This is a genomic window from Bacteroides sp. OF03-11BH (assembly GCF_003604005.1).
Lineage (GTDB): Bacteria > Bacteroidota > Bacteroidia > Bacteroidales > Bacteroidaceae > Bacteroides > Bacteroides ovatus.
This window is the reverse complement of sequence record NZ_QTMW01000023.1, coordinates 1-57,671: the sequence shown is the minus strand read 5'-3', so window position 1 is coordinate 57,671 and position 57,671 is coordinate 1. Positions and strand designations below refer to the sequence as shown.

General features: G+C 43.7%; 41 protein-coding genes and 2 pseudogenes (1 of these 43 running past the window's edge). 20 read left to right on the top strand and 23 right to left on the bottom strand.

The window, feature by feature from the left end; genetic code table 11:
- The 7 genes from DXA54_RS17015 to DXA54_RS16985 form a co-directional block, all read left to right on the top strand.
- Positions 1-318: the 3' portion of a diphosphate--fructose-6-phosphate 1-phosphotransferase gene (locus DXA54_RS17015; protein WP_004307609.1), read on the top strand. 1,329 nt of this gene lie to the left of the window's left edge; only the last 318 of its 1,647 coding nucleotides appear in the window; its start codon lies beyond the left edge, outside the window; it ends in the stop codon at positions 316-318.
- A gap of 154 nt (positions 319-472) precedes the next feature.
- A complete protein-coding gene (locus DXA54_RS17010; RefSeq protein ID WP_004309007.1) occupies positions 473-1,366 on the top strand; it encodes a glycoside hydrolase family 25 protein in 894 nt (297 codons plus the stop codon).
- 74 nt (positions 1,367-1,440) lie between these two features.
- Positions 1,441-2,784, top strand: coding sequence for a dihydrolipoyl dehydrogenase (gene lpdA / locus DXA54_RS17005; RefSeq protein ID WP_120080135.1), 1,344 nt, complete (start codon positions 1,441-1,443; stop codon positions 2,782-2,784).
- Positions 2,785-2,803: 19 nt separating this feature from the next.
- Positions 2,804-3,526 (top strand): biotin/lipoate A/B protein ligase family protein, encoded by a 723-nt coding sequence (locus DXA54_RS17000; protein ID WP_008999125.1) that lies wholly within the window; start codon positions 2,804-2,806, stop codon positions 3,524-3,526.
- Positions 3,527-3,634: 108 nt separating this feature from the next.
- Entirely contained in the window at positions 3,635-5,005 is a 1,371-nt protein-coding gene (locus tag DXA54_RS16995; protein ID WP_120080133.1) for a dihydrolipoamide acetyltransferase family protein, read from the top strand.
- 37 nt (positions 5,006-5,042) lie between these two features.
- Entirely contained in the window at positions 5,043-7,079 is a 2,037-nt protein-coding gene (locus DXA54_RS16990; RefSeq protein WP_120080131.1) for a thiamine pyrophosphate-dependent enzyme, read from the top strand.
- A gap of 12 nt (positions 7,080-7,091) precedes the next feature.
- Positions 7,092-7,598: a flavodoxin gene (locus DXA54_RS16985; RefSeq protein ID WP_008999128.1), complete on the top strand. Its 507-nt coding sequence runs from the start codon at positions 7,092-7,094 to the stop codon at positions 7,596-7,598.
- A gap of 124 nt (positions 7,599-7,722) precedes the next feature.
- On the opposite strand, the gene prmA is transcribed toward DXA54_RS16985, so the two are convergent.
- Positions 7,723-8,571, bottom strand: coding sequence for a 50S ribosomal protein L11 methyltransferase (gene prmA, locus DXA54_RS16980; RefSeq protein ID WP_120080129.1), 849 nt, complete (start codon positions 8,569-8,571; stop codon positions 7,723-7,725).
- A gap of 152 nt (positions 8,572-8,723) precedes the next feature.
- Here prmA and DXA54_RS16975 point away from each other — a divergent pair, with 152 nt between their 5' ends.
- Together DXA54_RS16975 and DXA54_RS16970 are read left to right on the top strand one after the other, a co-directional pair.
- A complete protein-coding gene (locus DXA54_RS16975) occupies positions 8,724-10,055 on the top strand; it encodes a hypothetical protein (RefSeq protein WP_074637180.1) in 1,332 nt (443 codons plus the stop codon).
- A gap of 25 nt (positions 10,056-10,080) precedes the next feature.
- Entirely contained in the window at positions 10,081-11,754 is a 1,674-nt protein-coding gene (locus DXA54_RS16970; RefSeq protein ID WP_120080127.1) for an OmpP1/FadL family transporter, read from the top strand.
- 121 nt (positions 11,755-11,875) lie between these two features.
- On the opposite strand, the gene DXA54_RS16965 is transcribed toward DXA54_RS16970, so the two are convergent.
- The 21 genes from DXA54_RS16965 to DXA54_RS16860 all read right to left on the bottom strand — a co-directional run bounded on the left by DXA54_RS16965 (position 11,876) and on the right by DXA54_RS16860 (position 40,504).
- Positions 11,876-12,685 carry a fimbrillin family protein gene (locus tag DXA54_RS16965; RefSeq protein ID WP_004307597.1) on the bottom strand — a complete coding sequence of 270 codons (810 nt, stop codon included), beginning with the start codon at positions 12,683-12,685 and terminating at the stop codon, positions 11,876-11,878.
- A gap of 40 nt (positions 12,686-12,725) precedes the next feature.
- On the bottom strand, positions 12,726-13,196 hold the full coding sequence (locus DXA54_RS16960) for a nucleoside deaminase (protein WP_120080125.1): 471 nt from the start codon (positions 13,194-13,196) through the stop codon (positions 12,726-12,728).
- A 155-nt stretch (positions 13,197-13,351) separates the two neighbouring features.
- On the bottom strand, positions 13,352-14,338 hold the full coding sequence (locus tag DXA54_RS16955) for a Gfo/Idh/MocA family protein (protein WP_004297399.1): 987 nt from the start codon (positions 14,336-14,338) through the stop codon (positions 13,352-13,354).
- 449 nt (positions 14,339-14,787) lie between these two features.
- Positions 14,788-16,011 (bottom strand): alginate lyase family protein, encoded by a 1,224-nt coding sequence (locus DXA54_RS16945; RefSeq protein WP_117514893.1) that lies wholly within the window; start codon positions 16,009-16,011, stop codon positions 14,788-14,790.
- A gap of 41 nt (positions 16,012-16,052) precedes the next feature.
- Positions 16,053-17,477, bottom strand: a complete 1,425-nt coding sequence (locus DXA54_RS16940) for a hypothetical protein (RefSeq protein ID WP_120080123.1) — start codon at positions 17,475-17,477, stop codon at positions 16,053-16,055.
- Between the two features lie 15 nt (positions 17,478-17,492).
- The gene (locus DXA54_RS16935; RefSeq protein ID WP_120080121.1) at positions 17,493-19,007 is read right to left on the bottom strand and encodes an IPT/TIG domain-containing protein; all 1,515 of its coding nucleotides are present in this window, start codon (positions 19,005-19,007) and stop codon (positions 17,493-17,495) included.
- A 19-nt stretch (positions 19,008-19,026) separates the two neighbouring features.
- Entirely contained in the window at positions 19,027-20,508 is a 1,482-nt protein-coding gene (locus tag DXA54_RS16930; RefSeq protein WP_004297404.1) for a RagB/SusD family nutrient uptake outer membrane protein, read from the bottom strand.
- Positions 20,509-20,528: 20 nt separating this feature from the next.
- The gene (locus tag DXA54_RS16925; RefSeq protein WP_120080119.1) at positions 20,529-23,645 is read right to left on the bottom strand and encodes a SusC/RagA family TonB-linked outer membrane protein; all 3,117 of its coding nucleotides are present in this window, start codon (positions 23,643-23,645) and stop codon (positions 20,529-20,531) included.
- A 23-nt stretch (positions 23,646-23,668) separates the two neighbouring features.
- Complete coding sequence (locus DXA54_RS16920; RefSeq protein ID WP_120080117.1) at positions 23,669-24,871, bottom strand: alginate lyase family protein; 1,203 nt, start codon at positions 24,869-24,871, stop codon at positions 23,669-23,671.
- 19 nt (positions 24,872-24,890) lie between these two features.
- Positions 24,891-26,060, bottom strand: a complete 1,170-nt coding sequence (locus DXA54_RS16915; protein ID WP_008648291.1) for an alginate lyase family protein — start codon at positions 26,058-26,060, stop codon at positions 24,891-24,893.
- A 34-nt stretch (positions 26,061-26,094) separates the two neighbouring features.
- Positions 26,095-28,584 carry a glycoside hydrolase family 2 TIM barrel-domain containing protein gene (locus DXA54_RS16910; RefSeq protein WP_120080115.1) on the bottom strand — a complete coding sequence of 830 codons (2,490 nt, stop codon included), beginning with the start codon at positions 28,582-28,584 and terminating at the stop codon, positions 26,095-26,097.
- Positions 28,585-28,648: 64 nt separating this feature from the next.
- Positions 28,649-29,908, bottom strand: coding sequence for a glycoside hydrolase family 88 protein (locus DXA54_RS16905; protein ID WP_004297411.1), 1,260 nt, complete (start codon positions 29,906-29,908; stop codon positions 28,649-28,651).
- Between the two features lie 166 nt (positions 29,909-30,074).
- Positions 30,075-34,310, bottom strand: coding sequence for a two-component regulator propeller domain-containing protein (locus DXA54_RS16900; RefSeq protein WP_008648289.1), 4,236 nt, complete (start codon positions 34,308-34,310; stop codon positions 30,075-30,077).
- Complete coding sequence (locus DXA54_RS16895; RefSeq protein ID WP_008648288.1) at positions 34,297-35,136, bottom strand: transporter substrate-binding domain-containing protein; 840 nt, start codon at positions 35,134-35,136, stop codon at positions 34,297-34,299. Before DXA54_RS16895 ends, DXA54_RS16900 begins: the two co-directional genes overlap by 14 nt.
- A gap of 17 nt (positions 35,137-35,153) precedes the next feature.
- A complete protein-coding gene (locus DXA54_RS16890) occupies positions 35,154-37,205 on the bottom strand; it encodes a putative porin (protein WP_008648286.1) in 2,052 nt (683 codons plus the stop codon).
- 120 nt (positions 37,206-37,325) lie between these two features.
- On the bottom strand, positions 37,326-37,868 hold the full coding sequence (locus tag DXA54_RS16885; protein WP_004297415.1) for a 2-oxoacid:acceptor oxidoreductase family protein: 543 nt from the start codon (positions 37,866-37,868) through the stop codon (positions 37,326-37,328).
- 20 nt (positions 37,869-37,888) lie between these two features.
- Positions 37,889-38,653 (bottom strand): thiamine pyrophosphate-dependent enzyme, encoded by a 765-nt coding sequence (locus DXA54_RS16880; protein ID WP_004297416.1) that lies wholly within the window; start codon positions 38,651-38,653, stop codon positions 37,889-37,891.
- Between the two features lie 12 nt (positions 38,654-38,665).
- Complete coding sequence (locus DXA54_RS16875; RefSeq protein ID WP_004297417.1) at positions 38,666-38,839, bottom strand: hypothetical protein; 174 nt, start codon at positions 38,837-38,839, stop codon at positions 38,666-38,668.
- Between the two features lie 7 nt (positions 38,840-38,846).
- Entirely contained in the window at positions 38,847-39,929 is a 1,083-nt protein-coding gene (locus DXA54_RS16870) for a 3-methyl-2-oxobutanoate dehydrogenase subunit VorB (RefSeq protein WP_004297418.1), read from the bottom strand.
- Between the two features lie 11 nt (positions 39,930-39,940).
- Complete coding sequence (locus DXA54_RS16865) at positions 39,941-40,168, bottom strand: ferredoxin family protein (protein WP_004297419.1); 228 nt, start codon at positions 40,166-40,168, stop codon at positions 39,941-39,943.
- A gap of 54 nt (positions 40,169-40,222) precedes the next feature.
- Positions 40,223-40,504 carry a tetratricopeptide repeat protein gene (locus tag DXA54_RS16860; protein WP_004307591.1) on the bottom strand — a complete coding sequence of 94 codons (282 nt, stop codon included), beginning with the start codon at positions 40,502-40,504 and terminating at the stop codon, positions 40,223-40,225.
- A 255-nt stretch (positions 40,505-40,759) separates the two neighbouring features.
- Between DXA54_RS16860 and DXA54_RS16855 the strand changes: the two genes are divergently transcribed.
- The 11 genes and pseudogenes from DXA54_RS16855 (at position 40,760) to DXA54_RS16815 (ending at position 56,778) form a co-directional block, all read left to right on the top strand.
- On the top strand, positions 40,760-41,308 hold the full coding sequence (locus DXA54_RS16855) for an RNA polymerase sigma-70 factor (RefSeq protein ID WP_008644013.1): 549 nt from the start codon (positions 40,760-40,762) through the stop codon (positions 41,306-41,308).
- Between the two features lie 127 nt (positions 41,309-41,435).
- Positions 41,436-42,413 carry a FecR family protein gene (locus tag DXA54_RS16850; RefSeq protein ID WP_004297423.1) on the top strand — a complete coding sequence of 326 codons (978 nt, stop codon included), beginning with the start codon at positions 41,436-41,438 and terminating at the stop codon, positions 42,411-42,413.
- A 158-nt stretch (positions 42,414-42,571) separates the two neighbouring features.
- Positions 42,572-45,898 (top strand): TonB-dependent receptor, encoded by a 3,327-nt coding sequence (locus DXA54_RS16845; protein WP_120080113.1) that lies wholly within the window; start codon positions 42,572-42,574, stop codon positions 45,896-45,898.
- A 12-nt stretch (positions 45,899-45,910) separates the two neighbouring features.
- Positions 45,911-47,728: a RagB/SusD family nutrient uptake outer membrane protein gene (locus DXA54_RS16840; RefSeq protein WP_120080111.1), complete on the top strand. Its 1,818-nt coding sequence runs from the start codon at positions 45,911-45,913 to the stop codon at positions 47,726-47,728.
- Positions 47,729-47,759: 31 nt separating this feature from the next.
- Positions 47,760-49,457: a DUF4979 domain-containing protein gene (locus tag DXA54_RS16835; protein WP_032852523.1), complete on the top strand. Its 1,698-nt coding sequence runs from the start codon at positions 47,760-47,762 to the stop codon at positions 49,455-49,457.
- A gap of 126 nt (positions 49,458-49,583) precedes the next feature.
- Positions 49,584-50,756 (top strand): annotated as a pseudogene (locus DXA54_RS28550) (glycoside hydrolase family 88 protein); the annotation flags it as partial.
- An 18-nt stretch (positions 50,757-50,774) separates the two neighbouring features.
- Positions 50,775-52,700, top strand: a pseudogene (locus DXA54_RS28545) (alginate lyase family protein); the annotation flags it as partial.
- A gap of 37 nt (positions 52,701-52,737) precedes the next feature.
- Entirely contained in the window at positions 52,738-53,952 is a 1,215-nt protein-coding gene (locus DXA54_RS28540) for a GH92 family glycosyl hydrolase (protein WP_232284330.1), read from the top strand.
- 125 nt (positions 53,953-54,077) lie between these two features.
- Positions 54,078-54,923 (top strand): helix-turn-helix domain-containing protein, encoded by an 846-nt coding sequence (locus tag DXA54_RS16825; RefSeq protein WP_032852522.1) that lies wholly within the window; start codon positions 54,078-54,080, stop codon positions 54,921-54,923.
- A gap of 152 nt (positions 54,924-55,075) precedes the next feature.
- Positions 55,076-56,155 carry an alpha/beta hydrolase gene (locus tag DXA54_RS16820; protein WP_120080109.1) on the top strand — a complete coding sequence of 360 codons (1,080 nt, stop codon included), beginning with the start codon at positions 55,076-55,078 and terminating at the stop codon, positions 56,153-56,155.
- A 53-nt stretch (positions 56,156-56,208) separates the two neighbouring features.
- Positions 56,209-56,778 (top strand): DapH/DapD/GlmU-related protein, encoded by a 570-nt coding sequence (locus DXA54_RS16815; protein ID WP_032852630.1) that lies wholly within the window; start codon positions 56,209-56,211, stop codon positions 56,776-56,778.
- A gap of 325 nt (positions 56,779-57,103) precedes the next feature.
- Here the strand turns inward: DXA54_RS16815 and DXA54_RS16810 are convergent, their stop codons facing one another.
- Positions 57,104-57,541, bottom strand: coding sequence for a DUF6078 family protein (locus tag DXA54_RS16810; RefSeq protein WP_032852629.1), 438 nt, complete (start codon positions 57,539-57,541; stop codon positions 57,104-57,106).
- Positions 57,542-57,671: the final 130 nt, after the last annotated feature.

Below are 57,671 nucleotides of genomic sequence, written 5' to 3'. Positions count from 1 at the left end.
TCTATGTTGATTGCTAACGGTAAGACTGGTTATATGTCTTCTGTACGTAACACAACAGCTCCTGCTGCTGAATGGATTGCTGGTGGTGTGCCTATTACTATGATGATGAATATGGAACGTCGTCACGGTGAAATGAAGCCGGTTATCCAGAAAGCATTGGTAAAACTGGATGGTGCTCCTTTCAAAGCATTTGCTTCACAACGCGAACGTTGGGCTATCGAAACGGATTATGTATATCCGGGTCCGATCCAATACTTCGGTCCTACAGAAGTTTGCGACCAGGCAACTAAGACTTTGCAACTGGAACAAGCTAAATAAATACACTTCAAAGTAGTTGTTAATACAACAGCTGCAATGAAGGGTTCTTTCAGGCACGGATTACGCGGATTAATACGGTTTTTAGTTATTTCTTATAACCCTGTATTCCGTGTAATCCGTGCCTATCTCTAAAAACATTGATCGTTTAAAGTAAATGCCGCAACGCAACAACCCGATGTCTGCCGTACAGAAGAAAAGAACTGTTTCCACTACCAAAAGAAAGGGAACGACTTCTTCTTCCAAGACTTCCCGTACCTCAAAAAAGGAACAGGTGAAGCATCGAACTGTGATGCCTACCTGGCTTCGTAATATTCTGGCAGTGATAATTGTCGGTTGTTTCTCCGTCGCTTTCTATTATTTCTTTATCCGCCCTTATGCTTATCGATGGAAACCTTGCCATGGCTTAAAGGAATATGGTGTCTGCATCCCTGACGGATATGATATTCATGGTATTGACATTTCTCACTATCAGGGAAAGATTGACTGGAAGAAGCTGTTGCAGAATAAAGAGACGGCTACTCCTTTGCATTTTGTCTTTATGAAGGCAACAGAAGGAGGAGATCATAACGATACCACATTTGAGGCAAATTTTGCCAATGCCCGTAATCATGGATTTATCCGTGGCGCTTATCATTTTTATATTCCAAGCACGGATGCTTTGAAACAGGCGGACTTCTTTATTCGCACGGTAAAACTTGTTTCCGGTGATTTACCTCCCGTACTTGATGTAGAAGTGACCGGGCGGAAGGAAAAAAAGGAATTACAGCAAGGCATCAAACGCTGGCTCGACCGGGTGGAATCTCATTATGGAGTGAAGCCTATTCTTTATACCTCTTATAAATTTAAAACCCGTTATCTGGACGACTCTATCTTCAATGCATACCCTTACTGGATTGCCCATTATTATGTGGACTCTGTGCGGTATCAGGGAAAATGGCACTTTTGGCAACATACGGATGTAGGAAGTGTCCCCGGCATTAAAGAAGACGTAGATTTGAATGTGTTCAATGGCTCGTTAGAGGAACTTAAAAAGTTGACAATTAAGTAACGGGTATTTCTTTTCCCTACAACTTATCTCTTCTCATATTTGTTATAATCGTATTATTACTAAAAAATACGATTATGAACTTTGATATAGCTATTATTGGTGGTGGTCCGGCCGGGTACACAGCTGCCGAACGGGCAGGGGCCAACGGATTAAAGGCCGTTCTTTTTGAGAAAAAGGCAATGGGGGGAGTATGTCTCAATGAGGGGTGTATTCCTACTAAAACTTTGTTATATTCTGCTAAAATACTGGATAGCATCAAGAGTGCTTCCAAATACGGCGTTTCTGCCGAATCTCCTTCGTTCGATTTATCCAAGATTATGAGCCGTAAAGATAAAACAGTAAAAATGTTGACGGGCGGTGTGAAGATGACTGTGAGTTCTTACGGAGTGACTATTATAGAAAAGGAAGCTCTGATAGAAGGAGAGAAAGAGGGGAAAATACAAATCACTTGTGACGGAGAAACCTATTCCGTGAAATATTTGCTGGTATGTACCGGCTCTGATACAGTGATTCCTCCCATACCGGGGCTGTCAGAAATCAGCTATTGGACTTCCAAGGAGGCCTTGGAGATAAAGGAACTCCCTAAGACACTGGTCATTATTGGTGGCGGAGTGATCGGGATGGAGTTTGCTTCTTTCTTCAACAGTATGGGCGTGAAAGTACATGTGGTAGAAATGATGCCGGAGATTCTGGGAGCGATGGATAAGGAAACCAGTGGTATGCTTCGTGCCGAATATGCCAAACGGGGAGTCACTTTCTATTTGAATACGAAAGTGGTGGAAGTAAATCCTCATGGAGTTGTGATAGAAAAAGAAGGCAAGATGTCTGCTATTGAAGCGGAGAAGATCTTGCTTAGTGTAGGACGTAAGGCAAATCTATCCAAGGTGGGACTGGACAAGCTGAATATAGAACTGCATCGGAATGGAGTGAAAGTAGACGAACATCTGTTGACTTCGCATCCTCGTGTATATGCGTGTGGTGATATTACAGGCTACTCTTTATTGGCGCATACTGCTATCCGTGAAGCGGAAGTCGCCATCAATCATATTTTAGGAGTGGAAGACCGGATGAATTACGATTGTGTTCCGGGAGTCGTTTATACCAACCCTGAAGTGGCGGGAGTGGGAAAGACGGAAGAAGAATTGGTAAAATCAGGAATTCCTTACCGTATTTCGAAATTACCGATGGCTTATTCCGGACGCTTCGTTGCGGAGAATGAACAGGGAAACGGACTCTGTAAGCTGATTCAGGATGAAGATGGGAAGATTATCGGTTGTCACATGTTGGGAAATCCTGCATCAGAACTTATTGTGATAGTAGGTATTGCTATTCAGAGAGGGTACACGGTGGAGGAATTCCAGAAGACTGTGTTTCCACATCCTACGGTTGGAGAGATCTATCACGAAATTATGTTTTAACTCTTATTCCGCTTGATCTATGATTCGATGTATCTATAGTCCGTTTACTGATATTTACTTTCACTTGGCAGCAGAAGAGTATCTGTTGAAGCAGGGAAATGAAGATATTTTCATGCTTTGGCAGGATACTCCTTCTGTGGTAATAGGTAAGCATCAGCGGTTGCGGTCGGAAGTCGATAAGAAATGGGCGGAACAGGAACGAGTACATATTGCCCGTCGTTTTTCGGGTGGGGGAGCGGTGTACCATGATTTGGGCAATATCAATCTGACTTTTATAGAAACGGCTCCCCGATTGCCGGAATTTGTTACGTACTTGCAACGGACATTGGATTTCCTGAACTCTATAGGCCTGATGGCAAAAGGAGGCGAACGACTGGGGATTTATCTGAATGGATTGAAAATATCAGGGAGTGCGCAATGCGTACATAAGAATCGGGTGTTGTATCATTGCACTTTATTGTATGATACGGATCTGACAGCATTGCATAAAGCTTTGAATCCGGAACCGATGGTTGATGATGAAACTTTATCGTCAGTATATGCCGTTCCTTCCGTTCGGAGTGAGGTAACCAATATTCGGAGTTATTTACCGGAGGGAACTGTAACTGATTTTAAAGAGAAGGCTTTTCAGTATTTCAGTAAGTCCCAATCTGTCAGTGCTTTTACCGGGAAGGAAATAGAGGCTGTTAATCAGCTCCGGGAAGGGAAATATATTCAGAAAGAGTGGATATATAGTCGTTGATGTCCGGGCTGGCTTTGTCAGCATCCGGTTAAAATTTACTTAACTTAAAACTTTCTATTTCAGCCCGTTGTTGTAATATATCAAGGTTGAATAATAAATTTACTGTCTATGTCAAAATTCGAAATAAAAATGCCTAAGTTGGGCGAGAGTATAACCGAAGGGACAATCGTCTCTTGGTCTGTAAAGGTAGGTGATATGATTCAGGAAGACGATGTGCTTTTTGAAGTGAATACTGCCAAAGTAAGTGCGGAGATCCCTTCTCCCGTAGCGGGAAAAGTGGTGGAGATTTTATATAAGGAGGGCGATACGGTTACTGTAGGAACAGTAGTCGCTATAATTGATTTGGATGGAGAAGAATCTTCAGGAACGGAGCCGGTAAGCGAAGGAGTTGTAAGAGAGGAAGCCGATGCTGGTCAGGTTGCTGCAAATGTTTCTGAAACATCACCATCATCACCATCATCAGCGGAAACTGCTAAAAACGAATCAGCGAATACTGCATCGAAACCTGTTGTTGCAGAGGAAGAACGTTGGTACTCTCCTGTTGTGATTCAGTTGGCGCGGGAAGCTAAAATTCCGAAAGAAGAGCTGGATGCTATACAAGGAACTGGTTATGAAGGGCGATTGAGTAAGAAAGATATAAAAGATTATATTGAAAAGAAGAAAAGAGGAGGTAGTGTTGAACCGAAGCCGGCATCTGTTGTTGCTGCTCCGGCCGCAAGCAAACCATCAGTTGCTGTTTCTTCTGAACAGGCAAGTCCGAAGGTTGCTCCTGTAGCAATGCCTGGAGTCGAAGTAAAAGAGATGGATCGTGTCCGCCGGATTATTGCCGACCACATGGTTATGTCTAAGAAAGTATCTCCTCACGTGACCAATGTAGTAGAAGTAGACGTTACCAAATTGGTACGTTGGCGTGAAAAGAATAAAGACGCTTTCTTCCGTAGCGAAGGAGTGAAACTGACTTATATGCCTGTGATAACGGAAGCCGTGGCAAAAGCATTGGCTGCCTATCCACAGGTGAATGTATCGGTAGATGGATACAATATTCTTTTCAAAAAGCATATTAATGTCGGTATTGCCGTCTCTTTGAATGATGGAAATCTGATTGTTCCTGTGGTGCATGATGCCGATCATCTGAATCTGAACGGGTTGGCTGTTGCCATCGATTCTCTGGCCTTGAAAGCAAGGGATAACAAATTAATGCCGGAAGATATTGATGGGGGTACATTTACGATAACCAATTTTGGTACATTCAAGAGCCTGTTCGGTACGCCAATCATTAATCAGCCGCAAGTTGCTATCTTGGGAGTAGGGTATATTGAGAAGAAACCTGCTGTTGTAGAAACTCCGGAGGGTGATACGATTGCAATCCGGCATAAAATGTACTTGTCTTTGTCTTACGATCATCGGGTAGTAGACGGAATGTTGGGAGGTAACTTCCTGCATTTTATAGCCGACTATCTCGAAAATTGGAAAGGCTGATAACTGATTGTTTCATTCATTAAGAACTTCATTACTCATGAAAAAGAAATATGATATAAAGACTACAGATGTAGAAACCCTGAAAAAGTGGTATCATCTGATGACATTGGGGCGTGCCTTGGACGAAAAGGCACCGTCTTACCTGTTGCAATCTTTGGGTTGGTCTTATCATGCTCCCTATGCAGGGCATGATGGTATTCAACTTGCTGTCGGTCAGGTATTCACCCTCGGTGAAGATTTCCTGTTTCCATACTACCGGGATATGTTAACCGTGCTTTCCGCCGGAATGACCGCTGAAGAAGTTATCCTGAACGGTATTTCCAAAGCAACGGACCCGGGTAGCGGAGGACGTCACATGTCGAACCATTTCGCCAAACCGGAATGGCACATTGAAAACATCTCCTCTGCTACTGGCACACACGACCTTCACGCAGCAGGTGTGGCCAGAGCAATGGTATATTATGGATATAAAGGCGTAGCCATCACTTCTCACGGAGAGTCGGCTACTTCCGAAGGATTCGTTTACGAAGCTATCAATGGTGCCAGCCTCGAACGTCTTCCGGTGATTTTTGTAATACAAGATAATGGGTATGGTATTTCCGTACCCAAATCGGAACAGACTGCCAACCGTAAAGTAGCCGAGAACTTCTCGGGCTTCAAGAACCTGAAAATTATCTATTGTAACGGAAAGGATGTATTCGATTCGATGAATGCTATGACCGAAGCGCGGGAATATGCTATCAGTACCCGTAATCCGGTTATTGTGCAGGCGAATTGTGTCCGGATCGGTTCGCACTCCAATTCAGATAAGCACACCTTGTATCGGGATGAGAATGAATTGGAATATGTGAAAGATGCTGATCCCTTGATGAAGTTCCGCCGGATGCTGCTGCGTTATAAACGTCTGACCGAGGAAGAACTGCAACAAATAGAAACTGATGCAAAGAAAGAATTGTCTGCTGCCAACCGGAAGGCTTTGGCTGCTCCCGATCCCGATCCTAAAAGCATTTATGATTTTGTAATGCCCGAACCTTATCAGCCACAGAAATATAAAGATGGTACACATGAGGCGGAAGGGGAGAAGACTTTTCTGGTCAATGCCATTAATGAAACATTGAAAGCTGAATTCCGCTATAATCCCGATACCTTTATTTGGGGACAGGATGTGGCAAACAGGGAAAAAGGAGGCGTGTTTAATGTAACCAAAGGTATGCAGCAGGAGTTCGGCGAAGCCCGTGTATTCAGTGCACCGATTGCGGAAGATTATATTGTAGGCACCGCCAATGGAATGAGTCGCTTTGATCCTAAAATTCATGTGGTGATTGAGGGAGCGGAGTTTGCCGATTATTTCTGGCCTGCCGTAGAACAATATGTGGAGTGTACACATGAGTACTGGCGTAGCAATGGGAAATTCGCTCCGAATATAACTCTGCGTCTGGCTTCCGGTGGCTATATCGGTGGAGGCTTGTATCATTCTCAAAACCTGGAGGGAGCTTTGACCACTTTACCGGGGGCACGTATTGTCTGCCCATCTTTTGCGGATGATGCTGCCGGATTACTTCGTACCAGTATGCGATCCAAAGGCTTCACGCTGTTCCTCGAACCGAAAGCATTGTATAATTCGGTAGAAGCAGCGGCAGTAGTGCCGGAAGATTTTGAAGTACCTTTCGGAAAAGCACGTATTCGTCGTGAGGGATCAGATTTAAGCATTATTACCTATGGCAATACCACCCATTTCTGTCTGCACGCAGCAGAACGATTGGAAAAAGAAGGTGGCTGGAAAGTGGAAGTCATTGATATTCGCTCCTTGATTCCGTTGGATAAAGAGGCGATATTCGAATCGGTCAAGAAAACGAGCAAGGCATTGGTGGTTCATGAAGATAAAGTATTCTCCGGTTTTGGTGCGGAGCTTGCTGCTATGATTAGTGGAGAGATGTTCCGCTATCTCGATGGACCGGTGCAGCGTGTCGGTTCTACTTTTACTCCTGTCGGTTTTAATCCGATTTTGGAAAAGGAAATTCTGCCGGATGAGGCCAAGATATACGAGGCTGCCCGGAGATTATTGGAATATTAAATAGTGTGGATTATGAAAAAGATAGGTTTATTTTATGCTACCAAAGCCGAAAGAACGAGTTGGGTGGCAGAGAAAATACAGAAAGAATTCGGTAAGGAAAAGATAGAGACAGTGCCTATTGAACAGGCTTGGCAAAATGACTTTGCTGCTTATGACTGCTTCATTGTGGGTGCTTCCACTTGGTTTGATGGAGAACTTCCTACTTATTGGGACGAACTGTTGCCGGAACTCCGGACAATGAAATTAAAAGGTAAGAAGGTTGCTATTTTCGGTCTGGGAGATCAGATACGCTATCCGGAGAATTTTGCAGATGGAATCGGTCTGTTGGCGGAGGTATTTGAAGAAGATGAAGCTACTTTAGTTGGTTTTACTTCTTCCGAAGGTTATACTTTCGAACGTTCCAAAGCTTTGCGTGGTGAGCAGTGGTGCGGTTTAGTTGTCGATTTGGATAATCAGTCCGAGCAGGCGGAAAAGAAAATAAAAGCATGGTGTCAACAGGTAAAGAAAGAGTTCGCGTAACAACTTTGTTTCTCCTTATAAGATAGTGACGCTATCCGATACAAATAGTGACGGTATATGCTATGGATAGCGGCACTATCCCAAGCATATACCGTCACTATTTTTTCTACATCCATCAGGACTCTTATCCTTTATAAACAAACTTTACCTCTGCCCAACGATTCTTCTCTTTATAATGAACGAAAGTCAGTCCGTTCTTTTCCGCTTCTTCGCGGATGGCGGCAATGTCGTCTACATAAAATCCACTCATGTAGAGTTCGGAATCCGTATGCATGCAGGTAACATATTGCTTCATATCATTCAGTAATATATTCCGGTTGATGTTGGCGATGATAACGTCGAAAGGTCCTTTTCCTGTAAGCGACGAAGCATCTCCTTGTGAAACGGCAATATCGTCTACGTGGTTCAATTCGATATTTTCGATGGAGTTTCGTACACACCATTCATCAATATCGATGGCTGTACAGGGGCGTGCGCCCCGCATACGTGCGAGGATGGCAAGAATTGAAGTTCCGCAGCCCATATCGAGCAGAGATTTATCTTTCAATTCGCTGTCCAACAATTCTTCAATGATGAGGCTGGTAGTCTCGTGGTGTCCTGTTCCGAAGGCCATTTGAGGATTGATGACAATGTCATATTCCGCTTTGGGAACATCTTGGTGGAAAGTGCTGTGAATCACACATCGGTTTCCGATAATGATGGGTTGAAAGAAATTCTTTTCCCATTCTTCATTCCAGTCCTTATCTTCTGCTTCGGTGTATGTATAAGTAATATCCGTATCGGGTAGGGGGAACTCGGTGATGGCAATCTTGATGGCGTTTTCATCACAGATTGTCTGTTGGATATATGCGGTCAGTCCGCCTTCACACTCAACAAAACTTTCAAACCCGACTTCACCCAGTACGGCAGCCAGTACGTCAGTGACGATTTCTGTGCAAGGGTGGGTGCGGAATGTGAACTCAAAATACTTCATAGTTGTTTTTAATTCTGGTGAATAATGGACAAAGATAGTTAGAAATAGGGATTTCCCTATTATCCTTTGGGGAAAATCTCCCTCGGACGAAAAATCTCTTCCTTATCTTTGTAACATGAATAAGTTTAAGTAATTACATAAACCGAGATGATATGAAAAAGATTGTTTATTTCTTGCTATTTGCCTTGTGCCTCCCGATAGGCTTGATGGCACAAAGCGTTGATGACGACCTTTACTTCATTCCTTCAAAAGACAAACAGGAGAAGAAAGAAACTCCGGTTAAGAAGGAAACGAAGAAACAGGTGACCAACATCTATACTTCACCGGGTACTACAGTAGTGGTTCAGGACCGTAAGGGAAGAACACGGGATGTGGATGAATATAACCGCCGTTACGATGCACGTGATAATGAATTCGTAATGGATAATGATACCTTATATATAAAAGAAAAATCTAATCCGGATTTGGACGGAGAATGGGTGACAGGCGAATTCAATGGTACGGAAGACGACTATGAATATGCTGAACGTATCATCCGTTTCCGCAATCCGCGTTTTGCTATCAGCATCAGCAGCCCGTTGTATTGGGATGTAGTTTACGGTCCGAATTCATGGGACTGGAACGTATATACCGACGGTATGTATGCTTATGCGTTCCCGACATTCAGTAATCCACTCTGGTGGGATTGGCGTTATGGCTCTTACGGCTGGGGATGGAACTATGGCTGGGGATGGAATCGTCCTTACTACGCTTGGGGATATTCTCCGGGTTATTGGGGCGGCTGGTATGGCGGCTACTGGGGTGGCTGGTATGGCGGCGGTTATTGGGGACATCACCACCACTGGCACGGTGGTCCTAGCTGGGGCTGGGGCGGAGGTGGAAGCGGTCATTGGACAGGTCCTACCTATACAAACCGTCGTTCTTCTGGACAAAGCAGTTACAGGAATCCTTCCACTGTTCGTCGTTATGGTTCGAGTGCCGTTCGTTCCAGTGGTTCTTCTGTTCGGGGAGGCTCTGCAGTTCGTTCAGAAGGTAGTTCTGTTCGTTCTTCTGGTTCTACTTATAGCAGGGGAACTACTTCCAGGCGTGTAGTGGGTACACGGACTTCAGGTGAACGCAGTGGCTCAAGTAGTCGTAGCAGTGCTACTTATTCTCGTCCAAGTAGTACTAGAAGTAGCGGAAGTTCTTCATCTTCCCGTTCGACTGGTTCTTCTGGTTATTCGCGTTCGTCCGGAACCACTACTAGGAGCAGTAGTGCAAGATCAACTTATAGTCGTGGTAGTTCAGAAGCACCGCGTAGTTATTCTCCAGCGAGTAATAGTAATACCCGTTCTTCTTCCTATGGTACTTCTCGTTCTTCTTCACGTAGTTATTCTCCAGCTTCGTCAGGTGGTAGTAGTTCTCGGGGCAGTTATTCGAGTGGTGGTTCTTCTAGGTCATCATCAGGTGGAGGCTCCTCTCGTAGTGGCAGTGCCAGAAGATAAGTATTAATTAAACGGTTTTACAAGAATGAAAAAGATAAGTGTTTTAATTGCTCTAGGGATGTTGATGATAGCGCCTTGGGGAATGGCACAAACGATATATGATGGTGCCAAATTAACAGGAAAAGATTTAAATGGAACTGCTCGATTTGTGGGTATGGGTGGAGCTATGGGAGCTCTTGGAGGAGACATATCTACAATGGGGACTAATCCGGCAGGTATTGGCCTTTATCGTAGTAGTGATGTAATGACTTCATTTGGGTTTTCTCTTTATGGGAATGAAAGTCAGTATTTGGGGAAAAAGTTTAATTCCGATTTAACTAAAGGAGATTTTAATAACATCGGGTTTGTGTTTTCTTCGAAGATTGGTAATGAAACTCCGCTGCGTTTTGTGAATTTCGGTTTTAACTATCATAAAGCGAAATCATTTAATAACAACATGCGCATGGAAGGTAATTTGGGGCTTTACTCCCAAACCTATCTAATGGCATCTCAAGCAGCTGGCATTGAAAAATGGGGAGATTCGCCTTATACGGATAATGGTATTGGGTGGCTTTCTATTCTTGGAGCTGATGCTGGGCTGATTAGAGATATTACAATACATGACAAAACAGGAGGGGTAAACAATATTCCTTATACCTATAAGGATGAACAAGGGAAGGAGGTACAGTATAAGGATATAAATGGTAATCCTCTTTATATCTCTCCTGGACATTTTGAAGGAATGTTAGATAATGGATATGCAAATTTTCGTTCGGAAGAACGCGGAGGAATTGACCAATATGATTTTAATATATCGTTTAATTTTAATGATCGGGTATATTTAGGGTTGACGCTGGGTGCTTATTCTGTAGATTATAATAAGTATACTTTTTATGATGAGGATTATGGAAACGATGAAGGATATAGTTTGCAGAGTTGGAATAGAATAAAGGGGTCTGGCTTTGACGTGAAGTTGGGGGCTATTATTCGTCCTTTTGAATATTCGCCTTTTCGAGTTGGATTAGCTATACATACGCCAATATTCTATAGTTTGGATTATAAAACGAGTGCACAAGTTATATCGGATGTGATGGATGTTGTAACTGGAGAAATAAAAGGATATGACGTGAGATCATGGGATAATCTTCCGGGAAAAGGGGATATGATTCTTCCTTTCGATTTTCAAACTCCTTGGACTTATAATGTAAGTTTAGGATATACGGTGGGTAAGAGTTTGGCTTTGGGAGCAGAGTATGAGTATCAAGATTATTCTTCCATGAAATTTAAAGATACCGAAGGTAATTCTTCTGCTTATGAATTTGAAAATAGTACGACATCTATGTTGAAAGGGGTTAGTACTGTTCGTCTTGGTTTGGAGTATAAAGTGATTCCACAGTTTGCTTTTAGGGCAGGATATAATTATAGTACTGCGGCTTTCCATCAAGATGCTTTCAAAGATTTGGCTATTAACTCTATTCAGACAGATACAGACTTTGCCAATTCTAAATCAATGAGTAATTATACATTGGGTATTGGTTATCGCGGATCAATGTTTTATGTTGATTTAGCTTATAAATACTCTACATATAAAGAAAACTTCTATCCGTTTGTGAATGGATTTACAGATGAAGATGGTAGTACAATCATTGGTTCACCAGAAGCAACGAAAGTTACGAATACACGCAGTCAAGTGTTGTTTACCGTAGGTATGCGCTTCTAATCTAATAAAGAGACAGTTTTCAATTTCAATAATAACTTTTGTGTGTAAAAAATCCCTGGAATGCTGAGTGTCTACAGCGGTTCCGGGGATTTTTATTAGTATCACTTTTTATTCTTTAGTCTTATCTGAATAGTGGAGTTCGTTCGTCAATGATTCCGCGTCTTGCGTACATTTTTACCGCAACAGGAGTTCCGGCTTCTATGGTAATGTCCTCCTCTGCGATGATAGGTTCTTCTTTACCGTCCTCCAGGATAACCGTTCCTATTTTCTCGCCGGCTTTGATGATCTGTGGAATCAAGTTAGTCAAGATACCTTCAGATACTTTCCGAATATCAATGTATTCCGGTTTTGCATTGGGGTCAGCTTCGATTTTGCCGCTGAACAAGTCCTGTACACCTTTGTTCTTCAAGAACAGTTTAACGATTGCTCTACCTTCGTACGGCTGGTTGTTCTCGTCGAGCAGAACGACGGGTGTTGTCATTCTCTTGAATGCAAGAGCAACATTCTTAGAACCTTTGTTGGCTTGGGCTGTACCGAACAAATATTCTAAGCCACCCTTGATTTCACGATAGCGGCTGCTCAATGATCTGGTAGTAGCTGCTTCGTCGGTCAATTCAGGATAATGAGCATAGAAAGTAACTGTTTCCGAATCGGTGCCTGCCTCGTTCCAGGTCTGGCTATCCATACCTATGGCAAATGGATGATAATCCTGCTCGGCAACGGACATTGAGATGACATCTCCGGCAGCGAAATTGTTCTTTAACGGAAGTGTCAAACTGCTGCTGTTACGAGTAAGAGCATTGTTGATACTTTGGTCAATAGAAGTAGAAAAGTCGATCACTTCTTTACTGGGATCTTGCAGTTCTTCTTGCTGTTGACAACTGAACAGGCATACTGATGCCATAACAAATAAAAGGCTTTTTCTTTTCATTTGAGGGGTAATTAATAGGTTAATAATAGTGAGAGGTTTTTTAATATTCTACTCTGTCTTCTTTGGCCACCCAGGCTTTGAAGGCAGTAAGGGCTTCATCATGTAGTAAGATTTCGGAAGGAAGCTTTCTGTCTTTAGGCTTCAGTTCCAGTTCGTCATAGATAAAAGAGTCGTCGAAGCCAATATTCTTGGCATCGGTCTTATTGTTTCCATAGTACATTTTATCCAATCGCGCCCAGTAAATCGCACCGAGACACATGGGACAAGGTTCGCAGGAAGTATAGATTTCGTATCCGCTAAGATTAAAAGTACCGAGTTTGGCAGCTGCGGCACGTATCGCACTCACTTCGGCATGAGCAGTTGGGTCACAAGATGCCGTAACACGATTTACTCCTGTTGCAACTATTTCCCCCTCTTTCGTGGCAATCACAGCACCGAAAGGACCTCCACCATTTTCAACATTTTCTTTGGAGAGCTCGATTGCTTTCCGCATTAAGTCTTCTCTAGTCATGGCACAAAAAATATATTGTTAGTTTCATTTTCCCTTTGCTTCTTTTTACAAAGATAGAAAAAACTAACAATATACAATGGAATATTCCTATTAATTTTTTAACAGTATCAGTAAACTTCGCAAGAAAATGATACTTTTTTTTGCTTTTTTTCGGGTTATAGTTTACCTAATATCTTGTCCATTACCCAGTTAGTGAGCGTTGCACTTTCTCCGTCGCAGGAGCAAACGGACTTACCTAACAAGTGATCGACCACTGCCTGAATAAGAGGTTGTTGCACATGTTCCGGGTTACCGATACAGATTTCTTCCCGTCCTTTTTCGGTATGTAAGCCGATAGGCTCATAAGTAAAGACAGAGAAACAAATCATTCCCTTGTCACCGATAATTTCAATACGGTCTTCGCGGGCAGAGTCATGGGCTACGAAACACCAGGAACCGCTACCAACCAATCCGCTATCAAATTGGAAACAGGCGCTTAATGTATCTTCAGCAGGATAAAGTCCACCCCGATTGCTCTTATAACCGCTTGCTTCGAGGATACAACCGAACATATCCTGCAACAAATCAATTTGATGCGGAGCAAGGTCGTAGAAGTAGCCACCTCCGGCAATGTCAGCCTGCACACGCCAGGGAAGGTTGTCACGATTGTAATCCAGATCGCGTGGCGGCTGGGCAAAACGAATTTGCACATTGATAATATTACCGATAGTACCGTTCTCTACCAGTTCCTTTACTTTCTGGAAATAGGGGAGATAACGGCGATAGTAAGCAACGAAACAGGGAACTCCCGTTTCATTGGATATGCGGTTGATGCGCGTACATTCTTCGTACGTCACAGCCATTGGTTTCTCAATATAGGCAGGTTTGCCTGCTTTCATGGACATAATGGCATACGTAGCATGTGAGGAAGGAGGAGTGGCAATGTAGATGGCATTTACTTCCGGATCATCGATCAGTTCTTGTGCATCGTCATACCATTTTTTGATTCCTCTCTCTTTGGCATACGCTTTCGCTTTCGCACCGTCACGACTCATCACGGCTACGACTTCCGAATGTTCTACTTTCTGGAAAGCGGGACCGCTTTTGGTCTTGGTTACTTCTCCACAACCAATGAAGCCCCATTTGATAATCTTTTCACTCATAATATATACCTATTGTGTCTGCTTAAACAAACCCCAAAGATAAAGCTATTTTTTGTCAAGAGCAACTTTATTGATTATTAACTTAGCAGAGACAGTGGTAAAACAGACATTACGTTTTATTTCAATAGAGGCTCTGTTTTACCTGAACAGACGGTCTGTTAGGAGAGAACAGAGCCTCTAAAAGATGGCAACGCACACTCTAATTCCGGTAAGAAGCAAGGTGAAGATCGCTATGCACCGGGTTGAAGGAGAATGAACACCGGGCAAAACTGAAAGGAAAGCCGGGGTGGGGGAACTTTCCTCTCTATGAATATGATTTTTTCTTTGATATATAAAAAGAAAGGAGGGAATCACAATTCCCTCCTTTACGTGCAGTTTAATTGAAACTACTTTATCATTAACTCTGTAAAGATACGACATTCGGAAGCGAAAGTCAAGTCTTTGAGAGTTTATTTACTTTCCTCTTTCAGGAAAAGAAGATTAAAAAGATCTTTCGGATTGCTTTTCCGGAACTGCTGATATGCCTTTAAATAATCGGTACGAGTGGAATCTAGCAGATACAGTCGATACAGGTCTTTACATAATTCCTGTTGTTTACCGTTCCATTCGCTGATTTGCTTGTAAGGCCATTCTTTGACTCCTTTGCCGAGATATGGCTTCAGAAAATCGGCAGCTTTGTAAATGCTTCGTCCGTCAGCAGAACTGACAGAAAGAACAGGTACATGGGCTTTTTCTCCCATAGTCGCAATATCTATCAGATGTTGCAGATTAAATTCTGAATATCCGAAAGCCAATGTCCGGCGTAATTCTTCGGGCTGTTTGCCGTCCGGTTCAATCTGTTTGAATACCCGCTTCTTGGGAACTTCCCGAAGTATCCGTTCGGCTACTTTATGATTGCCTGTATAGAGTGCAAATGCAATGGCTTGTGCATCATAAGCAGTACTATGATTGTTGGGGCGGCTGGCTTCTTCTTTTCCTTGTTCGCTAGTCAGAATCCAGTCCAGTAATTGCCCGAACCATTTTTTTAGCTGCTCTGAATCTTTCGAGGTGAACGAACGGGATTTTTCAAGAAGCTGAACGGCATCCAGCATTTCCACTAACGAATAAGTATCTATCACACCATAGCAACGGCCAAGATCATTATTATGTCCGGGCGCAACCTGCGCATATTTCAGATGTGGGTTCATGCAGGTTTTCTTATCTAGAAACCAGACACGAATCTGTTTGGTTGCTTTCAGTGCATACTGTTCTTTGCCACTGAAATACCACGCAAGTGCGAGTGTAGTGACATTATTTGCCATCTCTCCCAAGCGGTTACGGTCCAGTTTATCCAGTTCCGGATTGGATACACCATCACGGCTGATATAAGGTTTACCGTCCGGCTTGGTCGGGTCCGGCCAGAAATAGCGTGCCTGGCTCAAGTAGTCGTGTTTGTCTCCGCTTGGTGGCGTTTTATCTTTCATCATAACAGAAAGATAGTGGGCGTTCAAAGCCTTGTCTGCCTGCTTTAGTAAGTTCTGATAAGTGGCGCTGTATGCGGGTTGATTGAGAGACTTTTTCACTTGTTCCAGATGTTCCGCATTCCAGATGCTCTGGGCGCAAACAGTCATTGCAACAATGCTGAAAGCCAGTGACAAACGGATTCTCTTGGAGTAGTTCGCTCGTAGATTCATGGGATAATATAACTTTTTGGGTACTCGTTTTATTGTATTGTCTATTTCTCGTAATATACATTCATAATGATGGTGTTCAGTTTTCTGTCTGTTTGAATATTCAGCTGTTTCACCCAAATCAATCCGAATTTCTCCTTATGATAGAAGTAATACACTTCTCCTGCTGCAACAGTCGGAGTATTTGTTTTGATATCAGACGCTTTCACATCTCCGATGTCATCCCGGATATTGGTGATTTCACCGTTTGTCACTTTGGTAATCAGTGCGTCATCTGTGACTTTTTTGAACGGAGTTGTCTGTGTGGATTCTTTCCAGATGGCATAATCATTCAGATTCAAAGCTGTACCATTGCAAAACTGACTGTTCAGAAGATTGGTTCCGATATTGGCCGGGTTCAACAGACGCGCTGTGGGTGCACCGCTAGTATTATCCATTGCGAAAGTAACCCATTCTTTATGTTCGACTACATCGCATGGAGTCATCGTCCGTCCATTCGTAACATCAAAGAAAGCATTCTCCGTTCCATGACTTCCCAGTTCGATATTCTCCCAAAGGATGTATGGCAGGGTAGGTGTCGGTTTCACAGTTACGCTTCCCGATACGGCTAGTTCCTGATTATCTCCCAACACGTTGTCATACACTAATACAACGTTGTCGATTACTAAATTTTCGGTAATGTCTTCGGGAGCATTGAAAGAAAGACTGGTAGCGGTAGCTGTAAACTCGTAAGATTGACCGTTTACCATTAGTTTCTTGATAATATTCAGGTTGGTTCCGGCCAGCGTAATAATGGCTCCTGTGCCCACTTCTCCTTCCAGAACAGTGGTGACAGTAGGAATAACCGGTGGCACGATTACTTCAAAATCATTAGATACATTCACGGTATTGGTGGTATACGTAACGCTCAACTGGACTTTTTTAGTTACATCGAAAGTTGAGGGTACGGTTACCATAAGTGAAGTATGCGAACGGTCCGGATTGGGATCGAAAGATACCACTTGATCTCCGAAGTTTACCTTAGTAATCAGGTGCATATTCTTTCCTGTAAGTGTGATCTTATCTCCGATAGTAGCAGAACTTACATCAGTGGTGACACCCGGCACTACCACTTCGAATGCATCACTCAAAGTCAGTTTGTGTACCGAATTGTAAGTGGCAACGACAGAGATATGCTGTGTCACTTCAAAATTATCGGGCACCGCCACTATCAGCGTGGTTTGTGAACGGTTGGATGGCTCGGTGGTGATGTTGACCACCTGATTGTCAAAAGCCACTTTAGAGATCAGATGCATATTCTGCCCGGTAAAGGTAACCTCGTCACCGATTGCTACGGAATAATCCGTAGCCAGTGGATTGACAGACGTTTCCGGAATTATAATTTCATTGTCACGGGTACATCCGTACAACAAACCTATCAGACAGAACAAGACTGCCGATAATGCGGTAAATTTATATTGTCTTTTCATTGTCTTTCGTCTTTTTTAGTAACGTTGATAATACAGGTCGAAAGTAATCGTTGCATTGGCATCATTCGTCGCCTTAACAGTGTCAAAATCTACATTGACAGAACGGATAATCATGATACCGAATTTATTCTTCTTCAGATTCTTGAACACAACGACACTGCCTGCCTTGTATATATTCGATGCTTCTTTATCCTCTGCTTCCGTTTTCTGACGGCTGCGTACCGAGTTGGAACCTTCCGCATCCATATCAATATTGAATAATGCTTTGGTAATCTCGTCGGTAGGAGATATTTCTTCGATGTTTCCTTCTTTAATGTTTCTAATCAGTTCGCCATATCCTTTGCTTTCCTGAAGTACAAGAAGTTTGGTGACAGTAGAAGTAAACTCACCAAAGTTTTCGTTGACTTCGGCTTCGGTAGAAGAACTTTTCAATGGAGGCAATGGAGTACCGTTACACCAGTAGTTTCTCAAATTAGCTTTTATGTTCTGCGGACCGTTCAATGCAAAGTCATTATTACTGTTGTGTACCGCTGCAAAATCAATCAGGGCACGGGAATCCACATCTTTCAGGATACAAGTGGTGGAAACCTGTCCGGTAGTTCCGTTAATCATATTACCGAAATCTTCATTGCGGTGTGCGCCCATCTTCAGATTCGGATAGCTGAATACTCTCGGAATAAATACATAACAGTCATTCCGTAGTGTCAGACTGCCTGTTCCCTCATAATATTTGGCCAGAACATCCACAGTAGCACTCTCCGGCAATTCCGGAACACGGAATACAATGCTGTTGGCAGTCTTCTCAACGAAGTTAGTCACTTTCACTTCATCCCCGAAATGGATGCTTTCAATCAAATTCAGGAAAGTTCCGTTGAGGGTAATCAGACTTCCCTCGGTCACCCGTTCTGCCATTGCGTCAATGGTCGGAATATCTTTGATGATCTCAAAAGCAGGACCCTCCGGTTGAGTGAACTGCTCTCCTGTAGAGTCAAGATAATAGAGGGAGATAGGAGCGGCATCCGTGATGACGAAAGGAATGGTTGCTACAATTTCTCTTTCGGACTGATAGGAGATAGAAGCCTCTTTATCACCGAAACAAACTTTGGACACGATGTCCAGATTCTCACCCTGTATTTCAATCTGATCTCCCACGTGCGCTCCGGCAGGAACATTCTTCACTTGGGGAACCGGATATACAATCGTAAATGACTGCTCACTTTCCGTCTTTTTTTCTTTCGTACTAAGAACGATTTTCCCGTTTCCGGCATTGGCGGGAACTACAATAACAATCTCCTGTTGAGAGAGCTTATAGCGTATCGTAGCTTCTACGCCACCAATCGTTGCCTTTTGTATATCGCGCAGGAATTCTCCTTTGATAGTGATTTCCTGTCCGAACTTACCGCTTGTCGGGGTGAACTCTATAATTTGAGGATCACCCTGCTCGATGACATCAGTCGATTCTTTTTCGTTGCAGCCTGCCAGCGCAGTGAGAACGAAGAAGATGAATAGGCTATAGAATTTATTTTTCATGATTCAGTGTCGTTTAGTATTAATAGTTAGGGTTCTGTGTGATGACGCCCGGATTATTGTCGATTACGCTTTGTGGAATCGGAAGTATCAACTGATAATCCTTTAACTTGTTGATCTGTTGGGTGTAGCCTGCATAGAAATCCCATTCGGTTTCCTGAATATGCTTGTTGATTACCTCTATGGCCTTGCCCCAACGCAAGAGGTCGAACCAGCGTTGATTTTCGAAAGCCAGTTCCAGACGACGTTCTTTCTCAAGATAGGTGCGGAATACGTTACGGGTAGTCACTGCATCACTCTCGATTTTGCTTAGTCCGGCACGTTCACGTACCAGATTCAGGTATTTCAACCCGGCAGAGGGACCGTCTACTTCGTTCAATACTTCCGCATACATCAGTAGTACATCTGCATAACGAATGACAGGCCAGTCATTTTCAGCATCGTATCGTATGGATACTTCCGAAAGGAATTTCTTTACATAAGCCACTTGTGCTTCCACGTCTTTACTCTTATCATAATAACTGTCTGCCATGCTGACGTCCTTTCTCAAATCCTCTTTGCTGTAAGCGGCGGATATTTCTTTCGTAGGATAATTCTTACCGTCACCGCTACCCGTGATTACGTTCGCGCCACTGTTTTGCGGTGCAAATGTATTGGCAAACGGAGAACCGATTCCCAGACTACCGCTTTTATAGCGTACAGTGAAGATAATATCATCGTTCATCTCTTTGGTTGTATCAAACACGTCGGCATATTTGACATTCAGTGTCTCGCCTTTGGCAGTCACTACATCGCTTAATAACGGTTTGGCATCTTCATACCGTCCGAGGGTAAGATACACTTTAGCCAGTAGAGATTTGGCTGCCAGTACTGTGGCACGTCCCAGATCATTAGAGCTGTATGTGATGTCCTGTAAATCCGTAACGGAACGTTTCAGATCGTCGATGATTTGCGCATAAGTGGCCTGCACCGAACTACGGTCTTTCTTTAGTGATTCTGCGATACTGATCTCTTCTGTCACCAGAAAGGTTGGGCCGAAGAGACGTACCAGATTGAAATAATGATAGGCACGGATAAAGAGAGCTTCACCCTCAAATTGTGCACGTTTCTTTTCGTTCTCCACTACGGCCAGCACTTCAGGTTTCAGTATTGAGTTGCAGTTATTGATATTCTGATAGGTAGCTTCCCAGTAGGTGCGGATATTCGGGTTGCTGGCGTCCATTGTTCCAAGGTCCAGTGCCAACAGTTGCATGAATGCGTCGTTGCTGGAACGGGTGCCGTTCATGCGAGTGTTGTCCGAGCGAAGTTCCGTCAACGCCCATTCTATATTCAGTGGAGCGTGTATGCCTCCGTAACAACCGATGACGGCTGTGTTCACTTCCGCTTCATTTTGGTAGAAGTTGATATCGGCTATGTAAGAGTCCGGCGTGATGTTCAGGTCGCAGGAGGCGAGTCCCAACGCACAGGTTGAGAGAATACCGATGAATGTATGTTTTAGTTTCATTGTTATTTGTCTTTAAGGAGTTAGAAATTAAGTTCGAATCCGAAAGTGACTGTCGATTGCAGGGGGAACCCACCTGACTGGTAACCGTTGATAAGAGGAGAACTGTAAGAACCACTCGTCTTACGTGCTTCCGGATTAATACCACGGTAGTCCTTGGACCAGATATAGAACAGGTTCTGTCCTGAAGCATAAAGACGGAGTGAACTGATACCGATCTTCTTCAACTGCTTCTTATTGAACTTATAGCCTAAAGTCACATTGCGCAATGCTACATACGAGCCGTCTTCAATCAGGTAATCCGTAAATTCCCAGGCGACACCGCCATTTGCTGCGAAAGAGGGAGTTTTTCCGTCGCCCGGATAGTCTGCACTGATCCAGCGGTTTTTCACGTAGTTGCGGTTGAACTTCTTGGTTTCGGTAAAGTAACCGTCACCGTTGAATACATCCAGTCCGTGAACTCCCTGAATCATAACGTAGAGGTCGAAGCCTTTCCAGGTCAGTGTATTGGTGAATCCCCATGTTGCTGTCGGGAATGGGTTGCCGATTTCTGTACGGTCTTTGTCATTAATCACTCCGTCGTCGTTGATATCTACAATCCGGAGACTGCCTGGTACGGCACTGGCCAAGTGGGGAACAGCGTCCACTTCTTCCTGACTTTTGTAAATACCGTCTGTCTTGTAGCCGAAGAAAGAAATGGCTCTCTTGCCTACCTGTGCCAGATATGTTTCGTTACGTTCACCCGTAGAGATCAGTCGTTCTTCTCCCGAAAGTTCCAGTAACTTGTTGAAGTTGGAAGAGATATTGAATGAGCTTTCCCATTCAAAATTCTTGGTGCGGATATTATGGGTATTCAGTTCCACCTCAATACCACTGTTGCGGATACGTCCGATATTATTCCAGTAATTATTGAATCCGGTGAAAGAAAGAACCGGCTGTTTGAATAATAACTGTTTGGTGATGGAGTAGTATCCGTCCACTGTCAGGTTGATACGGTTGTTCAGGATGCTCAAGTCGAATCCGGCATTGTATTCGTAAGTCTGTTCCCAAGTGATGCGGTTGTTACCTTTGGTTTCGTTGGTCTTGGCGAGTCCGGAGATCAGATTGCCATTTCCCTCTCCCAATGCGTAATTGTTGGGATAGAGCAGGTCATAGTATGAATTGGCAGGAATGCTGTTATTACCTGTCACACCGAAACTGGCACGGACTTTCAGCAGGTTCAGCCAACCGAATTGTTTCAGGAAAGATTCTTCCGATGCACGCCATCCTACGGATACCGAGGGGAAGTAACCCCATTGATGACCGTCGGCAAACAGAGAGCTTCCGTCTGTACGGATACTGGCAGAAAGCAGGTATTTCTCATCGTAACTGTATGTGGCACGTGCCAATAGGGACATCATTGCCGTACGGTATTTCTGGGTATAAGTTCCGTCGAGGTCGAAAGAAGTTGCAGCGTTCAGCGTATGGATATAGTCGGTGGGGAAGCCCAGTCCGACGATACCGGCAGTTCTTTCAGAAGTAGTCTGCGCTGTATAGCCGGCCAGTATGGAGTAGTCATGCTTCCCTGTCTTTCCGGTATAGTTTAACGTGTTCTCGCTCAATAAGTCGATATACAGACGGTTGGTATAAGTACCCATAGCTGATTCTTCATCTTTCTTCGCTGCATAATCGCGATATTGATTGTTCTGGCGATACTTGATAAAGAAACCGTTGGAAGTGGTGAATACCAGTCCTTTCATCAGTTGGACATTGAAAGAGGCATTTGCTTGTAGGTTGTAGTCCTCGCGGAAACGTTCTTCCGTATCCATCAGTGAACGCGGATTGTTGTTGCTCGAACCGAAAGGACTGCTGGTTGGGGTGAAAGTGGTTCCGTCCTCACGGGTATAGGTGACATTGCTGAAGTCACTGCCTCGTGCATACGAACCGATAGGTTTGCCGGTCAGCGCAGAAGTGGCAGCAGTATGGCGTACAGGCATGAAAGAGGGCGTACGATAGAAATCCATGAAGTTGGTGGCAGGAGTTTCTGTCTTGGTGTACGACGGTGCCAGATTCAAACTGAAGTCTACCCGTTTGGATAGTTTTGCATTGATGCGTGAACGCAGGTTCAGGCGGGTATAGTTGCTGTTGAGCATGATACCGTCTTCCTGTGCATAGTTGCCCGAAATATAATAAGTGATGTCATTCTTGCCACCTGATACGGAGAGCTGCACCTGGTGAATCTGCGGACTGCTGTTCAATCCTTCTTTCTGCCAGTCGGTGTAGTTATCAATGAGACCGAAAGCCTCCTCTGTCTGTGACATTGTTTTATTTTTCAATACCGATTCGTATCCGATCATGCTGCAATAATCTTGTGAACTCATGATGGGATGTAACTTATAAGCCCATTTCAAACCGGTGGAAGCTTTCACGCTGTATTTCGGTTTACTGGCTTTTCCTGTCTTGGTAGTAACCAGGATAACGCCATTGGCTGCACGTGAACCGTAGATGGCTGCCGAAGCGGCATCTTTCAATACTTCGATGGAAGAAATATCCGCCATATCGAGTGTGGAAAGACCGTCCGGTGTGGGATAACCGTCGATGACGATCAGCGGAGAACTGTCGGCACTGATAGAACCCATACCACGCACACGGATTTGCGGGGCGGCTCCCGCTTCGGAAGTAGAGTTCTGTATATTGACACCGGCAATTTTACCTTGTAATAACTGGTCTACCTGGGTCACGGGAATATCTGTCAGGTTGTTGATATCCATCTTGGACACAGATCCCGTCAGGTGAGACTTTTTCTGCACACCATAACCTACGACTACCACTTCATCTAGTGTCTTTGTATCTTCCAGCAGGTGAATATCCAATTTGTTTTTACCGTTGATGGCAACTTCCTGTGGGGTGTATCCGATGTATGAAACCACCAGGATAGACTTGGAAGAGGGGACACTCAACGTAAACTGACCGTCCATGTTGGTGATTGTACCTGCGGTACCACCTTTTACTTTCACATTCGCTCCGGGGATTCCACCCTGACTGTCGGTCACTGTTCCGGTGACGGTAAACGACTGTGCATAAGTGACGGTAACGCACGGAACACAGAATAACAGTATCAATGCCATTACCAAAGGGTAATGAATAAATTTGTTCCTCATCTGATTAGTATTTTAAGTGTTTCTTATTCTAAACTATAGATTAAATGAATTCTTTTGTTAGCGGGTGTCTCGCGGAATTGAGCGCCGATGGCTTCATATCCGGCTTTCGGATCAAAGAACGATGCACGGCGAAGAATCCAGCAGGCTTCTTCCTGTTTCTTGTCCCATTCCTTGATTTGTTGGTAAGGCCATTCGCTCTGTGGTTTGCCGATATATGGAATCAGAAATTTCAGTGCTGCCGTGATGGAACGTCCGTCCTGGCTGGTAGCGTTGTAAATATCCTGTCCCAGCGTGGAGGCGATTGAACACATATCGAGCATGTGTCCCAGATTGAAGATCGTATATCCCAGGGCAGTAGTGCGTGCAAGTTCCAATGGCTGTTTGCCATCCGGTTCTATCTGTGCGAACAAACGCTTTTCGGGAAACTCCTGAATGGTTTTCATGGCAAGGTCTTGATTGCCTGTATATAGAGCATAAGCTGTCAGTTGCACGTCATAAGCCAGACCGTGATTGTTCTTTGCTCTCTGTTCTTCGGCAGCTACGGGACTGGTCTGCATCCATTCCACTAGTTGCGTGAACCATTCTTTCATCCCTTTCTTTACTTTGGGAGTAAATGCTTTCGAGTTCTCCATTAATGTCATGGCATCAATCATTTCCGTGAACGAGTAAATATCAATCATGCCTGCACCACGTCCCATGCCTTTATTCTTTCCGGGGATGGTTTGTCCGTAAGTGAGGTGCGGATTCATCTTCGTCTTGGCGTCCAGAAACCAGACATTCAGGAAATCTACGGCTTTTTGCGCATATTTCTCATCACCGGAGAAGTAATAGGCAAGTCCCAGTGTGGTGACTGCTTTCGACATATCTCCCAGTTTGTTGCGGTCGAGCTTATCCAATTCCGGATTTCTTTGTCCGTCTTTACGGATATAGGGCAAACCGTCCGGTTTGGATGGATCCGGCCACCAGTAAGGGCCCATGCTCATATAATCGTGTTTGTCTCCGCTATCTGCTGTCATTGTTTTGTCCATTACGGACGGCGGAGTCATCTTCAAAGCCTTGTCGGCATCTCTTAAAAGAGTTTTGACGGCAGGGGCATATAGAGGTGAATCGGCTTTTTCTTTTACTTTGGCTAATTTTTCCGCAGCATAGATGCGGGTGTTGGCTACCTGTGCGTTCAGTGTGAAAGCAGAGGCGAACAATAATGTGCATACTAATAAGTTTTTCATATTCTATTGATTTTATAGTTTATTGAATCCATAATAACGGGTGACGGATGGGAAGATTACGTACCACCTCTTCGTTGGTGGGGAAATGTTCCAGTTGCATCCATGTGTTGAAAAATTCTTTATTGAAATGATGTAATGTGCCGAATAACAGGAACGGTTGCGCCACTGGCCATTCTTCCCAAAACATAATGTCGGGTTGTCTCTTCCAGCTACTTTTGTCTTTTACGTATGGATAAAGCCAGGCGATACCCTTATCGATGTTTTTGCCGTCCGGTGTAGTGTAATTCCATATATCTTCTTCTCCAGTAGTGAGCAGTTGGCAGATAGTGGCCATTGCGTCAAGGTTGAAAAGAGAATAACCGTAGGGCTTGGTGCGTTCCAGTTCTAAAGGGAAACTGCCGTCTGCAGCCATTTGATTGGGTAAAAGTACTGTTTTATAACGTTCCGTGCAAAAACGAATCATTTCCCGGTTGTCCGTGAACAAGGCAAAGGCAGCGGCTTGCATGACCCAGCAGGTGCCATGATTGTTTTTCGCTTCCATTTCTTTGATTCCGTAACGGTGCGTGGACATCCAGGTTAGATAATCGGAGAACCATTGTTTGATAGTCCCCAGTTCTTCCTTGTCAATCATCCTTTTCGCTTCCATAAGGCGGAGCGACTGCACCACTTCGATCAGGTGAATCGTATCGATGATTCCTATCCCTCGTCCTGTTACTACTCCCTTGATGGCCTGTGCATACAGCAGATTGGGATTCATCTGTGTGTCCGGGTTGACAAACCATGCCCGGATATGTTGCATGGCTGCATCGGAATATACTTGTTTACCCGTAAGTATCCAGGCGGAAGTAAGGTCGCCTACCAGTTGGCTCATGCGAATCATGGCCTGCCGATGTGCTGTGAAATTCTCCGGATTGGTTTCTCCGTCCCGGCGGATATAAGGACCGTCGGGAGCTTCCGGATTCGGCCACCAGTAATCACCCTCCGAATAGAAGTCATGAATACCTCCGGCACTTCTTGTCGCACGGGTAGCGGTCACAGTGACCGGTTCCTCATGAAGTGCGGCATCTGCCCGTTGTATCGTTTCTTTTTCTAAAAGGTGACGAATCTGTTCGGCTGTGTCTTCTCCGGCAACTGCCGTAGCAGTGCCAAAGAATATAATGAAACCTATTGAAATTATTGTCTTTCTCATGGTGCTTTTCTCCTTTCTTATTCAGCTTTCACTTCTATTCGGCTTTCACTTCGATGAAAGCAGTTTGAATGCCCGGTGATTTTACAGCTACCTGGCATGTGCCGTTCAAGTCAATGCGAATTGCAGCTCTGCCATTATAAGCCTGTACTCTCCGGGAGCCGGTGGATGTTCCTAAGTTCTGAATCAGTTTTCCGTCTCCCGCAGCTTCAAATGAGATTACATTTGCCGCGTCCAGGCAGGAGATCCCTTTGTTGTCTGTCAGCTGGGCTTCCACCCATACGATAGAACCTTTATCGGGGTATGTCTTCAACTTCAGCTGTTTCGGATTGCTCCATTCTTCTGTCTGGTAGTTGAAACTTATTTCATCCGTAATGGCTGCTTTCATGTTACCTTTACCGAGTCCTTTCACTGCAACCGCTTTTATGTTATTTTCTCCTGCTTTCAGTATGCAGTTCCAGTGAAGTCCCGCTGCCGGAAAATCCTGGCTGTTGCGTTGCTTGACTCCCTGACTGACGCCGTTCACGAACAGCTCTACTGCTGCACAGTTGGAATATACCAGAATCTCTTTTTCTTCGTTCACTTTGCCCCATCGGGTCCGCCAGTTATGACCGTAAATATGAATCATAGGCTGTTTAGTCCAGTAAGACTGGAAGACGTAGTAGGCTTCTTTTTTAGTAAGATCCCGTTCTACCACTCCTTTCTGATTGACGTATGGCACCGGATTATCGGGGCGGAGAGGGGTGGAGAAATCTTTGAATACCCAAAAGGCGGTTCCTGTCAGCCAAGGCATTGTTTCTTGCTCTTTCAGGTGCCAGTCGAATAGTTTTACGATGTACGTTTCCGACCAGTCTCCATCTCTGGAAGCACGGGGATCTCCGCCTTGCAGGGCGAAGTCGCCTGCCCGTTCGTCGGCACTGTTTCCACCCGTAATTGCTTGTAGCGGGTTGAAAGGATATTCGGAATGACGTCCGGCATGTGAGTCACCTCCCCATTCTACATGCAGGAAATGTTTCACCCGTTTCATCTCTTTCTCCGAAATACTCTTGTAGTCTGTAAATTGTCCGCGATACCAGCCTGCCCAAATGGAGGGAGAATAGACATCTACAATATCATTGCAGAAATCACATCTGCGGATGGAAGTCATACGTGACGGATCGAGTTGGTGTGACAAGTCATTCAACTCTTTCATGAAAGCGCGGATGGCCGATTGCTCGAATGTTGAAAAATCATTGGGCCAGTCATTTTCATTTCCCAATCCCCAAAGGATGACGGAGGGATGATTGCGATGCTGGGTAATCATGTTGGTCAGCATCCGGCGCGCTTGTGCCTGATATTTCTCTCCTCCCAGTCCACCTCTGCACCAGGGTATTTCTTCCCATACCAAAATGCCTAACTGATCGCATAAACGGAGGATGATGTCCGATTGTTGGTAATGTCCCAAACGGATAAAGTTGACTCCCATCTCTTTAATCAGTTTCATTTCCGCTTCCATTTGTTCTTCTGTCATAGCGGCGCCTACTCCGGCATGGTCTTCATGCCGATGGGTTCCTCTTAACAGCAGACGTTCTCCGTTCAACTGGAAAGGTCCGTTTTCAATGAATTCAAAGTGACGGAATCCGATGAATTCTGTAATAGTCTGTTTACTTTGAGGAGTAGTCAATGTCAGTTCGCAGGTATAGAGTTGAGGCTGGTCGGGACTCCACAGAATCGGATTCTTAATCGTTGTCTCGAACAGGGGATTTGTTCCCAACGGAAGAACCGTCGTTGTCTGTTCCCATACCTTTTCTCCATTAGGCGCCTTTAATAAAAGGTGAATGCTTGCCTGGCGAATATCATTCGGGTTATGGAATGTTCCTTGTATCTTTAGAGAAGCGTTTTTCATATCTTTCTCTACAGGGGTATTTATCTGTATATTGCTGAAAGACACTTCGGGCTGGTAAATCAGATTCACGTAGCGATAAAGGCCGCCGTATAAGTTGAAATCTGACAGGTCGGACGGAATCATCTCCGTATCTCTGGTATTATCGCAACGAACGGACAATGGAATTCTGCCATTGAAGCGTTTAGCGCAATCCGGGTTGGCAAGGGCTTGTTGAACGGCTTCGGTGATATCGACACTCCAACCGTCGTAGCCTCCTGTGTGACTGGCTACTTTATACGTATAGACATACACTTCTGTTTTTTGTCCTACTCCCTCAAACTCCAGTATGACGCGTCCATTGAGATATGGATTCTTGATAGAAAGCTGCGTGCGATACCATCCTGCGCCCTGATAATAATTGATATCCGGGTCTACTGCATCTTCTGCATTGAAACAGTGGGGTAGGGTAACCTGTTGCCAGATAGGCACTGCTTCGGAAGAACCGGGAGCGGCGGGACGTACTGCTTCCCAAATGCTTCCCAGGTCACCTTTCAGATATTCCCATGAGTCTGTCAGCCGGATTCTTTGTTGAGTCGGAATCGTGGCATTCAACGGGAGTATCAGCAGATTGAACAGGATGAATATGGAAGATAATCTTTTCATAATTAGTAATGTACTAATAAAGATAAATAGTAAAGTGATGTTATCGTGAGAGTTGTCGGAAGATTTAGAAAAGACTTTCTTCCTTTTCCAATTTAGCTTTGCGGAGCAAGGCTTCCAGGAAATAATAGTCGGCGTATGAAAGCGGGACATCTATTTCGCTGTCGTGTGGTTTGGAACCTGTGCTGTGCAGCAGCAAGAATCCTTTATCTCCGTTTAGTTGCGCACGATAGCTATGCGTCAGATTCTGGAGAATCTTATCGGCTTCCTGCTTGTATTGTTCTTTCTTTTCGGGAACGTATGTGCTTAGTTCATAAAGGGCGGATGCCATACAGGATGCAGCGGATGCGTCACGGGGTTCGTTGGGTATTCCGGGTGCGTTAAAGTCCCAATAAGGAATCAGGTCTGCCGGCAGGGTCGGATTGTTGAAGATGTATTTCTCCACTTTCTCCGCCTGTTGCAGGAATTCGGGTCTGCCGGTTTCACGATAGCACATGGTGTATCCGTATAAGGCCCATGCTTGTCCGCGTGCCCATGCTGATTCGTCGGAATATCCTTGATGCGTCATTTTGCTGCGTACCGTTCCGTTAATGGTATCGTATTCTACTACATGATAGCAGCTGTTGTCTTCACGGAAGTGATTCTTCATGGTAGTGAGTGCATGGTTGACTGCTATATTATAATAGGTGGAGTCGTTCGTTTCGCGGAATGCCCAGAACAGAAGTTCAAGATTCAGCATATTATCGATGATAACGGGGAATTGCCATTTGTCTGCATGGTGGTCCCAGGAACGGATACAGCCGATTACCGGTTTGTAACGGGTAATCAGGGTGCGTGCGGATTGCAACAGAATATCTTTATAAGTGGAATCTCCGGTCAGACGATAACCGTTTCCATAGCTGCAATACATCTTGAAGCCCATGTCGTGTGTCTTTCCGTTATTTTTTTCGCGTTCCAGAATTTCTGTATGTTTCTGCGCCTGCTCTTTCCAATATGGATTGTGCGTGTACTCATATAGATACCAAAGCTCACCGGGGAAGAATCCACTGGTCCAGTCTTTAGAAACAACCAGTTCCAGTGAACCGTCCGGTTTGATACTGCGGGGATTGGTTAATTCCCCCCAGCCCTTACTTTCTCTCTTTTCTCTACTCTCTTGTGATTCATTGGCACGTGCCTCGTCTATTTGAGTCAGTGCGTATTTTAATTGCTGTTCGGCAAATGCGAAGTTAGAAGCAACGATATCTTGCTCTTTAGAGTGATTACAACTGGTAAGTGTGATAATTCCAAGTCCGAAGACTAACAAGTAGTTTTTAATCTTTGTTTCCATATGATTATATTAAGTAGAACAACATTGCAAATGTATGGAAACAGAGTAGAATCGGTTTGTCTAATGATGCCAGATGTTTGCATTTTCATCCCAAACAAATAAAAAAATCCGCACTGTAAGCCTTGTTGGGACATTTTTTATTGTTTGGGACGATTTTGTAAATCGGCTATTCCCGGATGGTGTCAACATCTGTATGGCCTGAATGTGACTTTTGATATTCCGATGGAGAAACACCGTAAGCTGATTTGAAACATTTCGTGAAGTAGGCGAGAGTACTGAATCCCGTGGCCGTTGCAATTTCGGTAATGTTCATTTCTGTTTGCTTCAGCATTTGTGTAGCTATCTCCAAACGTTTATGACGGATAAGGTCATTCAACGGCAGGTCGGTGATAGCTTTCAGTTTCCGGTAAAGATTGCTCCGGCTGAATCCCATCTCTTCACAGATTTTGTCTACTTTCAAATCGGGGTCGGTGAGATACTTTTCAATGATTTTAAATAGTTTCTGCATGAATTTCTCATCGGCGGAGGTCGTTTCCACTTCAATTCCCATGGATTGCAGGGAGAAGTTTTTGCTATATACGGATTTTAGCTTTTCCCGCTGTGCCAGAAGATTGTAGATACGTACCAGCAGAACATCAATATTAAATGGTTTAACCACATAATCGTCTGCTCCCGACAAGAATCCCTCTTTGACGTGCATCACCATCGTGCGGGCAGTGAGTAGAATAACGGGAATGTGTCCCGTCTGCAGATTGTTCTTGATAAGTGCGCAAAGTTCCAGTCCGTCGATACCGGGCATCATAATGTCCGTCACTACCAGGTCGGGAAATTCTTTCAGGACAATTTCAAAAGCATCCGAACCGTTGTCGGCTTCCAATACGTTGTAATATTGTTCCAGGTGTCCTTTTACATAACTTCGTATCTCTTCATTGTCTTCTACCAATAGAACCGTTTTGCCGGGTAGGGATGGAGTGGTTCCGGAAATGGTGTTTTCGGAATCAATGGTTCCGGACATACCCTTTTCTACTTGTTCATTGTTTTTTCCCGAGAGAACGGCAGTATTCGCCACCTCTTCTTCTGTCATGGTGTGGTTCGGTAATAGGATAGTGAATACGCTTCCTTTGGGAGTATTGGCTGTGACTCCAATTTCTCCGTGATGCAGATGAACGACAGATTGAGTCAGGCTTAATCCGATACCTGTGCCATTCATATTCTCGCTACCTGTCGTGTGACCGACCTGGTAGAAGGGAGTGAAGATTTGGGTGCGTTCATCTTCTGGAATTCCTTTTCCCGTATCTGCTACTTGAATCACTAAATAACTTCCCTGATGGGAGGTGATAAGCGGAGAATGTTCCGATAGCCACTCGCTATGTTCTTGGCGGAGAGTGTCTATATCTGTAATCAGCAATAAACGCAGTGTGATTGTATCTCCCGGTACTGTGAATTTAAAAGCATTCGACAATAAATTGAAAACGGCTTTTTCGAGTAAGCCCTGATCGAAGCAGGCTGTCACCTCGCCTTGAGGAGCCTGATATTCGAAACGAATCTGTTTGCTTTCGGCAATCTGCCTGAATGTGTAGAATATTTCGAGCAGGAAAGCATTCAGGTCGCTTTGAGACAGTTGGAGAGTGAGATTACCACTCTGGTTCTTCTGTAAATCCATCAATTGATTGACGAGAAGTAATAATCGGCGGGCATTTTTCAGAATCATGCCCAGTTGTGTTCTGATAAACTGCGGAACTTCTGCCCGTTTCATCAACTCTTCCAGTGGGCTGATAATAAGTGTCAGCGGAGTACGTAGCTCATGCGAGAAGTTGGTGAACAGGTGTAGCTTTGTCTGATGGAATTCTTCCATGCGTTGTTTCTCCATTTGCTTCATGCGCAGGTCTAGTTCCAGTTTATGCTTACTGTACATATAATAGCCGATAGTAAACATGATTCCCAATGCGGATAGGACATAAAGGATATAGGCCAGCGGCGTTCCCCACCACGGAGAACGAATGATGATTTCCATTTTCTTTCCGGTTTCATTCCATACGCCGTCATTGTTGGATGCTATGACTTGGAATGTATATTTTCCTGGAGCCATGTTGGTATAGAATGCTTCTTTACGACTACCTACGTAATTCCAGTCTTCGTCGTGACCGGAGAGTTTATAGGCATATTGGTTCTGTTCGTGCAGAATATAGTTCAAGGCACTGTACGCAATGGAAAAATTATTCTGATTGTAGGCAAGAACCAACGTTTGCGTATCGTCCGGGGCACTATCCAGCAGATGAGTATCATCATTCGGTGTGATTACCTTATTGTTTACGGTCAGTTGGGTAAGTACTACCGGTGGCATGGTATTATTCTTTAGAAGAGAGCCGGGAGTAAAAGAAAGGAAACCATTGCTTCCACTAAAGTAGACCTCACCGTGGGGCAGACTAATGACTCCCTGCGGTGTAAACTCCAACGTTTCGGAACCGACAAAACAGTCATAACTGCGTACCTGCCCGGTCTTGGTATTCAGTTCGGCTATTTCCTTATCGACACTAATCCATAAGTTGTTGTTGTGCTCCACCATGGCATATACCTCATTATTGGGTAGTCCCTCTTTCTTGCCAATATGTTTGACGACACCTGTTCCTTGTTTATACAGGTATATTCCTCCTCCGAAAGTGCTGAACCAGATTTCTCCGTTCGCTTTGCGCACCATGGAAGTGATGTAGTTATTTTCGAGTTTCTGATTGGGATTTGTCTCTGACATGTTGCAACGGAGCACCGTTCCCTTTTGCATATCATATTCGTAAAGTCCGAACGAGCGGGTTCCTATCAGAAAGGTGTGAGCATTCAGTGCCAGGAAGCTCCGTAGGCTGGTGAAGTTGACGAATTCCTTTTTCTCTTTGCCATACGGGAACTGATTGGTGATTTTTCCGTCCGGAGACAGTTTAACCAGTCCTTTGTCGGCTGTCGTCCCTATCCATAGATTATTCTCTGCATCTTTATAAAAAGTATAGATGGCAAAGTTTTTTTCCCGGCCGAATGAATATACTAATGTGAATTTTTTGGAAGGAATATGGAATTTATAGACTCCTCCGGTACTTGTGCCACACCAGATATAGTCTCCGTCCAGTAAAAGGGATTTGATGATGTTCTTGTTGAACAATCCTTTGGATGTCTGCTCAATCAGGAAGTTGGTATATTCCTTGGTGATAGGATTGAACTGCATCAGTCCTCCTCCCTCTGTTGCAATCCACAATGAAGTGGAATCATACACCATTGTACCAAAGATATTATATAACTTCTGGTTGTTATTTTCTACCGGATGGTAGAAGATGAACCGGTTATTGAGCGGGTTATAGTAGTTCACACCACCGGAATAAGTACCTACCCAGAGCGTTTTCTCCCGGTCGATGTAGATACTGCGGACGGAAAAATGACTTAGACTGTTCTGATTAGCATCGAACCGGTTGTACTTGGATATATCATCGTTTCTTAAATCCAGAATACTAAGTCCGTCGAACGTCCCGATAATCAATTTCTGGTCCTGCTCGGTGATGCAACGGATATAGTCATTTGTCAGTCCGCTGTTTTTCTGATTGTAGATAGATAAGTCTTTGGTCTTCGGGTTCCATTTATTCAGTCCCCTGGTTTCTGTTCCTATCCATACCTGATGTTGGGAGTCTTCGAAAATACAACTGATTGCATCGTCCGACAGGGCAGGCTGTGTGCTTTTATTGAGTTGCTGAATCAACTCCATTTCAGGTGTACAGATAAATAATCCGTGACGATGAGTACCAATATAAAGCCGTTTTTCTGCATCAATATAAAGCTGCATGATTGCTTCATTCTCCGGGACATGGTCGGAATATTTCTTCTTGAATTCCCCGGAACGAGGTTGCCATATACATAACCCTGTTCGGGTACCAACCCATAGATTACCGGACTGGTCAAATTGAAGAACGGCAATGTTGTTTCCTGGCATGTTTGGATAATCGTCCGTCTGATATTTGGTAATCTGATTGGTTTTGAGATTGATATAGTTAAGCCCGTTATTAGTACCTACCCACAATCCCTCGTTTGCATCGTCCGGCAACAGGCAAGTGATATGATTGTCCGACAATGAATGAGGATCATCGTTATCATGCTTATATATAGTAAATTTCTCTCCGTCGTATTTGTTTAATCCATTGCGGGTTGCAAACCAGATATAACCTTTGGAGTCTTGTGCAATGGCAAGGACTGATAGTTGCGACAAGCCATTCTTGAGATTGATATTCGAGAAATTGAATATTCCGCTTTCTGTGGCATAAGCCCGTGGAAAGCAGATAGACAGGAAAATCAAGAAAGCAATAAAAGAAAATGAACGTGTATGGAATAGAAGTTTTAGTGTAATAGAAATAAGGTTATTCTTTATCATAGTATTTCTTATAAATCTTTTGGTATTCCTTTTCCTTTTGGAATTTATCCAGCCATGTATTCAAACTATCGAGTAAGGCGGGGGATTGTTTACTGACTGCCCATGAGTAGAACTGCGTGAAGCTGATAGCTGTATTAATATCTATTTGCGGCAACGAATCTGCTGCTGCCAGTGCGATGCTTTCGTCGCAAACGGCATAGTCGATGTCTCCATGCGCTACCATTGATATCAATTGTTCGGAACCGTATTTATCAATCTCCTTGATGTAGATAGTATCTCCGATCTCATTGCCTAGATTCTGAATACGCAAAATAGAGGGGGAGCCTTTTACGACATGAAGTGTTCGTTGGGCTAAATCCAGTTGGGTACGGATATAGAGTGAATCATTCTCTCCAATCTCTTTGCGTTGCACCAGCACTTGCTTGTTGAGGAAAATGGGAGAGGTGAGAAGCAGAGAGTCTTTTAACTTGCTGGTGGCTAATATGCCATAAGCAATCACGTCATAACGTCCCTCGTTTAATCCTTCCAACCGCTCTTCGAAACTCATAATAGGTGTTATTTCGGTTTTGAGTCCTTTGTCCCGGGCGAATGCCTGTATCAGTTCGTAATGAAAACCGGAAACGGTATCACCGTCTACATAAAAACTGATGGAATTATATTCGGTAGCTACACGTATGATACCCTCTTTGGCAATGGCAGCATAATCACGCGGATGTCCCGCAGGTTTTTCCTGCTTGCCGCATTGACGGAAAGAGAAGATAAATGCCAATACAACAATCACTGGCACTAAATATCTGAACAGTCTCAATTTGGGGCGTGATACCATAAGTCGTATAGTTTTTGTTAATCATAGAAATTCCATGAAAGACCGAATTTTAGCACACGTGGGTTGATGGGGTAGTGAGGAGACAGAAAGTAATTCGGACTGCTCATGCCCTGGTTCACGTGATACATCATTACATAGAAACGTGTACGCTTTAAATGTAAGTTTGCATATACATTCACAATCGGATAACCTCCTATCTGTACCTGATCGTCTGTCGGTTGCAGGTGGAAATTCTGAATGGCCGGCATATAGGCAGGTGCATTGTATTTGCTGAAATAACGTACGTCGGCACCTAATTGCACACTAAGTACTTTCTTCGCCAGTTTGAACTGCATATAGAAGTTATGATATAGCGAGAGATCAGGTAAAGGAAGTACAGTCTGGTCACTGGATTTCTGCCAGGTCACCTCATTGTCCAGATGGAAGATGCCTAACTTGAAATCCTGATTAAGACTTGCAGATAATACCTGTATGCTTCCACCATTCTGTTCCGGTTTTGCTTCCTGGTTGAAGTAAGTATAGTTCTTGATATTTTCAACTCCTGCTTTCAGGCGTGTCCTCCAACGTGCAATGCTCAATTCCCCCTCAATACGGGTACGGAATTCCTTGTCCATATCGTCATCCCACATGAAATGCTTGGAATGATAATGGCGCATATAGAAAGGAGCAAGTTTATTGCTGACTTCACCACGGGCTATAAGACTGACGGTGTCTTTCCACAACGGGAAGTTCAGGTCAATATCTCCTTTTACATTGAATTGTCCGATTGCTTTTCCTGCCAATCCCACTTCACCGATAGCGTGGTAATGAAGCACATTCCCTTCACGTTTGGATAATTCGCCTCCAACAAATATTTCATTTTCGTTGTATTTATCAGGCAACGGATTTCCTTCCATATTCATCAGTGTATACTTGCTGATTTTATAGGAAGCAAATGCAGTCAATCCGGCTTTGGCATATTTATTGAATCCCTCAAGTAACGCAATACCTATGGTGTTTTTGATTCCGACGTAGGTGGTACTGTCTCTGACATTAGGATTATCCGTATCAAAGTAAGTATTCTGATAATAATTTTTTTCACGCATGTCGTCATTAGAATTAAAGCTATGCCGTGCCCGTTCCACTTGGATGGTGTGTATAAAACTGGTAACGGGGACAAACTCCTGTTTGACGGGAGTGGTGTCATTTTCAGCCTGTGGTATGTCACGACTGAATCCGAGATTATATCGTTGGGTCAGGAAGACATAAAAGTCATGGTTGCGGTTGGTCGTTGCACTTAGTACGGTAGGAATATTGGTTGATTCATATTCTCTTTGACCTTGCGCCATTTCTTCCGGTGCAGTGATATAGCGGTCGTCCTCAATACCTCCGTTTTCATTTGTTTTCAGGTAATTATTGCTGTATATAGCCTGCATCTGATATTTGTCGCCGATATAGCTACCGAAAACTGCTGCATTAAAGTACGCCGTATTCTGATTATTGTAATATCCTCGTCCGTATAGGTAGTCTACATTAAATCCGAAAGCCAGTTTCTTGTTTACATTGACAGAGAAGTAAGATTTGAAACGCTCTTCCCCATTCACTTTATTACCGGCTTTGTGATACGTCAGATTCGTATAAGGTACGTTACTGTTAGTGAAATTAAATTCCGTAGGACGAATGAAGAAACTGGAGAAAGGCTCCATGAAAATAGTCGGCTCCGGGTCACGGCGGTCAAAGAAGATGCGTGACATACGGGGAGAACCCATATTGGCCAGATAATTATAATGTCCGGTAAGTCCTTCAGTCAGGTTTGAATTCTGGAAATGATGAAAGGCTGTATCTGCCGGGATGATAGTCCGGTCGCCCAACTGGTTCTTGATACGCCACATATACAACTTTGGAGGCAATCCCTGTACTTCGACATTTGCACTATCCAATCTGTCCGGAATCATGGCAGGGTCTACCTGATTTCCGTATTGGTCGTATCCGTTTTCGTCTACTCTCTGGCGACCATTATCGAACTGCGCATGAACAGTTGTCAAACCTATAACGGAAAGTAATATATATAATAGTAAGATTCGTCTCATAATTGGAGGCAAAGATACTTACTTTAATTGAGAATTGAGAATTGAGAATTGAAAAATATGTTGCATCCTTTACTTGGCGAGCAATTATTTCTTAATTCTCAATTCTCAATTTTTAATTTATTAAACCTCACGGATTAACTCCATCCCTTTCTTGATAGCTTCCTCGTTCATAGGAATCAAGTGATGGTGACGTTCCGGCAGGGTTTTCTTCAATCCTTTGATAACATTCTCCAACGTTACGATGGGGCGAAGCTTCAATAATCCGCCAAGTACGATCATGTTGAATGCTTTGGCATTATTCATTTCGTTGGCTGCATCCATTGCGTCGATACGATATACCTTAATATCCTTACGGGTAGGAGGGTTGATAATTCCGTAACCGTCATAAATCAGGATACCGCCGGGTTTCACTTTGCTTTCAAACTTTTCGAGTGAAGGCTGATTCAGAATGATGGCAGCGTCGTATTTACTAAGAATCGGTGAGGATATTTTGTCATCGCTTACAATAACTGTAACGTTGGCTGTTCCACCTCGTTGTTCGGGACCGTATGCCGGCATCCAGGTCACTTCTTTGCCTTCCATCAAACCGGAATATGCCAGAATCTTACCCATAGACAATACGCCTTGTCCACCGAATCCTGCTATAATTATTTCTTCTTTCATTGTTCTGTTGACTTTTAGCGTTATTCTTTATCTTTTAAATCACCCAGCGGATAGAATGGGAACATGTGTTCTTCCATCCATTTGTTCGCCTTCTCCGGAGTCATCTTCCAGCCTGAACTACAAGTGGAAACGATTTCTACCAGGTTGGAACCTTTACCGTTCATGGAGTTCTCAAAAGCCTTGCGGATTGCCTTCTTAGCCTTGCGGATAGCCGGTACGGATTGTACGGACTGACGGGTTACGTAAGCAGTTCCTTCCAGTTGGGCTGCGATTTCAGTAATCTTCAATGGGTAACCGTGAAGTTCAACGTCACGTCCGTAAGGACAAGTCGAACTTTTCATGCCTACCAGTGTAGTCGGAGCCATCTGGCCGCCTGTCATACCGTAGATCGCATTATTGATAAAGATAATCGTGATATTTTCACCACGGTTCAAAGCGTGGATTGTTTCGGCTGTACCGATGCAAGCCAAGTCACCGTCGCCCTGATAAGTGAAAACAAGACGGTCCGGCCACAGGCGTTTCACAGCAGTCGCCACAGCAGGAGCACGTCCGTGTGCTGCTTCCTGCCAGTCAATATCAAGATAGTTGTAGGCAAACACTGCACATCCCACCGGAGAGATTCCCACAGTTTTATCTTCCATACCCATTTCCTCAATGACTTCGGCAATGAGTTTGTGTACCACACCGTGACTGCAACCCGGGCAGTAGTGCATGGCGTTATCGTTCATCAGAGTCGGTTTTTTGTAAACCAGATTCTCGGGTTTGATTATTTCTTCTTTAGTCATAACTTCATCTCCTTATCTGTTGGTGAACCGTATAAAAAACTCCATCAGCTTGACAAAGATTGCCGCGCCGCATACGTAGATAAACATTTTGAAATCATCTTTTGCTACAAAGTAGGTGATGATGGCTGCAACAGCCAATATCATAAATAGGATGTTCAGTACGTTTCTTATTTTATCGGGATTCATTGTTTCGTTATTTGATTATTTTTTCTTTCAAGGCAGTTACAATTTCATCCGGATCGGGAACGATGCCACCTAGACGTCCGAAATGTTCTACCTTTACTTTACCGTTAACAGCGAGACGGACATCTTCAATCATCTGTCCGGCATTTAGTTCCGTAACGAGCATACCTTTTACTTTATCAGCGTATGCAGCAATCGCTTTGGTTGGGAACGGCCACAGTGTAATCGGGCGAAGGATACCTACTTTAATTCCTTTTTCACGGGCTAGTTCCATTGCTTTCTGGCCAATACGTGCCATTGAACCGAAAGCGATAATCAAATACTCTGCATCTTCGCAGTTGATCTCTTCGAAGCGTACTTCATTTTCTTCAATTTCACGATATTTAGCTTGAAAACGGAGGTTGTTGATTTCCATGGCTTCCGGTTTCAATTCAAGGGAAGTGATAATATTAGGTTTGCGGTCTTTTGCTTTTCCGGTAGCAGCCCATGGACATTGTTCAATTACTTCTGCTTCCGTGCGGCGTGGCTTTTGTGCAGGAAGAACAACTTTTTCCATCATCTGACCGATCACACCGTCGGCAAGGATAATAGCCGGATTACGGTATTTGAAAGCCAGTTCGAATCCTAATGCTACGAAATCCGCCATTTCCTGTACGGATGCCGGAGCGAGGGCAATCAGTTTGTAGTCTCCATGACCACCACCTTTTACTGTCTGGAAGTAGTCAGCCTGACTAGGTTGGATAGTTCCCAATCCGGGACCGCCACGCATTACATTCACAATCAGACAAGGAAGTTCGGCACCGGCCAAATAAGAGATTCCTTCTTGTTTCAAGCTCACACCCGGACTTGAAGAGGAGGTCATTACCTTCTTTCCGCTACCTGCACCTCCATATACCATATTGATAGCTGCCACTTCACTTTCCGCCTGGAGTACTACCATGCCGGTTGTTTCCCACGGTTTCAGTTCGGCAAGCGTTTCCAACACTTCCGATTGGGGAGTAATAGGATAACCGAAGTAACCGTCGGCACCGCAACGGATAGCTGCGTGGGCGATGGCTTCGTTTCCTTTCATTAATACAACTTCTTCTGCCATATTCTTTTCTTTTATTCTACTTTTACTTTATACACTGAAATACATCCGTCCGGACAAACCGTTGCACACGAGCTGCATCCGTTACAGGTATCTTCCTTCACTTGCCAGGCATAGTTATAGCCTTTCATGTTTACCTCTTTATTGAGGGCGATTACATCGAGCGGACACGCCACTACACACAGGTTGCATCCTTTGCAACGCTCCGTGTCGACTACGATTGCTCCTTTGATTTTTGCCATAATCTTTATTTTATTACGTTATCTTTGAGTACGGTTATTGATTATACATCTCTTTTATTGATTGAACATATCCTTGTGGTAGAAGTTGAGGATATCTATTGCCATCTTCCTGGCCTGAACGGCAGGACTGTCCGGATTGATCTCGATGGCATACTGGTAGTTGTCCAGTGCCTGCTTCCAATCTCCTTTCTTTCGGTAGGCATTTCCCCGTAAATAGTAAAGAGTATCTTTCTCTTTTTCGACAGAACTGTCCTGGAGAAGCTGGTCCAATTGCTTAATCGCTGTGTCCACATCCCCCTGATTGATAAGCTCTTTTAGGTTGTCTATTTGCTCCATTTCTTTTCGTCTTTCGGGATTCTGAAACGCAAAGATAGTTTTTATTTATGTAAACAGGGCAAATGAGGACGGAAATTTGCAACGTTTTGAGTTTATTGCATATTCTATGAATATATAGTCAGGGTGAAAGAAAAACGATTCTCATCTTTTTTGTTTATAACGAGAATATATCTATTTTTGTCGCCAGCAATAAGATGAATTCTGCTTTCTCTGATAATGGATTATTAATAGACTTTGGCCTTGTAGAATACTAAAATGAAAGATGAACATGTGAATGATATAAATAATTATCAGAAACTGTATATGCAATATGCACCTATGTTGTTGCGTTTTGCGGTGAAGTTTATTTCTCCTTTCTTTGCGGAAGATATTGTTCATGATGTATTCCTTAAAATATGGGACAAACAAGTGTTTCTGTTATCAGAATCAGAGGTTAAAAATATATTGTTTGTTGCTGTCCGAAATGCTTGTATAGATCATTTGCGTCGTATTAGTTTGGAACAGGAGTTTGCCGACAAGCGTGCTATCCAGCTCAAATTAGATGAGTTGAGTTTTTATGACGGTGCTGATGAATTGTTTATGAGGAAAGACTTAATGGCACATGTGATGGAAAAAATAAATGAACTGCCCGAAAAGAGACGTGAAATCTTCCTGTTATCTTATATGGAAGGGCTTAAAGCGGCGGAAATTGCCGCGAGATTAAACTTATCCACCCGGACAGTGGAAAACCAATTATACAGAACCTTACTTTTCTTACGGAAAGAGCTTCAGACTGCTTTCGTTTATTTATTCATGTTCGTTTAGTGCTGATTTATTTCTATTCCTCACAGTCTCGGAAAATAAAATTCAAAAAAAATAAAGAAGTCGGTGAGTAATTCCTGCTGATTGCTCGTTACATATATAAAAACAGGAAAATAGTATCTATTTATATATGGAAAGCATGACTTCAGATTTAATAATAGGATTTTTGAAAGGCTCGTTGAATGAGAAAGAGATCAATCAGTTTTATGATTGGGTGAATGAAACGCCTGAAAATAAACAGATCTTTTTTGAGGCAAAGATGGTCTATGACGCTTGCTTGTCTAAAGGAAGTAATATTGATATGGATAAGAGCTGGCAGCGGTTACTGGAAAAGAAACAGAAACAGGCGCCGAGGAAAATATACACTCTCTTCCGAAAAGTTCAGGCTTATGCAGCGGTGGCGGTGATAGCTGTTGCTTTTACTTCCGTTCTCTTTTGGTGGTTGGGTGATACTTCTTCCGTACCTGTTGCCCGATATGTTGGTGGCGATGGAATCGTAGCCGATAAAGTTGTTTTGCCTGACGGCACAGAAATCAGCATGGGTAGTCAGACTAATTTCCGCTATGATCCGCAATATGGAAAAGATAAGCGTGTTGTTTATCTGGAGGGAGAAGCCTTCTTTAATGTAGCCAAGCAGAAAGACAAGCCTTTTATCGTAGTTGTGAACGGGCAGGAAATAGAAGCTTTAGGGACGAAATTTAATGTTGACGCTTATCCGTCTGATTCCGTGGTAACCACCACATTATTGGAAGGTTCCATTCGTTTGGTTAGTGAGAGGGTCAGTTCTTCAACCGTTTTAACTCCGAATCAACAATATATATATCACAAAAACAAAGGTACTTATAAAGTGGCTCAAGTAGATGCGGCTCTTTACACCTCATGGATTTCCGGTTATTACTATTTCCATGAAGAGAATTTAGAGGGTATATTAGCCCGATTGGGAAATATATACGGTGTTAGTTTCCGGATACAGTCTGATAAGTTGAAAGAACGCCGATTTACCGGAACTTTCTATCGGGGGCAAAGCATCAAAGACATTTTGGACATAATTAATATTTCAATCCCTATTCGATACAGTATTAATAATCGGCAAGTGACAATTAATTGAGCCGTATAATCTAATAAAACATTATTATGAACAGTAGTTAGCCTTAAAAAAAGAGAAGAAGATTTTGGCGAATCCTCTTCTCTCCGAGAGATGCATGCATCTCCTAAATTAAACTTCCTTCGAACGGAATAGTATTTAATCTTAAAACTTACAAATGTATGAATAAACAGCCTATTGTCTATGGGTTTGCCCTAAAAAGAAGCATAAAAAATACAAAAATAACCTTTGCTGTTTTGTTGTTATTTATTCTGCAGGGCATAGTTGGTAACGTGTATGCGCAGGAAAAGAAAATATCGATATCAGTAAAAAATGAGAAACTCGAGACTGTGTTACGAATGGTAGAAAAGCAGACCAACTATTTGTTTTTCTATGATTCGGACGAAATCAACAAGCAACAACGAATCACAATTAATCAAACGAACAGTTCCTTGAAAGATGTCCTGGATGCGGTTGCAAGTAAGACCAACTTGTCATATACCATTAAAGGACGTCATATCATTTTGGCTAAAAAGCCCAACGTCTCTTCTACAAACAAAGACGGACGCGCAAGCGGTTCGGAAAAGAAGATAACAGGTATCGTAAAAGATGAAGCAGACCTTCCTGTGGTGGGGGCTAATGTGATCGTTCCCCGAACAAAAAAGGGAGTGATAACGGATATGAACGGTAATTTCTCTTTGGAAGTAGCAGCAGGGGATGAAGTTGAAATCTCTTATCTTGGTTACACGACACAAAAAATAAAAATATCCGCTCAAAACTTTCTGAATGTTGTATTGCGTGAAGATGCGAAGTCATTGAACGAAGTAGTGGTGGTAGGTTACGGCTCTGTAAAAAAGTCCGACCTGACTGGTTCTGTTGCTTCTGTCTCCAATACAACTCTGCTTAGAGGTGGGAAAACGAACTCCGCAGGTGCGTTGCAAGGAGAGTTGTCCGGTGTGACCATCACACGTTCGAATAACAAACCGGGTGGAGGCTACGATATAAAGATTCGTGGTATCAACTCTATCACCGCCTCTTCGTCTCCTTTGATTGTCATTGACGGGGTTCCCGGTGGTAATCTGGATTTTGTCAATCCGGACGATATTGAAAAGATTGACGTCCTGAAGGATGCTTCGGCAACGGCTATTTATGGTTCCAGTGGCGCAAACGGTGTAATCATCGTAACGACCAAAAGAGGACAGACTGGTAAGCCGAAAATTTCCTATAACGGTTATGTTGGTGTGAGATCTTATACAAACTTGCCCGATATGATGTCCGGTGACGAATATGTGCAGCTGGCGAGAGAGGCTACCCGTGGCGGAGCTCCCAACTATATTTATAAGAGAGACGAACAAATTTTTACCGACCCGTCCGAATTGCAGGCGGTGAAAGAAGGTAAATATTTCGATTGGTTGGACGCTGTGTCCAGTCCCGCCTTTATGACAAACCATAGCTTGTCGGCACTTGGTGGCACGGAAGCTGTGAAATACGGTTTCTCTGGCGGCTATTATTTCGAAGATGGTATGATTCAGCTGCAAGAATATACACGCTACAACTTGCGTTCGGTAATAGACATCACTATTAATAAGCATGTTTCTTTCGGAGGAAGTATGTATGCGGTTCACAGTATTCGTGAAAAAGGTAACTGGGACTTGTTGCGTGATGTGTTCCGTATGCGTCCTACTCAACATCCGAATAGCTTGGTGACAGGTGAGGAGATATGGAAATATTCCGGCAATAATCTTTTCAATCCGTTGGTTACTTCTCAAAACCAACGCTCACAAGTGAAGAGCCTCAACCTGCAAAGCAATATTTATCTTAAAATAACACCTATTGAGAATTTGGAGCTTACTTCTTCATTTTCTCCCTATTTTACACAGACTTCCATGGGGGATTATATCGGAGTGTGGACAAAAGCACAGCAGGGAACTGCCAAAGGTGCTAAGGCGAATGCGACGAAAGATAATTCATTGAGTTGGATTTGGGATAATATTGTGAACTATACTTGGAAGAAGTCCGTTCATTCTATTACTGCGACCGGAGTGTTCTCCGCTCAAAAGTATCAGTACGACAGATTGTATGGTGCAAGCAAGGACTTGTCTTTTAATTCACTTTGGTATAACCTGAATGGGGGAGCTATCGAGAGTTTGAGCTCCAATTTCAGCCAGTGGACGATGATGTCTTATGTAGGTAGAATCAACTATGGGCTGATGGATAGATATTTGCTTACAGCCAGCTTGCGCTATGATGGTTCTTCACGTTTGTCCGAAGGAAATAAATGGGCGCTTTTCCCTTCCGCAGCTATTGCGTGGAGAATCACTGAAGAAGACTTTGCCAAGAATCTGGATTGGTTGTCCAACCTGAAACTGCGTTTCAGCTATGGTCAGGCGGGAAATACCAACTCTGTGTCTCCTTATGCATCCGAAGGTACCATTTCGGGGTCTGTATATTATCCGTTCGGAACGTCTACTTCCGTAGGAAATCTTCCTGCCAACATTGCCAATCCGATGCTGACTTGGGAGCGTACTTCAGAATATAACGTAGGTCTTGATTTCGGTTTCTTAAACCAACGGATTTCGGGTAACATTGAGTACTACAATCGTACTACCAATGACCTGTTGATGAAACGTAATATTCCTGTTCATTTGGGTTATTCGTCGGTTACTTCGAATGTAGGTTCCGTAAGAAACAGCGGATTTGAGTTGCAGTTGAATACCGCGAATATCATGACCAAGAACTTTGCCTGGAATACGACCATCAACCTGGCTTACAACAAAAACGAAATCGTAAGTCTGGCTGACGAAGAAGATCTTAGCAATTATTCCATTCATCTGCAAGGCATGAGAGGACGCTATTCTGACAAGCGTTTCATCGGTAAGCCGGTAGATACGAACTGGACTCAAAATACAATTGGCGTATGGCAGTTGGAAGAAGAAGAAGAGGCTGCAAAATATGGTTGTGTACCGGGTAACTTCAAGATTAAAGACTATAACAATGACGGCAAGCTGACGGACGATGACTATATCATCGACGGCAAGAGAACACCGGACTGGACAGGAGGTATGACAAATATGTTCAAGATCTATGATTTCGACTTTTCATTCCACATGTATTTCCAGGCGGGAGCCACACAGTACGACCGTTTCTTTGAGAACTTCGCATTAGAATGGAATAGCCAGAACTTCAACAATCTGCGGACTAATTATTGGACGCCGGAGAATCCTTCGAATACCATGGGACGTCCCTCACAAATGGGTTCCAGAGGTAATATCGCCTATGAAAGAACAGACTTCCTGAAAGTTTCCTATATCACGTTGGGATATACTTTAAACAAGAGACTGATGTCAAAATGGGGACTGGATAACGCCCGCATCTATGTGACTGTACAGAATCCTTTCATTCTTACGAAGTTCAGAGGTCTTGATCCCGAACAGCCTGATCTTACTAACATTGGAGATACGGACGGTATGACTATGAATGCTTTACTTGGTGTTAATATTTCATTTTAAAAAAACAGATCTATGATAAACAAAAGATATTTGAAGTATACGCTTCTGTTATTTACTTTTGGAATGACTGCTTGTTCTGATTTTCTGGACGAAGTGAACCATTCCAGCCAGTCAGCGGACAAATACTATCAGACAAAGGGTGGATATGAGAGTCTGATTGTAGGTTGCTACTCAAACTTGAAAAATATCTATAATACGACTACTTATCAGATATTTACACAACAAGGTACGGATGTCTTCACACAGAATTATCCGACGGAAGTAGCGGCAATGAATCAGTATACCACTACTTATCAGTCAAATAACGGTACGATTTATGCGATGTGGAGTTCTTATTTCAATGCGTTGAACAATGTAAATGCTGCTATCGATCGTTCGAAGAGTGTCATTTTGAAGACAGACGACCCTGATGGAATAGAACCCAGTGCGTTGACACAGCTTGTGGCTGAAGCCAAAGCGTTGAGAGCCTGGTATTTGTTTGAGATTGTGAGGAACTGGGGACAGGGACCGTTGAAAATCAACGAGTCTAAAGAGCCGAGCTATACTGTCGAGTATTCGAATGGCGCCGCTTTCTACCAGCAGATTTTTACAGATTTGGAAGAAGCCATTAGTGTTCTTCCCTGGCGTCAAACGGGTTCCAACTACGGACGCATGTCCAAAGCTGCAGCGAAACATATCCGTGCGTTGGCTTATCTGACACGTGGTTATGAAGAGTATGCCGATCCGAAGGATTTTGAAAACGCATTCAAGGATGCGGAAGATGTATATCTTAATTCCGGACATAAGTTGTTGGATGACTATGCGATGGTTCATCGTCAGTCGAATGAGATAAACGATGAAATTATTTTCCCTATCGGTTTTGCTGACGGAGCTAACTACAACACCAATATCTGGAATCAATGGTATATGATGCCTTATGCTATTGGCGGATGGCTGGGGTTGGGAAAAGACAGTTATTATGGTAATGCGAGTATGCATGTAGAAGCGATTCCTACTAAATTTGCTTATATGATGTATGACTGGCAGAAAGACAGACGTCCTTCTGTGACCTTTATGAGTCCTTTGAATGGTAATGCGAGTACTTCCACAGACGGAAAGGATGCAGGTAAGAACTGGTTCCAGTGTACTACTCCTGTAGATGGAGTGTTCGCCAAAGGTGATAAGATTATCTATTTCCCGGTACCTACCGATCCTGAATATAAGTATTGGGCTGAAACGGACAAGAATGGAGTAAGATACAAAGTATTCAACTACCCGATGGGGGATGATACAAATTGGGCGAATGATGATTACTACAAACACGCTTATCAGACGACGAACTCAACTTCTCGTACCTGTCTTCCTATCTGGAAATTCAAAGATGGAAACGCGGAGTATAGGGAAGACGAATCCGGTTCGGGAACGCGTGATATCTATCTCTTCCGTTTGGCGGAAACTTGTCTGATTGCGGCGGAAGCGGCAGTGATGAATAACAACGATCAGGCTAATGCCGAAAAATATATTAACTACGTTGTTTCCCGTGCTGAAAAACATTCTCCGCAGGGTGGGCTTTCTCGTTATTCCAATGTCACGATAGACAATATTTTGGATGAAAGAGCCAAAGAACTCCTTGGTGAAGGATCACGCTGGAACGACTTGCAACGCACCGGCAAACTGGCGGAACGTGTGTTGAAGTATAACTGGGATGTATCCAACATCTATGGTGGGACAATCAAGACTACCTTGACACAAGAGTCGTTTGAGAGGAAGTTTAAATTGCGTCCGATTCCTTTGCAGTGGCTGAACTCTTTGTCCAACGGTCACGAATTGGGTAATAATCCGGGTTGGTAATCGAATGTTGAACCTTTAAAATGATATTCATATGAAAATGAAATATATACTACCGATATTATGCTTGTTGTTTACGTTTGTTTCGTGTCAGGAAGATAATACGCCTCCGCCGCCCAATCCGAATCCCAACTATACGGAAGTGGGACCTTCTATGGAGTTCGTTCATCCCGGTATTCTACACACGACAGCTTCCATTACCCGGATGCAGAACTTTGTGAATGGGAATGTTTCTCCTGCAATAGATTGTTACAGACTGTTGCAACAGAGTCCTTTGCCTTCGTCTACTTATGAGATTCAAGGCCCTTTCACGGTTATTTCACGTTTCGGACAGAACACTTCGGCGACCAAGACTCCGAGCGAAGAAGATCACGAAGCTGCTTATCTGAACGCTATTATGTGGTGTATTACCCAGAATCCGGCGCACGCTCAAAAGTCGATTGAGATATTGAACGCTTATGCCGGCACATTGCGTGAGATTGACATGAGTGATAATGACGCTCCCCTGTGCGCTGCTTTGCAGGGATTTCTTCTTGCTAATGCCGCTGAACTGATGAGACATACTTATCCTTCGGTATCAGATACGGATGTCAAGTCCTGGGAGAATATGTTTCGTAACGTATTTATTCCGGTATTGAGAAACTTCTTTGCCAAATCTCCTTATGCAAACGGCAACTGGGGAACCGCTGCTATCAAGGCTTTTATGGCATTCGGTATCTTTTTGGATGACGAAAGTTTCTATAACGAAGCGGTGACGTTTTTCTATGAGGGGCACGACAACGGAAGTTTGACGAACTATATTATGGAGAGCGGACAGTGTCAGGAAAGTGGACGTGACCAAAATCACACGATGCTGGGAATAGGCCATCTGGCAGAAGCCTGCGAAATTGCTTATAATCAGGGCAACGAGACGCTTTGGAGCGCATCGGAAAACAGACTAATGAAAGGGTATGAGTATACAGCTAAGTATAATCTTGGATACGATGTGCCTTTTGAGCCTTTCACGGATGTGACAGGAGTGAGATGGAATAATATCTCTGATGACGATAGAGGAAAATTCCGACCGGTATTTGAGATTGCTTACAATCATTACGTAACTCGCAAAGGTCTGGAAATGCCGTATACGCAACAGGTGATATCCAGAATCTCTCCGGAAGGGGATGCAATGTGGTGTGACCATCCGGGATATGGGACACTACTGTTCCGTACAGAATCGGGTATGCCGCCGAGTGAAGGAGCTATTGATGCGAAAGGAAGCGAATGGTCGGTAATAACGAGTGGTGCAACAGAAAAAAATGATGGAGATAATTTGGTTGTGACGCCGGCTAAATCTGGTGAAAAATACAGAGGAGATATACAGAACGATTTGACATTGCATGTAGGTAATTATCCGGTTATTGCAATTGTAATAGAAGGATTGCCGGAGAAGAAAGCGATAACATTCGATTCTCCTACTAATGGTTATGGGTCTTTTGTGAATGATAAAAGTAATCAATACGGACTTAACTCACATTCAATTATTGAAAAAGATTATGGTACCGTTTATTATTGGGATCTGACTAAAGGTACCTTCACCGGAAATCCAATACCTACTGATAAATCATTTGATATGACTGTTAAAATAAAACTTGCAGATATGGTTTATTCGGGTACTGTGACACCTTATACTATTAAATGGACGAAATCCTTTAGAAACGAGGCAGAACTGATTAAATATTTGAAAGAAAACTAATCACCTTCCAATTATAAGGTAAAAAAATAGGTAAAAAAAGGATAAAGGGAGGGTGTGTCTTGAGTTACTGTAGACTTTTGATACACCCTCTTGTTATTATATACATCATTAAAATATAGGTAAATGATAAAGAAAAGAATACTCTCTTTGTGGATAAGTTTATGCGTTATCTGTATAGCCGGTGCCCAAGAAAAAGAACTGGCTTACTGTAACCGGCAAATACATAAAACATTGAAAGCGATAGGAACTTCTTCGAAACTTCCGAGAGCTATTGAAGCCGGTAAGTCATCGTGGGATATGGTGAGTCCCCACGACTGGACAAGCGGATTTTTTCCGGGAGTCCTGTGGTATGATTACGAATACAGTCATGAGCCGGAGATAAAGGAAAAAGCTATTCATTTTACAAAATTGCTGGAGTCTCTGTCGGGCAAAGTTACCAGTCACGATATGGGATTTCAAATGTTTTGTAGCTACGGTCATGCTTATCGTCTAACGAAAGATGACTATTACAAAGATATCCTGTTGAAAAGTGCGGACGAACTGGCAAAACTTTACAATCCCCGTGTAGGTACTATCTTATCATGGCCTTGGAAAGTGAAAGAAAGCAATTGGCCTCATAACACGATTATCGACAACATGATGAATCTGGAACTTCTTTTCTGGGCTGCCAAGAATGGAGGAGGGAAGAGGCTCTATGATATCGCTTTGTCTCATGCTCGTGTGACGAAAGCTAACCATTTCCGTACAGACGGTTCTTGTTACCATGTAGCTATCTACGATACCATTTCCGGAAAACTCATCAAAGGAATCACCCATCAAGGATATAGCGATGCTTCGATGTGGGCGCGCGGACAGGCATGGGCTATCTACGGATATACGATGGTCTATCGTGAAACACGTGACAAAGAATATCTTCGCTTTGCCGAAAAAGTGGCAGACCTCTACATCCGTCGCCTGCCTGCCGACTTGATCCCTTATTGGGACTTCGATGCTCCCGATATCCCAACCGCTCCCAGAGATGCTTCGGTAGCGGCAGTTGTTGCTTCAGCTTTATTGGAACTGTCGACGCTGGAAGACGATAAGGAGCGGGCAGATAAATATTATAAATTGGCGGAGAAGATGCTCCGCAACCTTTCTACGAAGAAGTATCAAAGCCGTGATAAGAATCCTGCTCTTCTGCTGCACTCTACCGGACACTATCCAGCCGACGATGAGATAGATGCCTCTATTATCTATGCTGATTATTATTACATTGAAGCACTCATGAGATGGAAGAAGATACGTGCCGGACAATCTTTGTCCGAAGCGAACAAGTTCATGCATCCGGGTATTCTCCATACGAAAGAGAGCCTGGAGAGGATGAAATATTACGTAGATCACCGGATAGAGCCGGCTTACAGTTCTTACCGATTGCTCGAAGCTGATTCTTGTGCTTCGTCCACTTATCAGATGCAAGGCCCTTTTGAGGTGATAGCCCGCTTGGGAGTGAACAAACATACCAAACGCCCTAGTGAAGACGATCATAAGGCAGCTTATCTCAACGCCTTGATGTGGACCCTTACCGGAGATGAAGCCCACGCCCGCAAGTCGATAGAGATATTGAATGCTTACAGCACCACGCTGAAACTGATAGGTCAGAACGACAATGACGACCCACTATGCGCCTCTCTACAAGGCAGTATGTTGGCGAACGCGGCAGAACTAATTAAACATACTTATTCCAAAGTCACTCCGGCGGAGATTGCCGGTTGGGAGAAGATGTTGCGAACGGTATTCATTCCTGTATTAGACACTTTCTTCAAGGCGAAACCATATACAAACGGCAACTGGGGGGCTGCTGCTACCAAAGCATACATGGCTTTCGGCATTTTCCTCGAAGATGAGGCTCTCTACAATCAGGCAGTTCACTTCTATTACAACGGGCACGACAACGGAACGATTAAGAATTATATCGGTGAGAACGGACAGTGTCAGGAGAGCGGTCGCGATCAAGACCACGTGATGTTCGGCTTAGGTAATTTGGCGGAAGCCTGCGAAACCGCTTACAATCAGGGGGATGAGAAGATGTACGCCGCTCTTGACAACCGTTTGTTGACCGGTTACGAATATACAGCGAAATATAACTTGGGAGAATCCGTTCCCTTTATTACGTGGACTGATATTTCGGGCCGATATTGCAACTGGCAAACTATCTCGGACAAATTACGGGGAGTGTTTCGGCCAATCTATGAGATCGTATACAATCATTACGTCACCCGCAAGGGATTGGATATGCCGTATACTCGCCGGGTTCTCTCCAAGATGTCAGCAGAGGGCGCTTCCAAATGGTGTGATGGCCCCGGCTATGGAACATTGTTCTTCCGGACGGACATGGATGATGATTATATTCGATATGCTGATCCATTCGTTGGTACCTCCGACAACGGACATACCTTTCCCGGAGCCTGTGTACCTTTCGGTTTCATTCAAGCAAGCTCCGAAACGGGCAATGACGAATGGAAGTATTGTAGCGGATATAACTTTGCGGATGATTCCCTTATCGGTTTCGCCCAGACACATTTGAGTGGGACGGGGTGTCCCGATTTGGGAGACGTTCTTCTATTGCCTTTCAGTGGGGAAGTGAAAGACGGAGTCTATAGAAGCAAGTTTGATAAAAAATCCGAAAAGGCGTCTCCCGGATACTATTCCGTCCGACTGACGGATGCTGCTGTGGACGTGGAATTGACCTCCACGCAGCGTACCGCTTTCCATCGTTACGTTTATCATTCTGCTGCTCCTGCCCGTTTACTGGTAGACCTCCAGAACGGGATCGTTTGGGATAAAGAACGGCTGAAGACGCATGTCTTGTCTGCTGAAATGGATATGCCCGATAATCATACCATCACAGGTCATCAAGTGGTAGAAAATTGGGTAAAGCGACAATACTATTATGTGCTCTCTTTTGACAAACCGTATGTTGTACGTGAAGTGCTTCCGTCGGCAGGAGGGGAGAAGGCGAAACGACTTATTCTTGATTTCGACCTTGCTGAAGGTGATACGCTGCAAGTGAAAATAGCGCTCTCTTCCGTTTGCTTGGAAGGCGCGAAAGCGGCGTTAGCGAAAGAGAATCCGGGATGGGACTTCGATAAGATTCGTATGGAGGCCCGCCGACAATGGAACAACTTGTTTGATCGGGTAAAGGTGACGGGTAGCGACGAACAGAAAAAGAATTTTTATACTTCGCTTTATCACCTGTTTATCCAGCCCAACGACATGGCGGACACGGACGGACGTTATCGGGGTGCTGACGATAAAGTGTATACCGTCAAAGACGGGCTCTTATTATTCCACGCTTTCCCTTTGGGACACCTATCGTGCAGCTCATCCCTTGTACACCATTCTCTCCCCGGAGCGGGTGGACGGAATGATACAGAGTATGCTCGAACACTATCGCACGATGGGGTATCTTCCTATCTGGGCATTGTGGGGAAAAGAGGCACATTGCATGATAGGCAATCATGCTATCCCTGTCATCGTGGACGCCTATCTGAAAGGTTTCCGGGGATTTGACGTGGAAGAGGCGTATGCCGCTATCCGTGGAAGTTCTACCGTAAGCCATCAACATTCGGACTGGGAGGTTTATGATCGTTATGGATATTATCCTTTCGACATCATCCCCAAAGAGTCGGTTTCCCGTACATTAGAGTCCGCCTATGATGATTATTGTGTAGCCCGCATGGCGAAATCTTTAGGAAAAGAGAAAGATTATGCTTATTTCTCCCGCCGGGCTTCCTACTACAAGAATCTGTTGGATCCCTCTACGACTATGATGCGGGGAAAGGATTCGAAAGGAAAATGGCGTACACCTTTTAATACATTCTTATTGTCTCATGCTGCTACTTCCGGCGGAGATTATACAGAAGGAAATGCCTGGCAATATACTTGGCACGTGCAACATGACGTGGAGGGATTAATCGATTTACTCGGAGGCAAAGAGAAGTTCGTTAACAAACTGGATTCTTTATTCTTTTTAGAATCATCCGCAGAAAATACAGGGTTCACGCAAGACGTAACCGGACTTATCGGACAATATGCACATGGCAATGAACCCAGTCATCATGTAGCTTATTTGTATAACTATGCCGGACAACCTTATAAAACCCAACAGCTCATTCGTGAAATCTTTGACCGTTTTTACCTCCCCAAACCGGATGGATTGTGTGGAAATGATGATTGTGGACAAATGTCAGCATGGTATATCTTCTCTGCAATGGGGTTCTATCCGGTGAATCCGATTGGGGGAGAATATATATTGGGAGCACCACAGGTGGAAGAAGTTACTATTTCATTACCGAATGATAAAACGTTCACGATGCAAGCAAAAGGATTGTCGAATGAGAATAAGTATGTGAAGTCGGTAACGTGGAATGGCGAACCCGTTGAGAATTTCAGGATACATCATTCGGAAATTATGAAGGGAGGGGAGTTGGTTTTTGTGATGACCGATAAATATTGAGTGTTTTCGATTAGTTATCATGTAACTAATGTTTCTACTCACACAAATAAAAGGATAATGAGCCGTTAAGAAACAGAATTCTTTTGTTACATTTGCGATTGGAAATTAAAAAAACACTCAATGTTATGACTAAAGGCGATGCGGAACAAGTAGAACCAATGAAGCTTATATTCAATTATAACAATGTATTTTACAGCTTCTATTATGATGACCTTGGCGGTTGTATACACCGTTCTCGTGAATATGCTATCAACTATGTGTATTCAGGTGAGATGATTCTCGATAATGGAAAAGAACAAATTCATGTCAGAAAAGGCGAATGTGTCTTTATCCCCCGCGATCATCATATAACAATGTATAAGAGAACGTACAACGGTGAGCGGTATTGTGGTATTTTCCTGATGTTTACACGTCGTTTTTTACGTGAGATGTATCGCAAATTGGGACAGCGGAGAGTACCCGTCAATACTCCAAAACTTGATTCGGATGTGATAAAACTGCCCCAAACGGTGGAACTCGCAAGCCTTTTCGCTTCAATGACACCTTATTTCAATCCTGAAGTAAAACCGAAAGATGATTTTATGAATCTGAAGATACAGGAAGGTCTGCTCGCTTTGTTGGATATAGATGAACGGTTTGCCCCGACGCTTTTCGATTTCAACGAGCCGTGGAAAATAGATATTCTGGAATTTATGAGCGAGAACTACATGTATGAGTTCACAATGGAGGAAATGGCTCATTATACCGGGCGCAGCCTTGCCACGTTCAAGCGGGACTTCAAGAAGATAAGTGACCTGACACCTGAAAAGTGGCTTATTCGCAAGCGTCTTGAGGTGGCTTACAACAAGATGAAGGAAGGCGGTAAAAAGGTTGTGGACGTCTACGCAGAAGTAGGGTTTAAGAATCCTTCCCATTTTTCAACCGCATTCAAGAAACAATATGGTATATCACCGACCGCCATATTTGCATAGAATTCTTATTTGTGTAAATCGGGATAGTTTTATATTGAGCTTTTGAGCAATACTATTTGAGCCTCACAGCAATGCCGCTGTGGGGCTTTTGCTTTACCTTTGCGCTGTAAAATAAGAAAGAATAATTCAACAACCATTTAAGTAATAGCAGAATGAAAACAACGAATCTTACATCCGTGGCAATCGCAGCCTTGTTAGGAACCGTCATGCTTGCGGGCGCAGGTTGCACAAATAGTAAAACAAATCAAGAAACAAGTGATAATATGGAAACATTGAATCTTACTCAAGAATGGGATAAGAAATTCCCGCAAAGTGACAAGGTAAACCACCGCAAGGTGACGTTTAAGAACCGTTACGGCATCATACTTGCTGCCGACCTCTACGAACCCAAGAATGTTGAAGGCAAACTCGCTGCCATAGCTGTGAGCGGTCCTTTCGGAGCTGTAAAGGAACAGGCATCCGGTCTTTATGCACAGACAATGGCGGAACGTGGGTTCCTTACTCTTGCATTTGACCCCTCATATACCGGTGAGAGTGGCGGTGAACCTCGTAATGTAGCTTCACCGGACATCAATACCGAAGATTTCAGCGCAGCAGTCGATTTTCTCACAGCATTGCCTGATGTGGATGCAGAGCGCATCGGGATTATTGGTATCTGTGGTTTCGGTGGGATGGGACTAAATGCTGCTGCTATGGATACACGTATTAAGGCTACAGTGGCTTCGACGATGTACGATATGAGCCGTGTGAATGCTAATGGTTATTTCGACGCAGAGGATAGTGCCGACGACCGCAACAAAAAAAGGGAGATGATGAATGTTATCCGTACCCGTGACGCGCAGAGTGGTACAATCACTCCCGGTGTCCCTGGGTTGCCTGACAGCATCACCGGTGAAGAGCCACAATTCGTCAAGGATTATTTCGATTATTACAAGACTAACCGTGGTTTCCACGTTCGCTCTATCAATTCCAATGGTGCATGGAGTCCTACGATGACGCTGTCTTTTATCAATATGCCGCTATTAGCTTATATTCATGAGATTTCCCGCCCCGTACTTCTTATTCATGGTGAAAATGCCCATTCGCGTTATTTCAGTGAGGATGCTTTCAAAAAGTTGACAGGTGATAATAAAGAATTGATGATTATCCCTGGAGCGAACCATACTGATCTCTACGACCGTACGATTCCTTTCGACAAATTGGAGGACTTCTTCAGAAAGAACCTGAAATAATAAATTATGAGTAAACAGTAGTAATAGCTATATACAATTAAAACAATTAAATGATGAACGATATTTTTGCAAAAGACTTGAGCGGTGAGATGGTCTCACCTGATGAACCGGGTTATGATGAACTGATTGCGGATATTTTCGCTACCATAAAGACTGCAACCGAGATGAACACGGGGTATCGTACGCCTGAAGAGGTGCATGAATATATGGAACGTATTCTTGACAAAGAACTGGATGCAACCACCACCGTCCTGCCGCCACTCTACATTGATTATGGTAAACCTGTCAAAATTGGTAAGCGATGTTTCATCCAGCAATGCTGCACGTTTTTCGGACGAGGTGGTATTACGATTGGTAATGATGTGTTTATCGGGCCGAAAGTCAACTTGATAACTATTAATCATGATCCGGATCCGGATAACCGCAGTGCCACATACGGACGTCCGATTGTGATTGAAGACAAGGTGTGGATTGGCATAAATTCGACCATACTTCCAGGTGTAAGGATTGGCTATGGAGCGATAGTGGGAGCCGGTAGCGTGGTAACTAAAGATGTTCCGGCGATGACAATCGTAGCCGGCAATCCGGCACGAATCATCAAAAAGATAGAAACAAGCGAATAATATAATGGCTGTTTCCTGATGAAATAGAAATTATACCTGAAGAAACTGTAATTAATAAAGGTGCGTTCTAACTCTAATGAAGGTAAGGTGGTTGAAATAAATATCTTATCTTTTTCTCTTCAAATTCCTCTCACCTCTTCAACATCTTCTGCATCGCTTTGTTCATCGGTGATAGCGGGTGAAGGCCTAAGCTTCACCTGCCTTTTCATCAGGGTTTCTTTTGTTTTCAACTAGTTCCATTTTTTGTTTCATACCTTGAAACGAATGGTTTCTAGCGCTTGAAACAAAAAGTTTCAGCAGGCTGGAAACTAGTTAGAACGCAGCTTTACCAATTATACTCATCCGTGTAACTGTCCAAGACCGGTTCTTCGGTGATACCTTTCCGGTGAAAAAGTTGGCGGATATAGTTTTGATCTGCGGGGCTTAGGAAGCGTTCTTCGCGATAAAAGCGATAGTAAAGAGTTTTTCCGAAATGCCCGATCAGTTGTTGCTTGATGTTTGTTCCGTCCTTATAAGGTACGTTGTCCAGCAGGTGGCTGATACCCCATGCCACATGTATCTTTTCTGCGTTTTGGAAGTGAGGACAGTCAATGCCGGTGGCCGGAATACACATTGGGTTTACGATGCTGATGTAGGACGTGTCAGCGGTAGTGAGAAGTGCAGCCACCCGACGCAGGCAGTTACAAGCTTTCGGACATTGCTCGTTGTAGCAGCGGGCGTAGTTGAAAGGGACTGTTTTGTTTTTTAATTTATTGTCGTTCATTTTATATTGTATATTACATACATAATTGACAAAGGTAGTGCTTTTATTGTGGAAAGGTACAGTTTGAAAAAGAAAAAACGTGAAAGTAAGCGTCTCCGCGATTCTATCTTGTCGCCCTTTTTTCATTCTT

Coding starts and splice junctions, on each gene's coding strand:
- DXA54_RS16940 (WP_120080123.1), bottom strand. CDS start 17,477: ATGAAAAGACAATATAAATTTACCGCATTATCGGCAGTCTTGTTCTGT.
- DXA54_RS16935 (WP_120080121.1), bottom strand. CDS start 19,007: ATGAAAAATAAATTCTATAGCCTATTCATCTTCTTCGTTCTCACTGCG.
- DXA54_RS16895 (WP_008648288.1), bottom strand. CDS start 35,136: ATGGTATCACGCCCCAAATTGAGACTGTTCAGATATTTAGTGCCAGTG.
- DXA54_RS16885 (WP_004297415.1), bottom strand. CDS start 37,868: ATGAAAGAAGAAATAATTATAGCAGGATTCGGTGGACAAGGCGTATTG.
- DXA54_RS16905 (WP_004297411.1), bottom strand. CDS start 29,908: ATGGAAACAAAGATTAAAAACTACTTGTTAGTCTTCGGACTTGGAATT.
- DXA54_RS16845 (WP_120080113.1), top strand. CDS start 42,572: ATGAATAAACAGCCTATTGTCTATGGGTTTGCCCTAAAAAGAAGCATA.
- DXA54_RS16870 (WP_004297418.1), bottom strand. CDS start 39,929: ATGGCAGAAGAAGTTGTATTAATGAAAGGAAACGAAGCCATCGCCCAC.
- DXA54_RS16925 (WP_120080119.1), bottom strand. CDS start 23,645: ATGAGGAACAAATTTATTCATTACCCTTTGGTAATGGCATTGATACTG.
- DXA54_RS16820 (WP_120080109.1), top strand. CDS start 55,076: ATGAAAACAACGAATCTTACATCCGTGGCAATCGCAGCCTTGTTAGGA.
- DXA54_RS16995 (WP_120080133.1), top strand. CDS start 3,635: ATGTCAAAATTCGAAATAAAAATGCCTAAGTTGGGCGAGAGTATAACC.
- DXA54_RS16970 (WP_120080127.1), top strand. CDS start 10,081: ATGAAAAAGATAAGTGTTTTAATTGCTCTAGGGATGTTGATGATAGCG.
- DXA54_RS16860 (WP_004307591.1), bottom strand. CDS start 40,504: ATGGAGCAAATAGACAACCTAAAAGAGCTTATCAATCAGGGGGATGTG.
- DXA54_RS16880 (WP_004297416.1), bottom strand. CDS start 38,653: ATGACTAAAGAAGAAATAATCAAACCCGAGAATCTGGTTTACAAAAAA.
- DXA54_RS16825 (WP_032852522.1), top strand. CDS start 54,078: ATGACTAAAGGCGATGCGGAACAAGTAGAACCAATGAAGCTTATATTC.
- DXA54_RS16835 (WP_032852523.1), top strand. CDS start 47,760: ATGAAAATGAAATATATACTACCGATATTATGCTTGTTGTTTACGTTT.
- DXA54_RS16850 (WP_004297423.1), top strand. CDS start 41,436: ATGGAAAGCATGACTTCAGATTTAATAATAGGATTTTTGAAAGGCTCG.
- DXA54_RS16865 (WP_004297419.1), bottom strand. CDS start 40,168: ATGGCAAAAATCAAAGGAGCAATCGTAGTCGACACGGAGCGTTGCAAA.
- DXA54_RS17000 (WP_008999125.1), top strand. CDS start 2,804: ATGATTCGATGTATCTATAGTCCGTTTACTGATATTTACTTTCACTTG.
- DXA54_RS16890 (WP_008648286.1), bottom strand. CDS start 37,205: ATGAGACGAATCTTACTATTATATATATTACTTTCCGTTATAGGTTTG.
- DXA54_RS16945 (WP_117514893.1), bottom strand. CDS start 16,011: ATGAATCTACGAGCGAACTACTCCAAGAGAATCCGTTTGTCACTGGCT.
- DXA54_RS16815 (WP_032852630.1), top strand. CDS start 56,209: ATGAACGATATTTTTGCAAAAGACTTGAGCGGTGAGATGGTCTCACCT.
- DXA54_RS16990 (WP_120080131.1), top strand. CDS start 5,043: ATGAAAAAGAAATATGATATAAAGACTACAGATGTAGAAACCCTGAAA.
- DXA54_RS16955 (WP_004297399.1), bottom strand. CDS start 14,338: ATGAGTGAAAAGATTATCAAATGGGGCTTCATTGGTTGTGGAGAAGTA.
- lpdA (WP_120080135.1), top strand. CDS start 1,441: ATGAACTTTGATATAGCTATTATTGGTGGTGGTCCGGCCGGGTACACA.
- DXA54_RS16855 (WP_008644013.1), top strand. CDS start 40,760: ATGAAAGATGAACATGTGAATGATATAAATAATTATCAGAAACTGTAT.
- DXA54_RS16985 (WP_008999128.1), top strand. CDS start 7,092: ATGAAAAAGATAGGTTTATTTTATGCTACCAAAGCCGAAAGAACGAGT.
- DXA54_RS16910 (WP_120080115.1), bottom strand. CDS start 28,584: ATGAAAAGATTATCTTCCATATTCATCCTGTTCAATCTGCTGATACTC.
- DXA54_RS16840 (WP_120080111.1), top strand. CDS start 45,911: ATGATAAACAAAAGATATTTGAAGTATACGCTTCTGTTATTTACTTTT.
- DXA54_RS16915 (WP_008648291.1), bottom strand. CDS start 26,060: ATGAGAAAGACAATAATTTCAATAGGTTTCATTATATTCTTTGGCACT.
- DXA54_RS16920 (WP_120080117.1), bottom strand. CDS start 24,871: ATGAAAAACTTATTAGTATGCACATTATTGTTCGCCTCTGCTTTCACA.
- DXA54_RS16930 (WP_004297404.1), bottom strand. CDS start 20,508: ATGAAACTAAAACATACATTCATCGGTATTCTCTCAACCTGTGCGTTG.
- DXA54_RS16875 (WP_004297417.1), bottom strand. CDS start 38,839: ATGAATCCCGATAAAATAAGAAACGTACTGAACATCCTATTTATGATA.
- DXA54_RS16900 (WP_008648289.1), bottom strand. CDS start 34,310: ATGATAAAGAATAACCTTATTTCTATTACACTAAAACTTCTATTCCAT.
- DXA54_RS17010 (WP_004309007.1), top strand. CDS start 473: ATGCCGCAACGCAACAACCCGATGTCTGCCGTACAGAAGAAAAGAACT.
- prmA (WP_120080129.1), bottom strand. CDS start 8,571: ATGAAGTATTTTGAGTTCACATTCCGCACCCACCCTTGCACAGAAATC.
- DXA54_RS16960 (WP_120080125.1), bottom strand. CDS start 13,196: ATGACTAGAGAAGACTTAATGCGGAAAGCAATCGAGCTCTCCAAAGAA.
- DXA54_RS16975 (WP_074637180.1), top strand. CDS start 8,724: ATGAAAAAGATTGTTTATTTCTTGCTATTTGCCTTGTGCCTCCCGATA.
- DXA54_RS16965 (WP_004307597.1), bottom strand. CDS start 12,685: ATGAAAAGAAAAAGCCTTTTATTTGTTATGGCATCAGTATGCCTGTTC.
- DXA54_RS16810 (WP_032852629.1), bottom strand. CDS start 57,541: ATGAACGACAATAAATTAAAAAACAAAACAGTCCCTTTCAACTACGCC.